At 72.3% G+C, this 54,759-nt stretch carries 55 protein-coding genes (2 of these 55 running past the window's edge); 25 read left to right on the top strand and 30 right to left on the bottom strand.

What is annotated here, in order from left to right; translation table 11 throughout:
- Positions 1-567 carry the 5' portion of a flagellar hook assembly protein FlgD gene (locus Q7A36_RS15740; RefSeq protein ID WP_305104670.1) on the bottom strand. The gene continues 87 nt to the left of window position 1, outside the view, so 567 of the gene's 654 nt are visible here — the first part of the coding sequence; it begins with the start codon at positions 565-567; its stop codon lies beyond the left edge, outside the window.
- 12 nt (positions 568-579) lie between these two features.
- The gene (locus Q7A36_RS15735) at positions 580-2,310 is read right to left on the bottom strand and encodes a flagellar hook-length control protein FliK (RefSeq protein ID WP_305104669.1); all 1,731 of its coding nucleotides are present in this window, start codon (positions 2,308-2,310) and stop codon (positions 580-582) included.
- Between the two features lie 183 nt (positions 2,311-2,493).
- Between Q7A36_RS15735 and flgE the strand changes: the two genes are divergently transcribed.
- From flgE to Q7A36_RS15715, 4 genes are all read left to right on the top strand, one after another.
- Positions 2,494-3,801: a flagellar hook protein FlgE gene (gene flgE / locus Q7A36_RS15730; RefSeq protein ID WP_305104668.1), complete on the top strand. Its 1,308-nt coding sequence runs from the start codon at positions 2,494-2,496 to the stop codon at positions 3,799-3,801.
- A gap of 23 nt (positions 3,802-3,824) precedes the next feature.
- Positions 3,825-5,345: a flagellar hook-associated protein FlgK gene (locus Q7A36_RS15725; protein WP_305104667.1), complete on the top strand. Its 1,521-nt coding sequence runs from the start codon at positions 3,825-3,827 to the stop codon at positions 5,343-5,345.
- On the top strand, positions 5,342-6,409 hold the full coding sequence (locus Q7A36_RS15720) for a flagellin (protein ID WP_305104666.1): 1,068 nt from the start codon (positions 5,342-5,344) through the stop codon (positions 6,407-6,409). The genes Q7A36_RS15725 and Q7A36_RS15720 overlap by 4 nt, the downstream gene beginning before the upstream one ends.
- 79 nt (positions 6,410-6,488) lie before the next feature.
- Entirely contained in the window at positions 6,489-6,911 is a 423-nt protein-coding gene (locus tag Q7A36_RS15715; protein ID WP_305104665.1) for a flagellar biosynthesis repressor FlbT, read from the top strand.
- 114 nt (positions 6,912-7,025) lie between these two features.
- Here the strand turns inward: Q7A36_RS15715 and Q7A36_RS15710 are convergent, their stop codons facing one another.
- Positions 7,026-7,379: a hypothetical protein gene (locus Q7A36_RS15710; RefSeq protein WP_305104664.1), complete on the bottom strand. Its 354-nt coding sequence runs from the start codon at positions 7,377-7,379 to the stop codon at positions 7,026-7,028.
- A gap of 97 nt (positions 7,380-7,476) precedes the next feature.
- On the opposite strand from Q7A36_RS15710, the gene Q7A36_RS15705 reads away from it, so the two are divergent.
- On the top strand, positions 7,477-8,511 hold the full coding sequence (locus tag Q7A36_RS15705) for an AbrB family transcriptional regulator (RefSeq protein ID WP_305104663.1): 1,035 nt from the start codon (positions 7,477-7,479) through the stop codon (positions 8,509-8,511).
- A 7-nt stretch (positions 8,512-8,518) separates the two neighbouring features.
- Here the strand turns inward: Q7A36_RS15705 and Q7A36_RS15700 are convergent, their stop codons facing one another.
- Positions 8,519-9,190 carry a tyrosine-protein phosphatase gene (locus Q7A36_RS15700; RefSeq protein ID WP_305104662.1) on the bottom strand — a complete coding sequence of 224 codons (672 nt, stop codon included), beginning with the start codon at positions 9,188-9,190 and terminating at the stop codon, positions 8,519-8,521.
- Between the two features lie 169 nt (positions 9,191-9,359).
- On the opposite strand from Q7A36_RS15700, the gene Q7A36_RS15695 reads away from it, so the two are divergent.
- Both Q7A36_RS15695 and Q7A36_RS15690 read left to right on the top strand, forming a co-directional pair.
- The gene (locus tag Q7A36_RS15695) at positions 9,360-9,563 is read left to right on the top strand and encodes a hypothetical protein (RefSeq protein ID WP_305104661.1); all 204 of its coding nucleotides are present in this window, start codon (positions 9,360-9,362) and stop codon (positions 9,561-9,563) included.
- Between the two features lies 1 nt (position 9,564).
- Positions 9,565-9,777: a hypothetical protein gene (locus tag Q7A36_RS15690; protein ID WP_305104660.1), complete on the top strand. Its 213-nt coding sequence runs from the start codon at positions 9,565-9,567 to the stop codon at positions 9,775-9,777.
- Between the two features lie 155 nt (positions 9,778-9,932).
- Here Q7A36_RS15690 and Q7A36_RS15685 read toward each other — a convergent pair whose 3' ends face one another.
- Positions 9,933-11,069, bottom strand: a complete 1,137-nt coding sequence (locus tag Q7A36_RS15685) for a CaiB/BaiF CoA transferase family protein (protein ID WP_305104659.1) — start codon at positions 11,067-11,069, stop codon at positions 9,933-9,935.
- 100 nt (positions 11,070-11,169) lie between these two features.
- On the opposite strand from Q7A36_RS15685, the gene Q7A36_RS15680 reads away from it, so the two are divergent.
- Positions 11,170-12,204 (top strand): amidohydrolase family protein, encoded by a 1,035-nt coding sequence (locus Q7A36_RS15680; RefSeq protein WP_305104658.1) that lies wholly within the window; start codon positions 11,170-11,172, stop codon positions 12,202-12,204.
- A 47-nt stretch (positions 12,205-12,251) separates the two neighbouring features.
- On the opposite strand, the gene Q7A36_RS15675 is transcribed toward Q7A36_RS15680, so the two are convergent.
- Complete coding sequence (locus tag Q7A36_RS15675; protein ID WP_305104657.1) at positions 12,252-12,848, bottom strand: carboxymuconolactone decarboxylase family protein; 597 nt, start codon at positions 12,846-12,848, stop codon at positions 12,252-12,254.
- A gap of 138 nt (positions 12,849-12,986) precedes the next feature.
- On the opposite strand from Q7A36_RS15675, the gene Q7A36_RS15670 reads away from it, so the two are divergent.
- The 5 genes from Q7A36_RS15670 to Q7A36_RS15650 all read left to right on the top strand — a co-directional run bounded on the left by Q7A36_RS15670 (position 12,987) and on the right by Q7A36_RS15650 (position 18,045).
- The gene (locus Q7A36_RS15670; RefSeq protein WP_305104656.1) at positions 12,987-13,901 is read left to right on the top strand and encodes an ABC transporter permease subunit; all 915 of its coding nucleotides are present in this window, start codon (positions 12,987-12,989) and stop codon (positions 13,899-13,901) included.
- Complete coding sequence (gene livM / locus Q7A36_RS15665; RefSeq protein ID WP_305104655.1) at positions 13,898-15,247, top strand: high-affinity branched-chain amino acid ABC transporter permease LivM; 1,350 nt, start codon at positions 13,898-13,900, stop codon at positions 15,245-15,247. The genes Q7A36_RS15670 and livM overlap by 4 nt, the downstream gene beginning before the upstream one ends.
- Positions 15,244-16,086 carry an ABC transporter ATP-binding protein gene (locus Q7A36_RS15660; RefSeq protein ID WP_305104654.1) on the top strand — a complete coding sequence of 281 codons (843 nt, stop codon included), beginning with the start codon at positions 15,244-15,246 and terminating at the stop codon, positions 16,084-16,086. The genes livM and Q7A36_RS15660 overlap by 4 nt, the downstream gene beginning before the upstream one ends.
- Positions 16,083-16,838, top strand: a complete 756-nt coding sequence (locus Q7A36_RS15655) for an ABC transporter ATP-binding protein (RefSeq protein ID WP_456306805.1) — start codon at positions 16,083-16,085, stop codon at positions 16,836-16,838. The genes Q7A36_RS15660 and Q7A36_RS15655 overlap by 4 nt, the downstream gene beginning before the upstream one ends.
- 85 nt (positions 16,839-16,923) lie before the next feature.
- Positions 16,924-18,045, top strand: coding sequence for a branched-chain amino acid ABC transporter substrate-binding protein (locus Q7A36_RS15650; protein ID WP_305104653.1), 1,122 nt, complete (start codon positions 16,924-16,926; stop codon positions 18,043-18,045).
- 228 nt (positions 18,046-18,273) lie between these two features.
- On the opposite strand, the gene Q7A36_RS15645 is transcribed toward Q7A36_RS15650, so the two are convergent.
- Positions 18,274-19,362, bottom strand: coding sequence for a serine/threonine-protein kinase (locus tag Q7A36_RS15645; RefSeq protein WP_305104652.1), 1,089 nt, complete (start codon positions 19,360-19,362; stop codon positions 18,274-18,276).
- A 68-nt stretch (positions 19,363-19,430) separates the two neighbouring features.
- Here Q7A36_RS15645 and Q7A36_RS15640 point away from each other — a divergent pair, with 68 nt between their 5' ends.
- The gene (locus Q7A36_RS15640; protein WP_305104651.1) at positions 19,431-20,993 is read left to right on the top strand and encodes a sulfatase-like hydrolase/transferase; all 1,563 of its coding nucleotides are present in this window, start codon (positions 19,431-19,433) and stop codon (positions 20,991-20,993) included.
- A gap of 118 nt (positions 20,994-21,111) precedes the next feature.
- On the opposite strand, the gene Q7A36_RS15635 is transcribed toward Q7A36_RS15640, so the two are convergent.
- From Q7A36_RS15635 to Q7A36_RS15620, 4 genes are all read right to left on the bottom strand, one after another.
- Entirely contained in the window at positions 21,112-21,618 is a 507-nt protein-coding gene (locus tag Q7A36_RS15635) for a flavin reductase (RefSeq protein WP_305104650.1), read from the bottom strand.
- Between the two features lie 73 nt (positions 21,619-21,691).
- Positions 21,692-22,051: a hypothetical protein gene (locus Q7A36_RS15630; RefSeq protein ID WP_305104649.1), complete on the bottom strand. Its 360-nt coding sequence runs from the start codon at positions 22,049-22,051 to the stop codon at positions 21,692-21,694.
- 243 nt (positions 22,052-22,294) lie between these two features.
- Positions 22,295-23,752 (bottom strand): MFS transporter, encoded by a 1,458-nt coding sequence (locus Q7A36_RS15625; RefSeq protein WP_305104648.1) that lies wholly within the window; start codon positions 23,750-23,752, stop codon positions 22,295-22,297.
- A 66-nt stretch (positions 23,753-23,818) separates the two neighbouring features.
- Complete coding sequence (locus Q7A36_RS15620; protein ID WP_305104647.1) at positions 23,819-24,505, bottom strand: DUF3047 domain-containing protein; 687 nt, start codon at positions 24,503-24,505, stop codon at positions 23,819-23,821.
- 45 nt (positions 24,506-24,550) lie between these two features.
- Between Q7A36_RS15620 and Q7A36_RS15615 the strand changes: the two genes are divergently transcribed.
- On the top strand, positions 24,551-25,252 hold the full coding sequence (locus tag Q7A36_RS15615; protein ID WP_305104646.1) for a dienelactone hydrolase family protein: 702 nt from the start codon (positions 24,551-24,553) through the stop codon (positions 25,250-25,252).
- Positions 25,253-25,382: 130 nt separating this feature from the next.
- Here the strand turns inward: Q7A36_RS15615 and Q7A36_RS15610 are convergent, their stop codons facing one another.
- The 7 genes from Q7A36_RS15610 to Q7A36_RS15580 form a co-directional block, all read right to left on the bottom strand.
- Entirely contained in the window at positions 25,383-26,657 is a 1,275-nt protein-coding gene (locus tag Q7A36_RS15610) for a cytochrome c peroxidase (protein WP_305104645.1), read from the bottom strand.
- On the bottom strand, positions 26,645-27,829 hold the full coding sequence (locus Q7A36_RS15605) for a hypothetical protein (protein ID WP_305104644.1): 1,185 nt from the start codon (positions 27,827-27,829) through the stop codon (positions 26,645-26,647). The genes Q7A36_RS15610 and Q7A36_RS15605 overlap by 13 nt, the downstream gene beginning before the upstream one ends.
- Before the next feature lie 260 nt (positions 27,830-28,089).
- Positions 28,090-28,902, bottom strand: a complete 813-nt coding sequence (locus tag Q7A36_RS15600; RefSeq protein ID WP_305104643.1) for a hypothetical protein — start codon at positions 28,900-28,902, stop codon at positions 28,090-28,092.
- Between the two features lie 376 nt (positions 28,903-29,278).
- A complete protein-coding gene (locus tag Q7A36_RS15595) occupies positions 29,279-30,496 on the bottom strand; it encodes an acyl-CoA dehydrogenase family protein (protein WP_305104642.1) in 1,218 nt (405 codons plus the stop codon).
- 111 nt (positions 30,497-30,607) lie between these two features.
- Positions 30,608-32,551 (bottom strand): alpha/beta hydrolase domain-containing protein, encoded by a 1,944-nt coding sequence (locus Q7A36_RS15590; protein ID WP_305104641.1) that lies wholly within the window; start codon positions 32,549-32,551, stop codon positions 30,608-30,610.
- A gap of 30 nt (positions 32,552-32,581) precedes the next feature.
- Positions 32,582-33,145: a GNAT family N-acetyltransferase gene (locus tag Q7A36_RS15585; RefSeq protein ID WP_305104640.1), complete on the bottom strand. Its 564-nt coding sequence runs from the start codon at positions 33,143-33,145 to the stop codon at positions 32,582-32,584.
- A 122-nt stretch (positions 33,146-33,267) separates the two neighbouring features.
- On the bottom strand, positions 33,268-34,326 hold the full coding sequence (locus tag Q7A36_RS15580) for a Bug family tripartite tricarboxylate transporter substrate binding protein (RefSeq protein WP_305104639.1): 1,059 nt from the start codon (positions 34,324-34,326) through the stop codon (positions 33,268-33,270).
- 138 nt (positions 34,327-34,464) lie between these two features.
- On the opposite strand from Q7A36_RS15580, the gene Q7A36_RS15575 reads away from it, so the two are divergent.
- The 3 genes from Q7A36_RS15575 to Q7A36_RS15565 are packed head-to-tail and all read left to right on the top strand — an operon-like array spanning position 34,465 to position 37,355.
- Positions 34,465-35,295 (top strand): CoA transferase subunit A, encoded by an 831-nt coding sequence (locus Q7A36_RS15575; RefSeq protein WP_305104638.1) that lies wholly within the window; start codon positions 34,465-34,467, stop codon positions 35,293-35,295.
- Positions 35,292-36,101 (top strand): CoA-transferase, encoded by an 810-nt coding sequence (locus Q7A36_RS15570; protein ID WP_305104637.1) that lies wholly within the window; start codon positions 35,292-35,294, stop codon positions 36,099-36,101. The genes Q7A36_RS15575 and Q7A36_RS15570 overlap by 4 nt, the downstream gene beginning before the upstream one ends.
- 15 nt (positions 36,102-36,116) lie before the next feature.
- Positions 36,117-37,355 (top strand): CaiB/BaiF CoA transferase family protein, encoded by a 1,239-nt coding sequence (locus tag Q7A36_RS15565; RefSeq protein ID WP_305104636.1) that lies wholly within the window; start codon positions 36,117-36,119, stop codon positions 37,353-37,355.
- Between the two features lie 36 nt (positions 37,356-37,391).
- Here the strand turns inward: Q7A36_RS15565 and Q7A36_RS15560 are convergent, their stop codons facing one another.
- Positions 37,392-39,677 carry a methyl-accepting chemotaxis protein gene (locus tag Q7A36_RS15560; RefSeq protein WP_305104635.1) on the bottom strand — a complete coding sequence of 762 codons (2,286 nt, stop codon included), beginning with the start codon at positions 39,675-39,677 and terminating at the stop codon, positions 37,392-37,394.
- 288 nt (positions 39,678-39,965) lie between these two features.
- On the opposite strand from Q7A36_RS15560, the gene Q7A36_RS15555 reads away from it, so the two are divergent.
- From Q7A36_RS15555 to Q7A36_RS15525, 7 genes are all read left to right on the top strand, one after another.
- The gene (locus Q7A36_RS15555; RefSeq protein ID WP_305104634.1) at positions 39,966-40,748 is read left to right on the top strand and encodes an ABC transporter ATP-binding protein; all 783 of its coding nucleotides are present in this window, start codon (positions 39,966-39,968) and stop codon (positions 40,746-40,748) included.
- Positions 40,732-41,442 carry an ABC transporter ATP-binding protein gene (locus Q7A36_RS15550; RefSeq protein ID WP_305104633.1) on the top strand — a complete coding sequence of 237 codons (711 nt, stop codon included), beginning with the start codon at positions 40,732-40,734 and terminating at the stop codon, positions 41,440-41,442. The genes Q7A36_RS15555 and Q7A36_RS15550 overlap by 17 nt, the downstream gene beginning before the upstream one ends.
- A 4-nt stretch (positions 41,443-41,446) precedes the next feature.
- Positions 41,447-42,319: a branched-chain amino acid ABC transporter permease gene (locus Q7A36_RS15545; RefSeq protein WP_305104632.1), complete on the top strand. Its 873-nt coding sequence runs from the start codon at positions 41,447-41,449 to the stop codon at positions 42,317-42,319.
- 7 nt (positions 42,320-42,326) lie between these two features.
- The gene (locus tag Q7A36_RS15540) at positions 42,327-43,343 is read left to right on the top strand and encodes a branched-chain amino acid ABC transporter permease (protein ID WP_305104631.1); all 1,017 of its coding nucleotides are present in this window, start codon (positions 42,327-42,329) and stop codon (positions 43,341-43,343) included.
- Positions 43,344-43,372: 29 nt separating this feature from the next.
- The gene (locus Q7A36_RS15535) at positions 43,373-44,581 is read left to right on the top strand and encodes an ABC transporter substrate-binding protein (protein WP_305104630.1); all 1,209 of its coding nucleotides are present in this window, start codon (positions 43,373-43,375) and stop codon (positions 44,579-44,581) included.
- Between the two features lie 21 nt (positions 44,582-44,602).
- Positions 44,603-45,802, top strand: coding sequence for an ABC transporter substrate-binding protein (locus Q7A36_RS15530; protein WP_305104629.1), 1,200 nt, complete (start codon positions 44,603-44,605; stop codon positions 45,800-45,802).
- Positions 45,803-45,920: 118 nt separating this feature from the next.
- Entirely contained in the window at positions 45,921-47,132 is a 1,212-nt protein-coding gene (locus tag Q7A36_RS15525; protein ID WP_305104628.1) for an ABC transporter substrate-binding protein, read from the top strand.
- Positions 47,133-47,167: 35 nt separating this feature from the next.
- Here Q7A36_RS15525 and Q7A36_RS15520 read toward each other — a convergent pair whose 3' ends face one another.
- From Q7A36_RS15520 to Q7A36_RS15470, 11 genes are all read right to left on the bottom strand, one after another.
- Complete coding sequence (locus Q7A36_RS15520) at positions 47,168-47,935, bottom strand: glucose 1-dehydrogenase (RefSeq protein ID WP_305104627.1); 768 nt, start codon at positions 47,933-47,935, stop codon at positions 47,168-47,170.
- Positions 47,936-47,938: 3 nt separating this feature from the next.
- On the bottom strand, positions 47,939-48,886 hold the full coding sequence (locus Q7A36_RS15515) for an alpha/beta hydrolase (RefSeq protein WP_305104626.1): 948 nt from the start codon (positions 48,884-48,886) through the stop codon (positions 47,939-47,941).
- A 4-nt stretch (positions 48,887-48,890) separates the two neighbouring features.
- On the bottom strand, positions 48,891-49,673 hold the full coding sequence (locus Q7A36_RS15510) for an alpha/beta fold hydrolase (protein ID WP_305104625.1): 783 nt from the start codon (positions 49,671-49,673) through the stop codon (positions 48,891-48,893).
- Positions 49,674-49,682: 9 nt separating this feature from the next.
- Complete coding sequence (locus Q7A36_RS15505) at positions 49,683-50,954, bottom strand: LLM class flavin-dependent oxidoreductase (protein WP_305104624.1); 1,272 nt, start codon at positions 50,952-50,954, stop codon at positions 49,683-49,685.
- A gap of 126 nt (positions 50,955-51,080) precedes the next feature.
- Positions 51,081-51,542, bottom strand: a complete 462-nt coding sequence (locus tag Q7A36_RS15500; RefSeq protein WP_305104623.1) for a nitrile hydratase accessory protein — start codon at positions 51,540-51,542, stop codon at positions 51,081-51,083.
- Entirely contained in the window at positions 51,539-51,892 is a 354-nt protein-coding gene (locus Q7A36_RS15495; protein ID WP_305104622.1) for an SH3-like domain-containing protein, read from the bottom strand. The genes Q7A36_RS15500 and Q7A36_RS15495 overlap by 4 nt, the downstream gene beginning before the upstream one ends.
- Positions 51,892-52,203, bottom strand: coding sequence for an SH3-like domain-containing protein (locus tag Q7A36_RS15490; RefSeq protein WP_305104621.1), 312 nt, complete (start codon positions 52,201-52,203; stop codon positions 51,892-51,894). Before Q7A36_RS15490 ends, Q7A36_RS15495 begins: the two co-directional genes overlap by 1 nt.
- Positions 52,200-52,823, bottom strand: a complete 624-nt coding sequence (nthA, locus tag Q7A36_RS15485; protein ID WP_305104620.1) for a nitrile hydratase subunit alpha — start codon at positions 52,821-52,823, stop codon at positions 52,200-52,202. The genes Q7A36_RS15490 and nthA overlap by 4 nt, the downstream gene beginning before the upstream one ends.
- A 51-nt stretch (positions 52,824-52,874) precedes the next feature.
- A complete protein-coding gene (locus tag Q7A36_RS15480) occupies positions 52,875-53,510 on the bottom strand; it encodes a HupE/UreJ family protein (protein ID WP_305104619.1) in 636 nt (211 codons plus the stop codon).
- Positions 53,511-53,798: 288 nt separating this feature from the next.
- On the bottom strand, positions 53,799-54,713 hold the full coding sequence (locus Q7A36_RS15475; RefSeq protein ID WP_305104618.1) for a CDP-alcohol phosphatidyltransferase family protein: 915 nt from the start codon (positions 54,711-54,713) through the stop codon (positions 53,799-53,801).
- Positions 54,710-54,759, bottom strand: partial view of a phosphatidylserine decarboxylase gene (locus Q7A36_RS15470; RefSeq protein ID WP_305104617.1) — the 3' portion only. 637 nt of this gene lie beyond the right edge of the window; only the last 50 of its 687 coding nucleotides appear in the window; its start codon lies beyond the right edge, outside the window; it ends in the stop codon at positions 54,710-54,712. Before Q7A36_RS15470 ends, Q7A36_RS15475 begins: the two co-directional genes overlap by 4 nt.

Raw genomic sequence — 54,759 nt, 5'->3', positions numbered from 1 at the left:
CGCCGTGGCGCGGGCGACCACCGTCGCATCGACCGACTGGTTCGTGCCGCCGCTGTCCCGCGCCGTGACCGTGAAGCGATAGGCGCCATCCGGCTGCCGCTTGCCCTTCGCGTCGAGGCCGTTCCAGGCCCAGTCCTGCGACGCCGCCGTCAGCGTCACCTGGTCCTGCCGCAGGGTGCGGCCGGCCGCGTCCAGGATGGTGACCACCGCCTTGCCCGAGCCCGCCGGCAGCCGCAGCACCGCCGCGCCGTCCTGCAGCGGAAGCTGGTCGCTCTCGACCTCCACCTGCCTGCCCATCAGCGGCGCCGCGGCGGTGAGCTGGGACGTCTGCTGCAGGCCGATCAGCTTGCCGAGATTGGTGTTCATGTTGATCTGCTGCTCGACCGAGGCGAATTGCACGAGCTGCTGGGTCATCTGGTTGGTGTCCATGGCCTGGGTCGGGTCCTGGTTCTTCAACTGCGCCGTCAGCAGCGTGAGGAAGGTGTTGAAGTCGCCGCCGAGGCCGGTGGTGCTCTTCTGTGTGGCGGTCTTGGTCTGCGTGGCGGTGGTGTCGGTCACGGTCGTCATGCGGCGGCTCCCCTAGACGGCGATGTCGAGCAGCGAGAGGGCGAGGCGGCGCGTCCCGGCGGAGGGCGTCGCCTCGGGCAACGGCGCGGCCTGCGAGTGGCGCGCCGGCGGGCGGCGCTCGCCGCCACGCCCGTCGGCCGCGCCCTCGCCGCCCGCGAGGTCGAAGCGCAGCCCGCCCTCGCCCACCGAGACGCCGGCCTGGCCGAGGGCGCGGTCGAGTTCCCGCGCGTCGCGCTGCAGCAGGGCGAGGGTCTCCGGCCGCTCGGCCGTCACCCGCACGGCGGAGGTATCGCCCTCGGCATCGCGCTCGATGCGGATCTCGACGCGGCCAAGCGCCTCCGGCTCGAGCGCCAGGGTCAGGCGCGGCGCCTGGCCGGGGCCGAGCGCGAGAGCAATGGCCACCGGCGCGACCTGGCGGGCGGGCGCCGGCGCCGGGCGCGGCGCGGCGGGGGTGGCGGCCGGGGCGGGCGCCTCGGCCGGGGTGGCGGGCGCCGCCTGACCCGCCGCGGCGACGACGAGCGGCGACGCCGCATCGCCGGAGGCAATGGCCGACGAGGCCTGGGACGGCGCTGGGGCAGGCACGGGATGGGTGGCGGTTGGCGCCGGCTGGTCCTGGCGAGACGCCGGGCCTGGCACGGGACCGCCCGGGACGACGGCATCGGGCGACGCGGCCTCTGCGCCGAGGGGCACCGGGTCGGGGTCCGGCTGCCCGGGCAAGGGCGAGAGGCGAGTGCCGGCCGGGCCTCGGGCGGAGTGCGGGGGCGCGTCGGTCGCGGCGGCCTGGCCGGGGTTCGCAGGGGTTCGCGCCGCGCGGGTGGGCGAAGGCGGCGGGACCGTGGCCGCGACGGCCGGCGCCGTGCCGGACCGGGCCGCGGGGATGGGCGCCGCCTCACCGCCGCCCGGGATGGCCCCTGGCGCGGATGCAGCAGCCTGGATCGCCCGGCCCTGCGCCGGATCGGATGCAATCCCGACCGCTTGCGGTGCCGTCCCCGGCAGGGGGGCAGGCAGTTCCGTCCCCGGCCGATGCGCGGGGGCGGCGCCGTCGGCCTCCGGTCTCCGGACCGGCACGGCGGCCGATGGGGTCGGGTCCGCCACCGGGGCGGCCCCCGCAGCTCCTGTCGTCCCTGGCGTCGAGGCCTCGGCGACCGGGGCCGTCCGGGCCTGTCCCGTCTGCGGCGAGGCCTCGCCGGCCCGGATGCCCGCCGGCGCGCCGGGATCGGCCCCGGGGCGGCCGGGCGCCTGGACCAGGGCGGGCGTGGATGCCGATGCGCCCGGCGGGCCCGCGGCATCGGGCACGGTCGTGTCCGGCGCGGGCACCACTGCGGGCCGGGCCGGCGGCGCGGCGGGCGCCGCCGCGATGCCCTGGGGCATGGGCGGTGCGGTCGCGGGCAGGACCGGCGTCACGGCGCGAGACGGGTCGGCGGGAGGCACCGGATCGGCCTCCCGCGAGGCCGATGGGTCCACCCAGGGCACTCCGTCCGGGGCGGGCATCCGCTCCGCGCCGGGACCCTGCGACGGCAGGGGGCCGTCCTCGGGCAGGCCGACCGTCCTGGCCTCGCCCTCCTCCGCCGGGTCCCGCTCTGCGCCCGGCGCCTCCGGGCCGTCCTTGCCGGGCGGCTTCTGCGCCTTCGCCATGGCAGCCGCGAAGCCGGCCTTGTCCTCCGCTGCCCTCGCCTCCCCCTCCGCCCGCGGCAGGGCGGGGCCGGGCTGGGCGGGCGCGGGCCGGGTCGGGATGGCATCCATGCCGGGACGGAAGCGCGGCGCGTGCCAGCCCCCGCCGGCGGCGCTCCGGCAGGACCCGCCGCCCGCCCGGCAAGGCCTGCCGCCCGGCCGGCAAGCCCCGCCGCGCCGGCGGCGCCCGGCGCTGGCACGGCCGCTGCACCGGCGCCGGCAGGTCACGCCCACCGCTCACGGAGCCCTCAGCGCATGTCCCTCTTCGGCTCGCTCACCGCGGCCATCAGCGGCCTCACCGCGCAGAGCCGCGCGCTCGGCGACATCTCGGACAATGTCGCCAATAGCCAGACCATCGGCTTCAAGCGCGTCGACACCAGCTTCACCTCCTACATCACGGAGTCCAGCGCGACGGTGAACGAGCCGGGCGCGGTCGTCGCCCGGCCGGACTACACCAACACCATCCAGGGCACGATCCAGCAGTCGGAGAACTCGCTGGCGCTGGCCATCAGCGGCCAGGGCTTCTTCAGCGTCGCGGCCTCGACCGGCACGGCGAACGGCCTGCCGACCTTCGACTACCGGCAGTTCTTCACCCGCGCCGGCGACTTCAAGCTCGACCGCGACGGCTACATGGTCAACGGCTCCGGCTATTACCTGCGCGGCTGGCCGGTGGACAGCGCCGGCAACCCGGACCGCACCACGCTGACGCCCATCCGCGTCAACCAGCAGGTCTTCAACCCGGTCGCCACCAAGCAGGTCGACTTCACCGCCAACCTGCCCTCCGGCAGCGCCAATGGCGCCACCTACACCACCCAGGCGGAGGTCTATGACAGCCTCGGCACCAAGCACCCGGTGAACCTGAGTTTCAGCAAGACCGCGGCCGATACCTGGACCCTCGACATCAATGTCCCGGACGACGTCAGCGCCGCCGCGCGCGGCACGGTCTCGCTGCAGTTCGGCGCCGCCGCGACGCCGCCCGCCACCGGCGGCACGCTCGGCAGCTTCTCCAGCGCCACCGGCTCGATCACGCCGCCCGCCACCAATGCCCAGGGCGATCCGGCGAACCTGACCTTCACCGCCGATTTCGGCCAGGGCCCGCAGACCGTGTCCCTCGCCCTCGGCCAGTTCGGCCTCTCCCAGGGCATGACGCAGTACGACACGGCCGAATTCGCGGTCCGCAACAACATCCAGGACGGCGTGCCGCTCGGCGCCTATTCCGGCCTGACGCTGCGCCAGAACGGCGACGTGGTGGTGAACTACGACAATGGCCAGAGCCGCGTGCTGGCCCGCGTGCCGCTCGTCGCCTTCAACGACCCCGAGCTGCTGCAGCGCCTCGACGGCCAGGCCTTCATGCGCACGCCCGAGAGCGGCGAGGCGCGCGTGACCGATGCCGCCTCGAACGGCGTCGGCAAGCTCGTCACCGGCTCGGTCGAGAGCTCGAATGTCGACATCGCCAGCGAGTTCACCAAGCTGATCGTCGCGCAGCGCGCCTATTCCGCCAACACCAAGATCGTCAGCACGACGGACGAGATGCTGCAGGACACCATCAACATGCGCCGCTGAGGCAGCCCCGCGGGTAGCGCGCCATGAGCCTCGACAGCGTCCTCACCATCGCGCGCAGCGGCCTCGCCGCCGTGCAGCGCGAACTGGCGCAGGCCTCGCAGAACATCGCCAATGCCGAGACGCCCGGCTATACCCGCAAGGCCGTGCCGCAGCAGTCGCTCACGGTCGGCGACAGCCCGGCCGGGCTGCGCAGCGGCGAGGCGCAGCGGTCGGTGGATACGGCGCTGCTCGCGCGGCTCGATGCCAGCCGCGCCGCCGCGGCCGGCGCCACGCTGCGCGAGCAGATCCTGCAGGGCGTCGAGCAGGCGCATGGCGCGGCCGGGGAGACCATCGCCGATGGCCTCTCGGACCTGCGCAGCGCCTTCCTCGCCCTGCAGGCGGCGCCGGCCGATGCCGGCAAGCAGCGCACCGCGGCAGCGGCCGCGGCGACGGTCGCCGCGCGGCTGAACGGCGTCTCGGACGCCATCGGCGCGGCGCGGCAGCAGGCGCAGGACAGCATCGTCGCGGAAGTCGCGAAGGCCAATGCGGCGCTGCACGACATCGCCGACCTCACCACGCGGCTCAAGGCCGGCGGCACGGGCGATGCCGCGGCGCTCGAGGACCAGCGCGACCAGGCGATCGCCACGCTTTCCGAGGTGATGGACGTGCAGGCGGTGCGGCGCGACGGCGGCGACCTGCTGCTGGTCGCACGCGGCGGCATCGTCCTGCCGCTGGAGGCGAAGCGCGACGTCCTGGCGACCGCGCCGGCGACCGTCGCGCCGGATGCGTATTGCGGCGCCGGCGGCACGCTGCCGGGGGTGACGCTGAACGGCCTCGACATCACCGGGCAGCTCCTGGGTGGGCGGCTCGGCGAGAGCCTGGCGCTGCGCGACCGCACCCTGCCGCGCTACCAGGCGGAGGCCGATGTGCTGGCCGGCAACCTCGCTGCCCGCATGGATGGCGAGGGCCTCACCCTCTTCACCGATGCCGATGGCAGCAGCGTCCCGGACCCGACGCAGCCCTATGCCGGCAGCAGCCAGGTCGGCTTCGCCGGGCGGATCAGGGTGAACCCGGCGGTGGACGGCAACCCCGCCCTGCTGCGCGACGGCACGCATGCCGTCCTGGCCAGCCCGAGCGGCGCGACGGATTTCACGCCCAACCCGTCCGGCGGTCCGGCCGGCTTCACCACCCTGATCGACCGCGTGCTGGGCTTCTCGCTCGGCGCCGAGGCCGCCTCCGGCCAGCCCTGGACGGCGATCGCCGGCAGCGGGCTCGGCCCCGATGGCGGCCTCGCCTCCCCCTTCGCCGCGCCGGCGACGCTCGCCGACTATGCCGGGCAGATGGTCGCGGCGCAGGTCGGCGACCGCGCGTCGGCGACGGCGGCGAAGGAGCAGGCGGCCGCGCTCGGCACCACGCTCGAGGGGCGCTTCGCGCAGCAGTCGGGCGTCGACACGGATGCCGAGATGGCCTCGATCGTCGCGCTGCAGAACGCCTATGCGGCCAATGCCCGGGTGCTCGGCACGGTGCAGACGCTGTGGGAGACGCTGATGGGGGCGGTGCGGTGACGAGCGTCAACGGCTATGGGCGGCTGGCCGCCGACAGCAGCGCGCTCCGGCTGCAGGTGGAGCTGCTGACGCGCCAGGTCTCGACCGGGCGGAAGGCGGAGGCGCAGGGGGACATCGCGCCCGACCTGCCCCGGGCGCTGACGCTCCGCGCCGAGATCGCCCGGCGCGACACCTACGGCACCGCGATCTCGGAGGCGCTGAGCCGCAGCGGGGCGACGCAGACGGCGCTGCAGCGGCTCGGCGACATCGCCCGGGAATTCGCCGACGACGTGGCGATGAAGCTCGACCCGAACGACCCGAATGCGCTCTCCCTGGTCGCGCCGCGGGCGAAGGCGGCACTGGTCGAGGTCGGGCAGCTCCTCGACAGCCAGAGCGCCGGCGAATACCTCTTCGGCGGCTCCGACCTGCGGAACCCGCCGGTGCCCGACCCGGAGGGGTTGCCGGGTTCCGGCATGGCGCAGCAGGTCGCCGCCGCGGTCGCAAGCCTCGGCGGCGGCAATGCCGCGGCCGTCGCCGCCGCGACCAGGGCGGCGGCGATGGACGACAGCCCGGGCGTCACGCCCTTCTCCGCCTTCCTCTCCGATCCCGCGGCGGGCCTGGCCGAGCCGCGGCGGGCGGTGCCCGCGGGCGACGGGCAGGCGGTGCCCTATGGGCTCTTCGCCAACCGCAATGCCGCCGCTGCCTCCGCCGGGGAAACCACGGGGTCCTGGGCGCGGGACCTGCTGCGCGGGCTGGCCAGCCTCGCCGCGCTGACGCCGGCCCAGACGGCCTCGCCAGACGACTTCCGGGCGCTCGCCGGCACCATCCGCGACGGGCTGCGGAGTGCGGCCGACGGCATCGCCGACGAGGCGGGCGCGCTCGGCCTGACCGAGGCGCGGCTGACCACGGCGAAGGAGCAGCATGCGACGCTCGGGGACGCGCTGAAGGGCCAGCTCTCGGATATCGAGGAGGTGGACCTCGCGGCGACCCTGAGCCGGCTGCAATCGACCCGGACCGCGCTGGAGGCGAGCTACACCGCCATCGGCCGGCTCGGCGAACTCAACCTCACCCGGTTCCTTCCGTAATCCCATGCCGGTTCAGGGACCATTAAGTGCGACCTGCGACTTTCCGAGGGTTGCGCGTGCGGCGTCAAAAGGAAGGGCCATGTCCACGCTGGTGCTAGAACTCCGCCAGGGCGACCTGATGGTCGTGAACGGGGCGCCGATCCGTTTCCGCAATCGCGCCCGCATCGAGCTGGCGGCGAAGGCGCGCTTCCTGTTCGGCAAGCAGATCATGGCGCCGGAGGCCGCGACCACGCCGGCCCGGCGCATCTACTTCGCCCTGCAGACCGCCTATATCGGCAATGACGAGGAACGGCCGCAGGGGCTGGCCGCGGCCCGGGACCTGGTCGCCGAGTTCCAGGAGGCGACGACCTCCACCACGGCGCGGGAGATGCTGCAGCAGGCGCTGACGCTGGCCGAGGCGGATGACTGCTACCAGGCGCTGAAGCTGGCCCGCCGCGTCATGCGGCATGAGGAGGAGGTGCTGGGCCTGCCGCCGCCGATCCCCCCGCGCGCGGAGGGCTGAGGCGATCCCGTGATCGCGGCGCCGCATGGCCCGGAGGTCGTCCAGGGCAGCGTCCTGGACCGGCCCGCCCGACAGGCAAGGTGCGCCGGGTCCTGGACGAGGGATGCGGCGGGGTCAGGCGCCCGGGATGGGCATGGCGGCGGATGCATCCGGGCCAGGGGCGGCCGGCGCGGCGCCGGGCACCGATGCGGCGACCGACAGGGATGACGCCGGATCCGGCCGGCCGCGGGCATGCCGATAGGCCGCGAGTTCCCGCTCCGTCGGCAGGGTCGCCGTGCGGCCGTACTGGTCGCGGAACTCCAGCACCACGAGGCCGAGTGCGGGATCCAGCCGCAGCGAGGGATTCGGCATGGCCGGCGGCGCCGGGGAGGCGCCGGGTTCCGCCCGCGCAGCCGACCGCGGCCGCGGGGCGGCGTCCGTGGGGACCTCCACCCCGGAGGGCGGAGCGATGGGGGCGAGCGTGCTCATGGGCTTTGCGCCGCCAGCCTCGCGGCAACAGGTGAAGGAAGGCTGAAGCCCGACCGGGTTTGACGCGGGATCGCCGCCGGAGGATGGTCGCGGGACCTTGCCGCCGATCCGGACCCCGCTCCTCACCGCCGCCGTCGCCGCGCTCGGCGGCGGGCTGCTCGCCCTGCTGCACGTCCCGCTCGCCTGGATGATCGGGGCGATGATGGCGACCGCCGGGCTCTCCTGGCACCGGCCGGTCGCGGTGCCCGCCTGGGCACGGCCTGCGGGCCTCGTCTTCCTCGGCCTCGGCCTGGGCGGGACCTTCTCCGGCCCGGTGCTGACGGCGGTGACCGGGGCGCTGCCGGTGCTGCTGGCAGGCGGCGTGATCGCCATCGCCACCGGCTTCGTTGTGGCACGGCTCTTCACGCGCCTCGCCGGGACGGATGCGCAGACCGGCTTCTTCTGCGCCGTGCCGGGCGGCGTCATCGTCATGGCCATGCTGGCGCAGGAGGCGAAGGCGAGCGTCGCCACCGTCACCCTCGCCCAGACCATGCGGGTGCTGGTGGTGGTGCTGACCTTCCCGCCCCTGCTCGGCTGGCTGGCGCCGCATGGCGCCTTCAACGAGTTCATGGCGCCCCGCGCCGAGATCTGGTGGCCGGGGCTGCTGGGCATGGCGGCGGCGGGGCTGCTGCTGGCCGTCCCGCTGCGGCGGCTGGGCCTCGCCAATCCCTGGATGCTCGGGCCCTGCGGCCTGGCGATCCTGCTCGCCGCGACCGGCCACCTGCCCTCGGGCGTGCCGGTGCCGCTGATCGATGCGGCGCAGGTGGCGATGGGGGCGAGCCTCGGGACCCGGATGAGCAAGAGCTTCCTGCTGAGCTCGCACCGGCTGGCGGTGGCCGGCGTCCTCTCGGCCGCGGTGCTCTCCATCCTGCTGGCGCTGATCGCCTGGGCGATCGCCGCGGCGGCCGACATGCCGGTCCCGGCGCTGATCCTCGGCATGGCGCCGGGCGGGATGCCGGAGATGGCGCTGACGGCCAAGGCGCTGGAGCTGGCGGTGCCGCTGGTGCTGGGATTTCACCTCACCCGGACGGTGCTGTGCAACCTGCTGGTCGGGCCGCTGCACAAGTTCGGGGTGCGGGCGGGGCTGCTGTAGGCGCGGGTCACTCCCGCCGCAGGATCCCGTCCACCAGCCGGTCGGCCCAGGGTTTCGAGCGGAATTCGCGCCGCAGCGCGGCCTCGTCGTAATCCTCCCGCAGCCAGTCGAGGAAGGGCTTCGGGCGGTCGCGCGTCGCCGCGGCATAGCGCTCGAAGAAGGCGTCGAGGATGCCGGTCCGGCTCTGCCGCACATGGCCCCAGCGGAGCGAGAGCTGCGCCATCGCCTCCTCCACCGGCCGCCCCTCAAAGAGCAGCCAGAGCCCGGCGGCGAGGCCGGTGCGGTCGGCGCCGCTCTTGCAATGGATCAGCACCGGCTCGGGCACGGTGCGGAAGATCTCGTGCAGGCGGAGGATGCGGTCCTTGTGCGGGGCGCCGCGGCTCTCGAAGGGCGCGTCCACATGCACGAGGCCAAGCTCGGCGGCGGCGGCACGGCCCAGCCGGTCGGAGCCGCACTCGGTCCGCTCCCCCCGCAGGTTGATCACCGTCCGGAGGCCGAGGCGCCGGGCCGCGTCGCGCAATTGCCAGGGCAGCGGGTGGTTCGACCGGTAGAGCCGGCCGCTCTCGACCACGCCCCAGTTGCGCCAGGGCATGCGCAGCAGCGCGTGGTCGACGAAAAGGCTGTTGAGCCAGGCGCGCCGCCCGCCGAGGGGGCGCGCCCGGGCGGAGATCCCGGACATGGCGCGCGGTATGGAGCGCGGAGGGGCGGCGCGCCAGACCCGAACCGCCCGGCGGCCGGCACCAGGCTTCGCCTCCCGGGAGACCCGCCCGCCGCGACCCGCGCGGGGGAACGGCCCGCCTCGGGGCCGCGTTCGGTCGGGGTCACACGGATGAACGGGGGTCATTGCCATGTCCAAGGCGCATTTGCCGCCGGTCCCGCCCGCGGGCCGCAGCCCGAAGGGGCCCGGGCCGCAGACCGAGCACCCGAGCGACCTGCAGGGCGGCGTCGCGGAGGCCAACAAGTCCGGCGAGGACCGCCATCTCGGCGAGCAGGGCCGGCAGGGCAACATCAAGCAGAACACCACCAACCAGGGCTACCAGCAGGACCGCTGAGATGAAGCAGCAGCGCGGCGAACATGAGGTGAAGCGGGACGTGGGCGGCCCGGGCAGCAGCCACCAGGGCGGCGAGCACGGGCGGGCGCACCGCGACCGGGACGACCACGGGCCGGCGCCGGACCGGCCGACCAACCCGGACCACAGCCGGGTCTCGGGCGGCGGCGGGGAGCGCGACCGGCACCACGTCCACGACCCGGCCAACAAGAGCTGACGAGGCAGCGGCCGGCCGCCCGGTGACCGGTCCGGCCGGCTCGCCCGGTTCCGGGGGCGTCCCCTCGCCCCCGGGGCCGGCGCGTGGCGGTCAGGCGGAGCCTCCGCCGGGTCGTCCGCCACGGGCCGGCCGACCCTGGGACGTCGCGGGAGCCGCTACCGCCTGCGCAGCACCGCCTCGGTATGCTCGCCGAGGCGCGGTGCCGGCCGCGCCGAGCGGGGCCGCTGCCGGTCGAAATTGATCGGCAGCCCGACCACGCGGACATCGCTGCCCGGAACCGATTGCACGATGTCCACCGCGGCGAATTGCTCGGTCGCCGCCACCTCGCCGATGTCGTTCACCGGCGCGCAGGGCACGCCCACCGCCTCCAGCGCCTCGATCCAATGGGCGCGCGGGCGGCTGCGGAGGATGTCGGCGATCAGCGGCACCAGGACCGTGCGGTTCTTCACGCGCTGGCGGCTCTTCGCGAAGCGCTCGTCCTCCGCCCATTCGGGATGGCCCAGCACCCTGGCGCAGCGGGCCCAGAGCCGGTCGTTGCCGGCGGCGAGGCAGAGCGGGCGGTCCGCCGTCTCGAAGACCTGGTAGGGGACGATGACGGCGGCGCCGGTGCCGTGGCGCTTCGGTACTTCTCCGGTCGCCAGGTGCTGGTTCACCTGCCCCTCCACCCAGAAGACCGCCGTCTCGAAGAGCGAGGTGTCGACGAGGCAGCCGCGCCCCGTGCGGTCGCGCTGCCGCAGCGCCGCCAGCGCGCCGATGGTGCAGAAGAGGCCGGTCGCCTTGTCGTTGATGGAGGCGCCGCAGAAGGTCGGCGGATCCTCCGGCCGTCCCGTCATGCTCATCATGCCGCCATAGGCCTGCAGCAGCGGGTCGAAGCCGGGCTTGAGGCGCATCGGTCCCTGGTAGCCGAAGGCCCAGATGGAGCAGTAGATCAGCCGCGGATGGCGCTCGAGCATCGCCTCCGGCCCGATGCCGATCTCATCGACCACGCCGGGGCGGAGGTTCTGGATCAGGATGTCGGCCGTCTCGCAGAGGCGGTGCAGCGCCTCGATGTCCCCGGGATCCTTCAGGTCCAGGACGACGCTCTGCTTGTTGCGGTTCTGGCCGTAGAAATAGAGGCTGGTCTCGCCGTCCGGACCGAAGGGTGGGCCCCAGATGCGGGCATCGTCGCCGCCGTCCGGCTTCTCGATCTTGATCACCTCGGCGCCCATATCCGCCAGGATCACTCCGGCGAGCGGCCCCGCCAGCGCCTGGCCCACCTCGATCACCCGCACGCCGTCCAAGGGCAGGCTCATCCGCTTCCTCCTTCGATTGGCGGGCAGGATAGGGGCGGCTGGCATGGAGTGGCGAGAGGGGTAAGCTCGGCGCGGGAAACGTCCGAGGGGGAAACACCCGATGAGCAGCAGCGCCAACCACCACTACATCCCGGTGCGGGAGGACTGGCTGGCCCGCCGGACCGAGGACGCGCTCGACCCCGCCCTGCCGATCGTCGATCCGCACCACCATCTCTGGGACCGGCCGGACTGGCGCTACCTGCTGCCGGACCTGCTGGCGGACACCAACCAGGGCCACAATATCGTCGCCACCGTCTTCGTGCAGTGCCGCGCCATGCACCGCGCGACGGGGCCCGAGGCCTACCGGCCGGTCGGCGAGACCGAGTTCGTCAACGGCGTCGCGGCGATGAGCGCGAGCGGGCAGTATGGTGCGACCAGGGTCTGCGAGGGCATCGTCGGCCATGTGGACCTGACCATCGGCGCCGCGGCGAAGGGCGTGCTGGAGGCGCATGTCCAGGCCGGCGGCGGGCGCTTCCGCGGCATCCGGCACATCACGGCCTGGGACCCCGACCCGGTCATCATGAACCCTGCCTATACCCCGCCGCGCGACATCCTGTTCCGGGACGACTTCCGCGCCGGCTTCGCCCAGCTCGCGCCGCTCGGCCTCTCCTTCGATGCCTGGCTCTACCACCCGCAGATCCCGGACCTGACGGCACTGGCCCGCGCCTTCCCGGAGACGAGGATCGTGCTGGACCATGTCGGCGGGCCGCTCGGCATCCGCGGCTATGAAGGGCAGCGCGACGAGGTGTTCCGCGGCTGGCGCGCGGCCATGGCGGAGCTGGCGACCTGCCCGAATGTCTGCATCAAGCTCGGGGGCTTGGGCATGCGCATCAACGGCATGGGCTTCGAGGAGAAGGCCGAGCCGCCCTCCTCCGACGAGCTCGCCGCCGCCTGGAAGCCCTGGATCGAGACGACGATCGGCCTCTTCGGCGCCGACCGCTGCATGTTCGAGAGCAACTTTCCCGTCGACAAGGGCAGCTACGGCTACGGGGTGTTCTGGAATGCCTGCAAGAAGCTCGCGGCCGGTGCCTCGGCGGCGGAGAAGGCGGCGCTGTTCAGCGGCACGGCGCAGCGCTTCTACCGGCTCGAGTCCTAGCCGCCGACCCGCCATGGCCGAGCCCGGCCATGGCGCGCGGCCGCGCCTCAGCCGAGCGGCTGCAGCGGCACCGGCACGCCGGGCGGCAGCGGCACCTGCGCGACGTTCAGCGTCATCGCCACGGCCACATAGTAGCCGCTGACCGCGATCAGGTCGATCACGCCGCGCTCGCCGAAGCGGTCGCGCACCGCGGCATAGGTCTCGTCCGAGACATGCTTCTTCCGGTGCATCTCGGTGCAGAACTGCCAGACCGCCTCCTGGTCGGCATCCATCCCGTCGGGCTTGCGGCCCTCGGCGATCGCCTCGGCGATCGAGGCGGGCAGGCCGGCCTTCATGGCCAGCAGGTGATGGGCATACCACTCGTACTGCGCCGACCATTCCCGCGCCGTGACCAGGATCGCCAGCTCGTTCAGCGCCGCGGGGATGGAGGAGTTGAAGCGGAGATACTCGCCGAGCTTCTGGAAACGCTCGGCGACCTCCGGGCTGCGGAGCATGGCCGGGAAGGGCCCGCGCAGCCCGCCGCGGGGGCCTGACGTGATGCCCTCCACCACCCGCCGCTGCTCCGGGGTCAGGGCATGGTCGGGGATGGGGGGCAGGCGGCCGGACTTGCCGTCATCGGCCGGCAGGCTTGCATCACTTGGCATCAATTCCCTCCGATTCGTGGCGCAAATGTCACCCGACCCGTCGCCGCGCCGCAACAGCCCGACCTTCCGCCCCCTTCGCAACCCGCCCCCGCTGTCCTAGCCTTCGGCATACAGGGAATCTCGCGGCCGGGAGACAACATGGCCTATGCGCTGCAGCAGCTGATCAACGGGATCAGCCTGGGCATGATCTACGGCCTGATCGCCGTGGGCTACACCATGGTCTACGGCATCATCGGCATGATCAACTTCGCCCATGGCGACATCTTCATGATCGGCGCCTTCGTCGCCCTCATCACCGTGCTGCTGCTGCAGATGGGCGGGGTGATGGGCGGTCCGGGCGCCATCCTGCTGATGCTGCTGGTCTCCATGGCCATCACCGCGCTCTATGGCTGGTCGGTGGAGCGCGTCGCCTACCGGCCGCTGCGCGGCAGCTTCCGCCTCGCGCCGCTGATCAGCGCCATCGGCATCTCCATCGTGCTGCAGAACTACGTCCAGGTCAGCCAGGGCGCCCGGCCGAAGCCGATCGAGACCATGGTCCCCGGCGGCATCGAGGTGATGCGCGACGGGCCCTTCGTGGTGCAGTTCTCCTACATCCAGATGCTCATCATCGCGCTCACCCTCGGGGTGCTCGCGGTCTTCACCGTGCTGGTCACGAGGACGCCGCTCGGCCGCGCCATGCGGGCCTGCGAGCAGGACCGGAAGATGGCCGCGCTGCTCGGCATCGACACCGACCGCACCATCAGCCTCACCTTCGTCATCGGCGCGGCGCTGGCCGCCGTCGCGGGCACCATGTACCTGCTGCGCTACGGCGTGATCGACTTCTACATCGGCTTCCTCGCCGGGGTGAAGGCCTTCACCGCGGCGGTGCTGGGCGGCATCGGCAGCCTGCCGGGGGCCGTGCTCGGCGGCCTGCTCATCGGCCTCATCGAGACCTTCTGGTCCGCCTATTTCAGCGTGCAGTACAAGGATGTCGCGGCCTTCTCGATCCTCGCCATCACGCTGATCTTCCTCCCCACCGGCCTGCTGGGCCGGCAGGAGGTCGAGAAGGTATGAGCGCCCCGGCCGATCGCCAGGGGGTGGCGCCGGCGAGCGCCGGCGGGCTGGAGCGGACGGGCAGCGCCCTGCCGCACGCCGTGAAGGATGCGGCGATCGCCGCCGCCGTCGCCTTCGGCCTCTTCGCCATGCTGGTCGGGCTGCGTACGGATATCGGGCCGGCCAGCGGGCTGATCCTCCGCGCGCGCTGGCCAGAGGTCGCGCTGCTCTGCGGCATCGTCTTCGCCGGGCGCCTCGCCATCACCCTCTGGGCCGGCCGCCGCGCGCTGCGCGCGACGACGGGCCCGACGCGCCTGACCCTCGCGCTGCAGCGCCTCGGCCGTTTCTTCGCGCCGGTCATGCTCGCCCTGGCACTGGTCCTGCCGGCCATCCCGGGCGTCGGGCGCTACGAGCTCGATGTCGGCATCCTGGTGCTGACCTATGTCATGCTCGGCTGGGGGCTGAACATCGTGGTCGGCCTCGCCGGGCTGCTCGACCTCGGCTACGTCGCCTTCTACGCCATCGGCGCCTATTCCTATGCGCTGCTCGCCACCAGCTTCGGCCTCTCCTTCTGGATCTGCCTGCCGATCGCCGGGATCCTCGCCGCCTTCTGGGGCGTGCTGCTGGGCTTCCCCGTGCTGCGGCTGCGCGGCGACTACCTGGCAATCGTGACGCTGGCCTTCGGCGAGATCATCCGCGTGGTGCTGCTGAACTGGACCGACCTGACCAACGGCCCGAACGGCATCAGCGGCATCCCGCGTCCCTCCTTCTTCGGCCTGCCCTTCAACATGTCGGGCGACCCCGACAGTTTCGCCGGCTTCTTCGGCCTCGAGCCCTCGCCGAGCCACCGCGTCATCTTTCTCTACTACCTGATCTTCGCGCTCGCGCTGCTGACCAACTGGGTGACGCTGCGGCTGCGTCGCCAGCCCCTCGGCCGCGCCTGGGAGGCGCTGCGGGAGGACGAGATCGCCTGCCGGGCGCTCGGGATCAACATCACCACGACGAAGCTGACCGCCTTCGCGCTGGGCGCCATGTTCGGCGGCTTCGCCGGCGCCTTCTTCGCCACCCGCCAGGCCTTCATCAGCCCCGAGAGCTTCACCTTCATCGAAAGCGCCATCATCCTCGCCATCGTCGTCCTCGGCGGCCTCGGCAGCCAGGTCGGCGTCGCGGTCGCGGCGCTGGTCATGATCGGCGGCTTCGAGGTGTTCCGCGGCCTCGACGAGTGGCGGATGCTGGTCTTCGGCGGCGCCATGGTGGTGATCATGGTGCTCCGCCCGCGCGGCCTGGTCGGCACCCGGACGCCCTCCATCGCGCTCGGGCAGAAGCGCGCCATCAGCGCCGACCTGGTCGGGGAGGGCCACGGATGAGCGACCGCCGCAGCCGGCCCGAGATGATCCTGGAAGTCGCGGGCCTGACCATGCGCTTCGGTGGCCTGACCGCCGTCAGCCAGGTCGCCTTCACCGCCTGCCGCAGCGAGATCACCGCGGTCATCGGCCCGAACGGCGCCGGCAAGACCACGCTCTTCAACTGCATCACCGGCTTCTACCGGCCGACCAGCGGCGCCATCCGGCTGCACCGGCCGGGCGAGCTGCCGGTCGACCTGCACACCCTGCCCGGCCACCGCATCGCCCGCGCCGGCGTCGCCCGGACCTTCCAGAACATCCGGCTCTTCCCCGGCATGACCGCGCTCGAGAACCTGCTGATCGCGCAGCACAACAAGCTGATGGCCGCGACCGGCTGGGGCATCGGCGCGGTGCTCGGCCTCTCCCGCTACCCCAAGGCGGAGCGGGAGGCGGTGGAGCTCGCCAAGCGCTGGCTGGAGGCGACCAACCTGCTCGAGCGCGCCGACGACCCCGCGGGCGCCCTGCCCTATGGCGCGCAGCGACGGCTCGAGATCGCGCGGGCCATGTGCACGGAACCCGCGCTGCTCTGCCTCGACGAGCCCGCGGCCGGCCTCAACCCCCGCGAATCGGAGGAACTGGCGCGGCTGCTGCTGCAGATCCGGGCGCAGGGCACCTCCATCCTGCTGATCGAGCACGACATGGGCGTCGTCATGAGCATCAGCGACAAGGTCGTGGTGCTGGACCACGGCAAGCTGATCGCCGACGGCCCGCCGGCCGCGGTGCGCGCGGACCAGAAGGTCATCGCCGCCTATCTCGGCGAGGGCGACGAGGACGAGGACGTGCCGGCGGAGGCGGTGGAATGAGCGCCGGGCTCGCCCCGCAGGCAGCGGACATGCCTGCGATGCTGGAGGTGGACGGCGTCACCGCCGCCTATGGCGCGGTGCAGGCGCTGACGGATGTCTCGCTGCAGGTCCGGGCGGGCGAGATCGTCACGCTGATCGGCGCCAACGGCGCCGGCAAGTCGACCCTGCTGATGACCATCTGCGGCGCGCCGAAGCCGCGCGCGGGGCGCATCCGCCTCGCCGGCGAGGACATCACGGGCCAGCCGACGCATGCCATCATGCGCCGCGGCGTCGCCCAGTCGCCGGAGGGGCGGCGGATCTTCCCGCGCATGACGGTGCAGGAGAACCTGCTGATGGGCGCCGAGGCCCTCACGCGGGAGGACCCGGCGCCGCAGATGGAGCAGGCCTTCGCCCTCTTTCCCCGGCTGAAGGAGCGGCTGGCGCAGCGCGGCGGCACGCTCTCGGGTGGCGAGCAGCAGATGCTGGCGATCGGCCGGGCGCTGATGTCGAAGCCGAAGCTGCTGCTGCTGGACGAGCCCTCGCTCGGCCTCGCCCCGCTGGTGGTCAAGCAGATCTTCGACGCCATCCGGATGCTGAACCAGCGGACCGGGCTGACCGTGCTGCTGGTCGAGCAGAACGCCAACCTCGCGCTGCGGCTGGCCCATCGGGGTTATGTCCTGGTCAATGGCCGGATCACCATGGAAGGCCCCGGGCGGGCGCTGCTGGCGCGGCCGGAGATCCGCGACGCCTATCTCGGCGGCGGGCACGGCTGACAATCCGCGGCAGGTTCCGTTACCCTGCCGCAAGCGGCCGCGACCGGAAGAACAGCGCGGCCCGGCTTCAACAGGAGAGACAGGGATGCTGAACCGCAGGACGCTTCTCCAGGCCACCGCGGCGCTGCCGGTGGCGCTGGCCGGCTCGGAGGCCCTCGCCCAGGGCGCGCCGATCCGCATCGCCTGCGCCGGGCCGCTCACCGGCTCCAATGCCGCGGCCGGCGACCAGATGAAGACCGGCGCGCAGCAGGCGGTGGCCGACCTGAACGCCGCCGGCGGCGTGCTCGGCCGCAAGATCGAGCTGGCGCTGGGCGACGATGCCTGCGACCCGCGCCAGGCCGTCTCGGTCGCCAACCAGATGGCCGGCCAGAAGGCGGTCTTCGTCGCCGGCCACTACTGCTCCGGCAGCTCGATCCCGGCCTCCAAGGTCTATGCCGAGGAAGGCGTGCTGCAGATCAGCCCGGCCAGCACCAACCCCAAATTCACCGACGAGGGGTCCTGGAACACCTTCCGGGTCTGCGGCCGCGACGACCAGCAGGGCCTCGTCGCCGGCAAGTACATCGCGCAAAACTACAAGGGGAAGAAGGTCGCGATCCTTCATGACAACCAGGCCTATGGCAAGGGCCTGGCGGAGGAGACGCAGAAGTCGATGAACGCCGCCGGCATGAAGGAGGTGATCTTCACCGCCTACAACCCGGGCGAGCGCGACTACAGCGCCCTGGTCTCCCGGCTGAAGGGCGCGGGCGTCGAGGTGATGTATATCGGCGGCTACTATACCGAGGCCGGCCTGATCCTGCGCCAGGCGAAGGAGCAGGGCATGAACGTCACCATGATCGGCGGCGATTCGCTGGTGACGAAGGATTTCTGGCAGATCACCGGCGCCGCCGGCGAGGGCGCGCTGATGACCTTCCCGAGCGACCCGCGCGGCCGTGCCTCCGCTGCCAAGGTCGTGCAGGCCTTCAAGGCGAAGAACATCGATCCGGAGGGCTACGTCCTCTACACCTATGCCGCCGTGCAGATCTGGGCCGCCGCGGCGGAGAAGATCAAGAGCATCGATCCCAAGAAGATCGCTGCCGAGATGAAGGCGCACGGCCCCTGGCAGACCGTCCTCGGCCCGATCAGCTTCGACAAGAAGGGCGATGTCACCGTTGCGGACTACGTGTTCTACGTGTGGAAGAACGGGAATTATGCCGAGATGAAGTCTTGAACCTGGGCCCGCCCGGGTCCATCTTGGGTCCAGTCGTCAACAACTGAAAGGAGGTGATCCAGTGTCTCATTGCTCTCAGGCGGTTGCCGCGGTCGCGGCCTGGATCATCGTTCCCGCCACTGCGGGGATGGCTTCCTGAGCCGAGCGGCGCGCCAGCGCCTTTGACCAATGGAAGGGCCTCGGGGGGCGACCCCCGGGGCCCTTCGCATGTCCGGGCCCCTTAGGCGCTCAGCCCAGCCAGCCCGCGACGGCGTCGCGCAGGGCATTGGCGATGCGCTGCTCGAAGGCATGGCCCTCCGGCGTGTCGAAATGCGCGGGCAGGTGCCACTGGTAGCCCGGGCGCGGGGCCGGGACGCGCAGCAGCAGGGCATCGGGGCCGAGGCGCCCGGGCGGCGACGGCGCCTCCCCTGCCTCTCCCGCCGGCGGGTTGTGCAGCAGGACCAGCCCGACGCGGCCGCCCCGGGCGCGCCGCCGCAGCGCCGCCAGCACCCGCTCCGCCAGGGCGGCGTCCGGCGCCGCCTCCTCCGTCAGCAGGAAGGCGACCCTGAGGGGCAGGCGGGGCGAGGCCGCCAGCCGCTCGAAGCGCCTCGCCAGCACCTCGAGGTCGAGGCGGAGGGTGGCGAAATCGTCCTCCTCCCAATGCGGACCGGTATGGTGGTTCCAGACCGCGCCGCCATCCTCCCGCAGCAGCACCCGCGCGCCCGAGGGCGTGGCGATGGAGCGGATCCCGCCCGCGGGGGCATAGCCGACCCAGCCCTCCTCGAGCGCCGCGAGCACCGCGGGCAGCCGGTGGGAGGCGAGGGCGAAGGGGTTGAAAGCCTCCATCGCCTCGGCCGCGGCGCGGAAGCCCCAGCGCGCCGGCAGGTTCCAGGGCAGGCAGTTCAGCCCGAGCGGCAGCAGCGGCACCCGGTGCAGCCCGGCGGCCCAGATGCCCTCGCGGAAGCCCTGCCGCGCCCAGGCGCGGCCGAGCGCCCTGTCGGGGCCCGGCACCGCCTCCCCCAGGCCGCGCAGCAGGGCGCGCGGCAGGCCGGGCGGCATGGCCACCGCACCGTACTGCTCGATGCGCATCAGCGCCCAGGCGCGTGCCGGGACCAGCGCCTCGGCCGGCACCCGATCGGCGAGCGCCGCCAGCAGGTCCACGATCTCCGCCATGGTCAGCGCCGCGGCGGCGAAGCGGCGCTCCACCGCCTCCGCATTGTGCCGCAGCACGAGGCGCGCGAGCGGCGCCGGCAGGGCCGGCAGCCGCGCCAGGTCCTGCGCCGCCCGCAGCGCGGCCTCCACGATGGCGGCGGCCTGCTCCGTCTGCGGGGCCGTCATGCGGCGCCTCGCCAGCCGCGGCGGCGCCGGGCAGACTGCGCCGGCGCGTGCCGCACCGGGGGGAGGCCATGATCCGCAACGTCCTGTTCGTGATGTGCGACCAGTTGCGCTGGGACCACCTCTCCTGCGCCGGCCACCCTTTCCTGCGGACGCCGAACGTCGACGCGCTGGCGCAGCGCGGCGTCCGCTTCCCGAATGCCTTCGTGCAGAGCGGCATCTGCGGCCCCTCGCGCATGTCCTTCTATACCGGCCGCTACGTCTCCTCGCATGGCGCGACGCACAACCGCGTGCCGCTCTCGGTGGGCGAGGTCACGCTGGGCTGGCACCTGCGGGAGAGCGGGCGGACGCTGGCGCTCGCCGGCAAGACGCATGTGCTGCCGGACGCGCATGGCATGCGGCGCCTGGCGCTGGACGGCCAGACCGACCTGACGGCGCTGCTGCGGGAGGGCTGGTTCCGCCTGGTGGACCGGCATGACGGCCATCATGGCGAGCCCGACAGCGCCTATGCCCATTGGCTGCGGGCGCAGGGCTATGACAGCCGCGACCCCTGGACGGATTTCGTCATCGCGGTGGAAGGGCCGGACGGGAAGCCCCTGTCGGGCTGGAAGATGCGCAATGCCCGCCTGCCCGCGCGCGTCCGGGAGGAGCACAGCGAGACCGCCTATACCACCGACCGCGCCATCGAGTTCATGACCGCCCAGGGTGACGAGCCCTGGGTGCTGCACCTGTCCTATGTGAAGCCGCATTGGCCCTACATCGCCCCGGCGCCTTACCACGCTCTGTACGGGCCGGAGCATTGCCTGCCGGTGCAGCGCCATGCGGCCGAGCGCGGCCCGGACGCCCACCCGATGTTCCGCGCCTGGCAGGATGAGGAGGTGGCGGAGAGCTTCCAGCGCGACGAGGCCATCGCCACGGTGCGCCCGACCTACCAGGGGCTGATCCGGCAGGTGGACGACCATCTCGGCCGGGTCTGGGAGACCATGGAGCGGCTGGGGCGCTGGCGGGACACGCTGGTGATCTTCACCGCCGACCATGGCGACTACCTCGGCGACCATTGGCTCGGCGAGAAGGAGCTCTTCCACGACTGCGTCCAGAAGGTGCCCTTCCTGGTCTACGACCCCTCCCCCGCGGCGGATGCGACCCGCGGCACCGAGGACCCGCGGTTGGTCGAGGCGATCGACTGCGTGCCGACCATCCTGGAGGCGCTGGGTTGCGATCCCGCGCGCCATGTGGTGGAGGGGCGGTCGCTGCTGCCGGCGCTGCGGGGCGAGGCCGGCGAGGACTGGCGCGATTTCGCCGTCAGCGAGCTCGACTGGACCTTTCGCGGCGCCCGCCGCCGGCAGGGCCATGCGGTCGGCCAGCACATGGCCTGGATGGTCCGCACCGACCGCTGGAAATACGTCCATTGGACCGGCGGCTATCGGCCGCAGCTCTTCGACCTGCATGGCGACCCGGAGGAATTCCACGACCTCGGCGCGGACGGCACGCTCGCCGGCGTGCGGGAAGCCATGCGGCACCGGCTGCTGACCTGGTTCACCCGCCTCAAGTCCCGCACCACCATCACCTGGGCGGAGGCCGAGCAGCGCACCGACAGCCACAAGAAGGCTGGCGTCTTCCTCGGCGAGTGGTGACGGGCCTCATGCCGGCCGATGGCTTATTGTCTGGCACGCAGCCGCCACGCCGTCAGCGCACCGCGCTGACCTGCGCGCGACGCCGACCGGAAGACGTCAAGTCGTCTTCCGGTCGGCATCAGGGCCCCGCCACCATCGCCCCGACCGGGTGGTAGTCCCGCCCGAAATAGATCAGCCCATGGTCGTGCTGGCTGCCCAGGCGGATGCCCTGCACCTCGCCGAAGACCACGAGATGCGTGCCCTTCTCCACCATCTCGGTGATGCGGCAGTCGAAGGCGGCGACGGCGCCCTGCAGCACCGGCGCGCCGGTCGCCAGCGTCGTCCAGGTGCCGGCCTCGAAGCGCTCCTCCATCGTGCATTTGGTCACGCCGGCGAAGACCATCGCGGCCTCCTTCTGCCCGGCGGCGACGACGTTCACGCAGACCGTGCCGTTCGCCTTCATCGCCGGCGCCGCCGTCGCGCCGCGGTTCATGCAGAGCAGCAGCGTCGGCGGCTCGTCGGTCACGCTGCAGACGGCACTGGCCGTGAAGCCGCCGCGGCCGGCCGGCCCTCCGGTGGTGATGATGTTCACCGCGGCACCCAGGCGGGCCATGGCGTCGCGGAATTCCTGGCGGGTGACGGTCATCGCGGATGCGCCCTGCTGTTCGGCGGCGAGTAAAGCATGGGCAGGGCGAATGGGAACCGGGGGTGGCCGCCGCTCAGGGCCGGCAGGCGCCGCCGCCGGGCCGGAGCGACAGGGCGAAGCAGGCCGCCGCATCGGATTCGCCAGCCAGGCGGCCCAGGGCCACCGCGAGCGGCGGCAGCAGCGCCTCGACCGGAGAGAGGGAATCGGCGGCGGCGAGCACCTGCAGCGGCGCGTGCAGCGGGGGCTGGGTGGCCGCCGGCAGCAGGGCCAGCAGGAGGGCGCCGAGGAGCAGGCCTCCCCTGCCCCGCTCGCGGACGCCCCGCACCACCGGCGCCGCGGCCACGGGCGGCACCGCCGGCATGGCATCGGCGGAGGTCTGGTCATAGGTGGCCCAGACCTGCTCCCATTCGTCGTCATGGGCGCGGACATGCATTCTTGACAGTCCTCGATACCCCGTCGGAATAGCCTTAGGTTGACGCGCCCGGAAAGACAACCCCCACGGGCAGCGGCAGGTGCATAGCACACGGCATGCGCGCAAACCACGGACCGGCCGGCGGCCGGTGCCTCAGGCCCGGGCCGATCCTGGCGCGGCAGCCCCGCCCGGCGCGTGGCCTTCCATGTCGGGCGAGCCGATTCAGACCTCCGGGCCATCCGGCCCTTCGGTCATCGGCACGCCTCAGCGCGCCCGCGCGGCCGAGAGCGGCGTCGAGACCTCCTCGAGCGGCTTGCCCTCGGCGGCGAAGCCCAGGCGCCATTCGGTGAAGGCGGCCAGCAGCATCAGCAGGGCGGCGCCGAAATAGCCCCACATGATGTCGGTACGCGCGCCGCTCGAGATCAGCCAGCCGAAGAGGGTCGGGCCGATGACGCCGCCGACGCCGGTGCCGATGGCGTAGAAGAGCGCGATGGCCATCGCCCGCATCTCCAGCGGGAAGCTCTCCCCGACGGTCAGGTAGGCGGCGGACGCGGCGGCGGAGGCGAAGAAGAAGATTACCGTCCAGGCCAGCGTCTGCTCCCAGGCCGAGAGCCAGCCGGCGGCGAAGGCGGCGCCGGTCGCCGCCATCAGGATGCCCGACAGCGCATAGGTGCCGGTGATCATCGGCTTGCGGCCGATGGTGTCGAAGAAACGGCCGAGTGTCAGCGGCCCCATCAGGTTGCCCAGCGCGAAGGGCAGCATGAACCAGCCGACGTGATGCGCGGGGATGGCGTAGAACTTCGTCAGCACCAGCGCATAGGTGAAGAAGACCGCGTTGTAGAAGAAGGCCTGGCAGGACATCAGGGTGAGGCCCAGCACCGCCCTCTCCCGATGGGTGTCGAACATGGCGTGCCAGACCTCGGCGATGCTGGCGGCGCCGCGCCGGTGCAGCACGACATTGCCGTAGGAGGGCGGCGGCAGAGGGCCCTTGGCCTCGGTCACGTCGCGCTCGATGGCGCCGACGATCTGCCCCGCCTCCTCCGGCTTGCCGTGCAGCATCAGCCATCGCGGGCTCTCCGGCAGGTGGCGGCGCAGCAGCAGCACCACGACGGAGAGCGCGCCGCCGACCACGAAGGCGCCGCGCCAGCCGATCTCAGGATCGACGATGGCGGGGTCGAGAACCACCAGCGCCGCCGCCGCGCCGATCGCGGCGCCGCCCCAGAAGGTGCCGTTGACGCAGAGATCCGTGGTGCCGCGGTAGCGCGCCGGGATCAGTTCCTGGATCGCCGAGTTCACCGCGGCGTACTCGCCGCCGATGCCGGCGCCGGTCAGCAGCCGGAAAAAGGCGAAGGACCAGAAGTCCCAGGCGAAGCCGGTGGCGATGGAGGAGACCATGTAGACGCCGAGGGTGACGAAGAAGAGCCGCCGTCGCCCGATGCGGTCCGCCAGCCAGCCGAAGCCGAGCGCGCCGAAGACCGCGCCGATGAGGTAGGCGGAGGCGGTCAAGCCGATCTGCGTCTCGGTCAGCGCCAGGCTCGGGCTTTGGTGGATGGCGCCGGCGAGGCTGCCGACCAGCGTCACCTCCAGCCCGTCCAGCACCCAGGTGATGCCGAGCGCGATGACGACCCGCCAGTGAAAGCCCGCCCAGGGCAGGCGGTCGAGCCGGGCGGGAACATCGGTCTCGAAGCGGTCGCCCCCGGTGGGGCCCGGCACGTCGCGCATGGGGCGTTCTCCTCGGGGGAGGAAAGTCCCGGGAGGGCGCGCGGTTGCGCGAGCGTCAGCCGCCGGTCACGGGCAGGGCCCGAAGCGGATCGCCTCCACTCGCGCATCCAGCGGGGCGCGCGTGTCGTCGGTATCCGTGCCGATCGCGATCTCCTGCAGCGGCGGCGCCGCCGCGCCGAAGGCGGCGTGCCAGTCGGCGGCCAGGTTCACCCGCTGCTCGAACCATTGGCCATGCGGCGAATGGGCCGGGCGCAGGACGCGCACCTTGCCGAGGCCGTGCAGCCAGGGGCTCGGGAAGGACGAGGGCTCCGTGCCCGTCCCGCCCCAGACATAGATCAGGACGCTCTTCGGCAGGTCGTGCCCGCCCGCCGCGGCCTGCGCCATCGCATGGCGGGCGCGCTGCCAGGCGGTCGCCCGTGGCGGCCAGCCGGCGAAGCCGACGGCGATGGAGAGCGCCCGGTCGTCGCCGCCCTGGCGCGTCAGGTCGGTGGGCGGCGGGCCGGCATCCACCCGCCAGCGCCAGGCGAGGCAGGCGGGCTGGCCCTGCACCTTGCGCCAGACGAAGCTGCCCTGCCCCACCCCCTCCACCGCGACGCCATCGCCGAGCGGGCGGAAGCGCGCCGGCTCCAGCCCGTGCCAGGGCGCATGGGTCCAGCCCGCCGCCTCGAGCGAGCCGGCGGGATGCATCGGCCCGGCGCCGAGCAGCAGCGCGGCGCCAAGTGTCACGGCAAGGGGCATGGCAAGGCGCGACATGCATTGTTAGATGCCGGTGGCAAAGCCCGAGACAAGGAGGGGACCATGCCAGAGATCGACATCGCCGCCACGGACGGCAGCGGCAGCTTCGGTGCCTATGTCGCCCTGCCGAAGCAGACGCCGGCTGGTGCCGTCGTCATGATCCAGGAAATCTTCGGCGTGAACGCCACCATGCGGCAGCTGTCCGACTGGGTCGCCGAGATGGGCTTCATCGCCGTCAGCCCCGACCTGTTCTGGCGGCAGGAGAAGGGCGTCCAGCTCGACCCCGATGCCGGCCAGGCGCAGTGGGACAAGGCATTCGCCCTGATGAACGGCATGGACCAGGGCAAGGCGGTGGAGGACCTCCAGGCCACCATCGCCCATGCGCGGAAGATGCAGGGCGCCAACGGCAAGGTGGCGACCATGGGCTTCTGCCTCGGCGGGCGGCTGGCCTACATGGCGGCGGCGCGCACCGATGCGGATGCCAATATCAGCTACTACGGCGTGGGGATCGAGGGCCTGCTGGGCGAGGCGGGCGCCATCAAGGCGCCGCTGATCCTGCACATCGCCGAGAAGGACAAGTTCGTCCCGCCCGAGGCGCAGGCGAAGATCCTCGAGGGGCTGAAGGGCCACAAGCAGGTCTCCGCCTATGTCTATCCGGGCGTGGACCATGCCTTCGCGCGCATGGGCGGCCATGCCTGGGACGCGCGGGCCGCGACCATCGCCAATGGCCGCTCGGCGGAACTGCTGGCGCGCGTGCTGGGCTGAGGCCGCGCAGGGAGGGTTCGGGTCGCGGGGTCCGCGTCGGGGCCGCCCGACCGGAGATAAACCCATGCCGGGGTCCGGGGGGTCGCCTGACCCCCCGGCGGGGGTCCAGGGGGCAGCGCCCCCTGGCCTTCTACCGCCGCTCCTTCCCGGGCCGCGGATAGTTGGCGACCATCTTCTCCGCCATGTCATGATAAGCATCGAGGGCAGCGGCCGCCCCGGCGCGGTCGCCCGCCTCCGTCAGCGCCGCGACGCGGTCCAGCCCACCGCGCAGCGCCGCATAGTCCAGCGGCAATTGCTTGTGCCGGTCCGGCCGGCCCGCGAGGCGCGTCGCGTCGCCCTGCGGGAAGCCGCGCTCCACGCGCCGCATCTCGGCATTGACCGTGTCCACCACGAAGCGCGTCAGCACCGCGTCGCCACGCGTGATGGTCCGGTCGAGCAGCGCGACATAGGCGGCAAGCTCGCCCATCTCCAGCCGGAAGGTCGCGGGCTGCACCGCGTCCTCCGCCGCGCCCGCGGCCTGCAAGAAGGCGAGGATATCGGCCCGCTGCGCCTCGGGCAGGCCCGGGTTGTGGCCGGCGACCGCCGCGTCCAGGTCCGGCCAGCGCCCGTCATGGCCATAGGGCGCGCTGTCCACCACGTTCATCAGCGTCGGCGTGCGGAAGCGCCCCTCGCTGCCCACGTCATGCGCGCGGCCGTCGGTGAAGGCGGTGCCGGGCACGTGGCAGCCGGCGCAGGCCTCGGCGAAGGCGGCCTCGCCGCGCCTCTCCTGCGCCGTCGCGCCCTCGGCCAGCCGCCCCTCGCCGGTCATGCGGGCATTCGGGATGAACTCGAACTCGTTCATGTAGGCGACCAGCGCGTCGAGGATGATCGGCGCCGGCTCCGGCCCGCCGAACTCCGTCACGATCACGTGGCGGGCGAATTCCCGGAGCGAGCCGATGCGCCCGTCCCGGCCATAGGGGCCGAGGAAGCGGATGCCGCGCAGGCTCGGGATGTCCACATGGTTCTCGGCGCCGTCCTCGGCGAGCGGGTTGAACAGGCTGCCCGTGGGGTCGAGCCCGCCCTTCCGCGCGGAATGGCCGGGGATGTGGAAGTCCGGATTGGCGTGGCCGTTCACGTGGCAGGAATTGCAGGAGAGCCCGGCCTGCCGCGCCGTCTCGCCATAGAGCAGGGGCGAGGAGAAGGCGGTGTTGCCGAGGGCGACGAGGAAGCTCTGCCGCCCCCCCGCGACCTCGCTGCGCAGGATCTGCGCCGGGAACTTGTCGAGCGGCGGGTCGATCTGCGATCCCTCGGGCAGCGCCGCGGCGCCGAGCAGCACCGATGCCGCCAGCACCGCCGCGTGCTTCAGCAGGGCGCCGCTCCTCCGCCCCGCGCCCTTGCCCCGGCCGGACCGCGCTAGAATTTCCATGCCCATCCCAGCAGCCCCCCGAAATCGTTCGCCGCCTCGCCGGCCTCGCGCAGCCGCCGCCAGCCCACCGTGACGGAGGCGCTGCGCAGGATCGGCAGGGGCGCCACGAAGTAGAGATCATAGGTCAGGCTGGCCGTCTGCTGCACGCGCGTGCCGCGCAGGCCCTCCGCCCGGTCGTCGTTCCAGTTCGAGAGATAGGCGTAGGAGATGGTCCAGGGCGTGCGCCGCAGGTCGAAGCCAGCGGTCAGGTATTCGGTCGTCCGGTTGCGGTAGCCGCCGGCCTGGTCGGCATGGACGAACTCGGCGAAGGGCGCGGCCTCGAGCCGCTGCGGCAGCGGGATGGTCCAGAAGCCGCCGAGTGTCCAGGACTGCTCGGTCCCGGCCCGTCCCGCCTCCACCGCATCCTGCCCCGCCTTCCGCGCGGCGTAGGACGCCGTGTAGCCCGCGAGGCCCCGCGGCATCGGGATGCCGTAGCCGGCCATGGACACCACCGTGCCGCCGGCGAAATCCGTGTTGTCCGGGCCGCCGGTGCCGCGGCGGTTCTGCCAGCGGTAGACGGTGCGGCTCACCGTCTCGCCCGTCTCGGGGTCGACGCTGGTGCGCTGCTGCGCCCAGCGCCCGCTGAGCGCGCCCCAGGAGAGCGCGGTGCGGTCGGCCTCGAAGACCTCGACCTGCAGGTTGTGCGAGCCGATGGTCCGCGTGAGGCCGAGCAGGTCGGAGGCCCAGAGCCGCGCGCCGACGCCGATCTTCTCGGTGAGCTCGTACTCGCGGCCGAAATCGGTGCCGAAGAGGCCGGGGCCGCGGTCCCAGGCGCTGCCGAAGCGCGGATGGATCTTGCCGCCGAAGAGGTCGAGGACGCCGCGGCTCCAGGTGAGATACAGCTCATCCGCCCAGAGCGTCTGCTCGCGGAAGACGCTGCCGCGGCCATCCGGCACCTTGTCCGTCTGCTCCAGCCGCAGCACGCCGTTCACCGCGAAGCCGTAGGGCAGCAGCAGATAGGCGGCAGCCAGCGACTCGGTGAAGAGATTGCCGTTCGCCCGCGTCTCGCGCCGCTTGCCGTTGACGTCGAGCTCCAGCGTTGTCTGCACCTCGCCGCCGAAGACGATGTCGTCGCTGCCGCCGCGCGTCTGCGTGCCGGTGCGGTCCGCGACGCCCGGGCCGACGTTGCGCATCTGCGCCTGCGCGGGGGCGGCGAGCAGCAGGAGCGCGGCTAGAAGCGCAGGGAGGGCCCTGGTCGCGGCAGTGCCGCGACCCCCGAACCCCACCCGCCAAGGGCTTAAGGCCCTTGGATCCCGAGAGTCATCGCTGGAAGAGGGACCCCCGCTGGGGGTCCCTCTTCCAGCGATAAACCCACGCCGGTCCAGGGGTCGCTCGACCCCTGGCGGGGGGAGCGCGAGGGGGGCAGCGCCCCTCTCGCTTCCACGCCGGAGGCTCATGCCACCACCCGCGCCGCGATGTCCTGGATCCGGTCGGAGCGGCTGCGGACGGAGCTGACGCTGGTCGGCAGGCGGCCCGGCGGCAGCAGCTCGGGGTAGGCGAGCTTGCGCAACTCCTCGAGGATATCGGCGGCCTCCGCCCATTCGGTCGCGGCGCGGCCGGCAGCGCGCTGCTCGGCCGCGGTCTGCGCGGCATAGGCCAGGAAGCCCATGCTGTCGTGGTACTCCACGACGTTGACGATGCGGCCGCGCTCGATGCTCTCGCCGTAGTCGGAGGCGACGTCGTAGACCATCATCGCGACATGGCTGAGCATGAAGCGCGGGCTGGCCAGGCGTTCCGGCGCGACGGCGCGCTTGGCGGCGGCGAGCTTGGGCGCGAGCGAGGTCCAGGCGTCGCCGAAGCGGCCATTGGTGCCGGTATTGCCGCCCTCGGCCCAGCCCTCCATCACCTCCAGCTCGCGCTCGAATTGCGGGGCGCGGCGGGCCGCGAGCCGCGGCTCCAGCCAGGTGTAGAGCTCGCGGATGGGGTGGCCGAAATGCGGCACGGCGAGGCGTGCCTGCCCGGCCTCGAGCAGGCGGCGGCCGACGATCAGGTGGCCTTCCAGCAGGCCCACCTTCTCGAGGTAGTCGGCATCCGCGGCCTCGGGCGTGGAGGCGTCGCGCTGCGGCACCTCGGCAACGCGGCGCAGGCCGCCGCGGCAGATCGGGATGTCGAGATCGGGCGCCGGGCGGGCGGGCGCGGCCATGGCGCGCAGGGCGGCGCTGGCGGCGAGTCCGGCCGGGAGGGCGAGGAGCAGGCGTCGGTTCATGGGGCCACCGCGATTGCGAATAACTCGCAACCGGGTAGCCGTCCCGAGGTGCGGGGCGCAATATCGCTGCTTACGCTGCGTTACAGACTGGAAAGCGAGCGCGGCGCCGAAGCATGCAGGAACGGCGGAGTGGATGCGCATGCTCCGCGCAGAGGTCCTGGCCGGCATCCCTGGCGAAAATCCGCGACACTCCATGATCGGGCCCGCCGGGCCCGACCCGGCCCTGCAACCCCCTGCCGGCAAAGGATTTCCGGCACCCCGGCGATGCTCGGGGCAGGCCCGGGCCCGGTGCCGGCCGCTGGCCCGGATGCCGCGGCAGGCCGCCCGGGCGGTTTCGTTGTCGCCCTGTCAATCTTGCGCAGATTTCACCTGGCCCTCAGACGAAGGCGGGCTTCTGGTCGCTGCCGAGCAGCCAGCGCCCTACCGTCTCCAGGTGCCAGGGCGTCGCCTGCAGGTGCTGGGAGACGCTCATGGCGTCGCGGAAGCGCCGCTCGAACTCGTTCGACTCCAGCACCGCCGTGGTGCCGCCGGCGCGGTAGCAGGCGATGGAGACGTCGGTCGCGCTGCGCATGACCGTCGTCGTCGCCAGGCGCAGCGCGATGCGGCTGTCCATGGAGAGCGTGCCCTTCGCCGCGGCCTCCGCCCAGACCTCCCGCGCCGTGCCCAGTAGGTACATCCGGCCGCCGCGCAGGCTGGCCTCGAGCTGCGCGATCTCCGACTGCACGCCGTGGTTCTCCGCCATGGGCTGCGCCCCGGCGCGCGCGGTCTTGCCGCGGGCGAGCGCGACATAGCGGTCCAGCAGCCCGCGGGCGACGCCGAGGGCGGTCGCCGAGAAGCCGGTGGCGTAGCAGAGATGGGACGTGATGGCGGTGATGGGCCGGCGGTCGCGGCGCAGCTCGAAGCGGTCGCGGATGCAGGCATGCGCATCCGGGATAAAGAGGTCCTCGACCTCGTAGATGTCGCTGCCGGTGCCGCGCAGGCCGAGGGAATTCCATTCCGGCGTGACCTTGGCCTGGTCGCGCGGGAAGAGCACCGTCACGTCCTCCGGCTTGCCCTCGGGCGAGAGGCGCGGCGAGCCGTCCGGATGGACCACGGGCATATGGGCGCCGAGCAGCGTGCAGTGGCGGTTGCCACTCGCGAAGTCCCAGGTGCCGGTGACACGGTAGCCGCCGGGGACGACCACCGCCCTTGCGCGGTTGTGCCGGGCGCCCCAGGCGAGCGCGGCCCGGCGGTCGCCGAACAGCGCCTGCACCACCTCGGGCGCCAGATAGGCGGCGGAGCTCATGGCGGAGACATTGCCCTGGCAGACGCCCCAGGCGGCGCTGGCATCGCCGATGGCGATCGCCTCGCAGACCTCGGCGAAGTCGGGCAGGGCGATGTCGAGGCCGCCGATCTCGCGCGGCAGCAGCAGGCGGAGCAGGCCGTTGTCGAAGAGGGCGTCGCGGATCTCGGGGGTCAGTTCCTTGGCCGCCTCGATCGCGGGGCTGCTGGCCTCGAGCAGCGGGACCAGGGCGCGGGCGCGGGCGACCGGGTCGGCGCCCGAGAGCGCCACCGGGCGCTCGATCTGCACGGCGCCGAGTTCGGCTGCGGCCATGGCTTGGACCTCCCTGGGGTATTTGCCGGGAGGCTAGCAGGCGCCCCGGCCCAGTCAAGTCGGTCGCCCGACCAAAACGGAAGTGCGGCGGGGCGGAGCGACGGCGCCCGGTCAGCGCCGCAGGCGGGCGAGGGTATCGGCCTCGGCAGCCCGGGCGATCGCCGCAGCGTCCTCCGGCAGCAGCAGCCGTTCCGCGACCAGCCGGGCGGCGGCGGCCTTCACCGCCTCGGCATAGGCTGTCGGCGTCGGGTAGCGCGCCTCGAGCGCCGGGCGCGGGTCGTCGGTCTGGCGCCCGGCGCGCGTCGCGGCGAAGGGCACCACCGCGCCGGTGTTGTAGCAGAGCGCGCCGGGGGCGAAGCCCTCGGCCCGCGGGTTCCAGCCGGTATAGGTGGCCTTCGGCACCTCGATGACCGGGCCGCGGACGCCGCCGATGGCGTTGCCGTCCGCATCCACCCGCGGCACCAGCACCGTGTACTCGCCCTTCACCACGGGCGGCATCGCCGTGCTGTCCACCAATTGCGCCGGCCCGACCTCGGCCCGGTACCCGAGGAAGGGCAGGTTGGCGTAGAGGCCGGCGGCCGGCACCAGCGTGCCCGCGGCGCGGGTCGGGTAGCGGCTGGCCGGCGGCTCCACACCCTCGCGAAGCCAGGCCTCCAGCGCCGCGAGCAGCGCCCGCATCGGCGCGCCGGCCTGCAGCGGGTTTACCGGCAGGGTGCAGCGGTCGATCCTCTCGGCGACGGCCTGCGCCGCGGCGAAATGCGGGTGCCCGGTCATCATGTAAGCCCGGACATCGGGCGGCAGGTCGATGTGATTGCCCCGCGTGTCGGTGACCAGCAGGGAGGCGCGGGCGCCCCAGAACTCGTACTCGCTGTCCGTCTGCATGATGCGCGGGCAGGTATTGGTCGCGCGGCAGCGGAGCATGAGGCCGTCGCGCCGCCCGGTCAGGTGGTCCTCCGTCGCCGCATAGGTGAAGGGGAACTGGTCCGCCGGGTAGAGCCGGTCGGCATGCGGCGTCGGGTTGCGGCCGGGCTGGGCGAAGCGGGCATTGGTGAAGGTCCGCCGCGTGCCGGGGATATGCGGCAGCATGGCCTCGAAGACCCGGCGGCCCGCCTCGTCCTCGTTGAAGCCGAGATGGAGGTAGTCCCGCACGAAGCGGCCGGATTGCGAGATGCCGGTCAGGATCGCCTGGTCCACCGTGCCGCGCTGCCCGGCGGCGAGGGGGTTCTGCGGCCCCTTCTCCCGCCGCAGGAAGGTAGCGACGTCGCGCACCGCGGCGAAGGCCATGCCCTGCACAACGGGGTCCTTCGCCGTGTAGATCAGCTCATACAGCGCGCCGGCATCGAAGCCGGCGGGCCGGGTGATCTCGACCCGCATCGGGTCGAGGAAGCGGAAGGAGAGGCCCGCAGGCGTCTGTCGCGCATCCTCGGCGCGGGCGCGGACGGTCAGGGTCGCGCCCTCGGTCGTCGCGGCGGGGTAGGTCAGCGGCATGGTGACCGGGCTGCGCGTGTGGTCGAAGAGGAACTCCTCCCGCGACGGGCCGGTGACGCCCGGCACGACGGGCGCCGCCAGCCGCATCCCCTGCCCCGGCGCGATATCCGCCTGCCAGCCGACCCAGACCAGCGTATAGCCCTGGCGCATGAGGTGGCCGTTGCCGGGATCGGTGCCCTTGGCCAGCCCATTCGCGCCGGGCAGGTCGTTCATGAGCTGGCCGATGATCTCGCGGCCGCGGTTCGGCACCTCCAGCAGCAGGGTGCCGTTGCCGCGTTGCGCTTCGGCCGGGCGGAGGATGACCACCTCGGCCACCGCCTCCACGCGCCCTTCGGCATTCCGTGGCGCGAGGGCGATATCGGCGATGATGGCGTTGCGCGGGTCGGTGGGGTCGAGGGCGATGGTCGCCCTGGCCGCGATTCGCTCGTAGCGGCCGCCCGGGCCGAATTCCTGGCCGCCGAAGGCGGGCGCCGGGGCGCCCTGCAGCTCGAACCGGGTGACCTCGGCGTGCGCGGGCGCGACGGCGAGCAGCCCGGCGGCCAGCAGGCCGGGGATGGCATGGCGCATGGACGGTATCCTCCTGCGCCGCAGCCTATCTCAGCCCAGGCGTTGCGCCACCCAGTCCGCGCGCATCAGGCGATGGAGGATATGCGGCCGGGCCGGATGCCCCTCCGGCAGGCGCGGATGCTCGAAATCCTCGCCGCGGGCCATGCCGAGCTTCCGCATCAGCCGCCAGGAGGGCTCGTTCGCGACGCGGGTGAAGGCGACGACCTCGGCGAGGCCGATCGGGCCGAAGCCGGCCGCGAGCGCCAGCCGCGCCGCCTCCTCGGCGAAGCCCTGGCGCTGCTGCGCAGGCGCGATGCGCCAGCCGATCTCGACGGCCGGGGTGAAGGGCGCCTCGAAGGCGACATGCAGCAGCCCGACCGCGCCGATGCAGCCCGGCGCCGCGCGCCGCTCGACGCACCAGAAGCCCCAGCCATGCGCCTCGATATGCGCCTGCAGCCGCGCCATCCAGGCATCGCTCTCCGCGGGCGACATGGGCGAGGCGAAATGGCGCATCGCCTCCGGGTCGGTGTTGATGGCGGCGAGCGGCCCGGCATCCGCCGGCCGCCAGGGGCGGAGGACGAGGCGCGGGCCGTGCAGCGTCATGGGCGCGGGCATGCGCGCTGTCTCGCATGCCCGGCCCGCCGGCCGCCACACCCTTCGGCACGCGGCGAGTCCGGCCCGAACGTCCCGTCCCTCCGCTCGATCGTGCCGCAGGCCCCGCCCGGTCGTCGCCGGCCCTACCCCGCGCGGATGCCCTTCTCCCGCACGATAGCGCCCCACATCTCGAGCTCCCGCCTGTAGTAGGCGGCGAAGCCCTCCGGCGTGTCTTCCACCGTCTCCATGCCGAGTTCGGCGATGCGGCCCTTCACGTCAGGCGCCCGCACCGTAGCGAGGTTGGCCCGGTGCAGCCGCTTCAGGATGTCGTCGGGCGTGCCGGCCGGCGCGAACATCGCGAAGTCGGTGGTGGTGCGGAAGCCGGGCAGGCCCAGCGCCTCCGCGACCGTCGGGACCTGCGGCAGCAGCGGCGTGCGCTGGTCGCCGGTGACGGCGAGGACCCGCACATCGCCCGAGCGGACGAAGGGCAGGCCGGAGACGGCATCGAGGCAGGAGATCTGCACCTCGCCGGCCACCAGCGCCTGGGTCGCCGGCGCGCCGCCCTTGTAGGGGACGTGCAGGATGTCCGCCTTGGTCTGGAACAGCAGCATCTCCATCGCGAGATGGAAGGAGGAGCCGGACCCGGCCGAGGCATAGGTCAGCTTGCCCGGCTGCGCCCTGGCCAGCGCGATCAGCTCCGGCAGCGTCCGCGCGGGCACCGAGGGGTGCACGCAGAGATAGAGCACGTTGAAGGCGACGAGGCCGAGCGGCGCGAAGGCCTTCTCGTGCTCATAGGGGATGTCCATCAGGTGCGGCGCCATGGCGTAGGTGCTGTTGGTGCCGACCAGCAGGGTGTAGCCGTCCGGCCGCGCCCGGGCGACCGCGAGATGCCCGACGGTGCCGGAGGCGCCGCCGCGGTTGTCCACCAGCACGGGCTGGCCGAGTTCCTGCGCGAGGCGGGGGGCGATGACGCGCACCACCGTGTCGGTGGAGCCACCCGGCGGCCAGGGCACGACGATGGTGACGGGCCGGTTCGGCCAGGGTCCCGTGGCTTGCGGCGCAGCCTGGCTTGTCCCCTGGCCCGTCCCCTGCCCCGTTCCCTGCCCTGCCCCCTGGGCCAGCGCCCGCCCCGCTGCCGCGGCGCCGCCCAGCACCGCCAGTCCCGCGAGCGCCGTGCGGCGCCCTATCCCCTTCCCGTCCATTCCGCCCTCCCTGGCCTTTCGGCTTGCTTGCCGCACAGGATGTCCAAGCCGGCCGGCTTTTTCCAGCATCGTGATGAGCCGGCCGGCGGTTTCCATCCCGGCGGGGCCTGCTAAGGTCCGGCGCCCGGAGGAAAGCCTATGACCACCCCGATCAGCCTGGAGGCGATGGCCGCGAGCGTGCCCGATGGCGCCCTCATCGCCCTGCCGCCCGACAATTCCCTGCCCTCCGTCGCGCTGGCCAAGGCGTTGGTGCGGCGCGGCGCCCGCGGCCTCAGGCTGCTCGGCGTGCCGGTGGCGGGCTTCGCCGCCGACATGCTGATCGGCGCCGGCTGCGTCGCCGAGATCGAGACCAGCGCCGTCTCCCTCGGCGAGGCCGGCTTCGCCCCGCGCTTCTCGGCCGCCGTGAAGGCCGGGACGCTGGTGGTGCGCGACTGCACCTGCCCCGCCGTCCACACCATGCTGCAGGCGGCCGAGAAGGGCGTGCCCTTCATGCCGCTGCGCGGGCTGATCGGCAGCGACATCCTGCGGCACCGGCCGGACTGGAAGGTGATCCCGAACCCCTATGCCGAGGCGGGCGAGGACCCGATCGTGCTGCTGCCCGCGCTGCAGCCGGATGTCGCCATCTTCCACGCCGTCATGGCGGATGAGGAAGGGAATGTCTGGCTCGGCCGCCGGCGCGAATGCGCGACCATCGCGCATGCATCGAAGCGCGCGCTGGTGACGGTGGAACGGGTGGTGCCCGGCAATTTCCTCGAGGACGAGCGCCTGGCCCCCGGGGTGATCAACGCGACCTACGTCACCGACATCGCCATCGCCGAGCGCGGCGCGCATCCCGTCGCGCTGCTCGACGAATACGGCTTCGACGCGGCCTATGTCAGCGACTATGCCCGCATGGCGAAGACCGAGGCCGGCTTCGCCGCATGGCTGGCGCGCGAGGTCTTCGAGCAGAGGGCCGCGGCCGCCGAATGAGCGACGTGAAGCTTGAGGAACGCCTGGCCGCCGCCCTGGCGCGGCTGATCCTGGCCCCCGATGCCCCGCCGGCCCGCCACATCGCGGTCGGCGCCGCCTCCCCCATCCCGGCCGCCGCCTGCTGGCTGGTCCGCAAGCAGGGCAGGCCGGTGCGGCTCTCCCTGCTGCACCGGCGCAGCGGCAATCCCTTCACCGAGGGCACGCGGGAACTCTTCGACCTGACGGGACAGGGGCGGATCGACCTGTTCTTCCTCGGCGGCGGGCAGATCGACGGCCAGGCCAACCTGAACCTGGTCGGCACCGGCGAATGGCCGGGGCGTGGCGTGCGCTTCCCCGGATCCTTCGGCTCGGCCTTCATGTACATGATGGCGCATCGCACCATCCTGTTCCGGGAGGAGCACTCGCCCCGCGTGCTGGTCGAGCGCGTCGACAATATTTCTGCCAGTGGCGTGAACGAGCCGGGCGTCTTCCGCCGCGGCCATGCCCAGGCGCTGGTCACCGGCAAATGCGTCTTCCGCTTCCACCCGGACCGGGCGCGCTTCTCGCTGCTGAGCGTCCATCCCGGCGAGACGGTGGCAAGCATCCGCGCCGCGACCGGCTTCGACTTCGACGTGCCGGCCGAGGTGCCGCAGACGCCCGACCCGACGCCGGAGGAACTGGCGCTGCTGCGCGGCCCGGTCTGCGACGAGATGCTCGAGACCTATCCGGAGTTCTGCGCCCGCGTGTTCGGGCGGTCCGCCGACCGAGGCGCCGGCCCGGCCCGCGATGCCGGGCGCGCCGGCCAGACCCAGCCTGCCGCCGTATAAGAGGAAAGCCGCCGCATGACCGACGCCCTCCCGACCACCGAAGGCAAGGGCCTCGCGCGCTCCGCCGGCGCCCTCGCGGGCCTGCGCGTCATCGACCTCACCCGCGTGCTCGGCGGCCCCTATTGCACCATGGTCCTCTCCGACCACGGCGCCGAGGTGATCAAGCTGGAGCCGCCGCAGGGCGACGAGGTGCGCGACTGGGGCCCGCCCTTCGACGAGGCCGGTGACGCCAGCTACTTCGTGGGCGTCAACCGCAACAAGCGCTCCGTCGGCCTCGACCTGTCGAAGCCCGAGGGCAAGGAGGTGCTGCTGCGCCTGCTCGAGGGCGCCGACGTGCTGGTCGAGAATTTCAAGCCCGGCAGCATGGAGAAATGGGGCCTCGGCTACGAGCAGGTGCTGAAGGCGCGCTTCCCGCGCCTGGTGCATTGCCGCGTCTCCGGCTTCGGCGCGACCGGCCCGCTCGGCGGCTTCCCGGGCTACGACGCCGTGCTGCAGGCCATGACCGGGCTGATGTCCATCAACGGCACCGGCGACAGCGGCCCGACCCGCCTCGGCAACCCGATCGTCGACATCGCCACCGGCCTCTTCTCCGCCATCGGCATCCTGATGGCGCTGCAGGAGCGGGAGAAGAGCGGCCTCGGCCAGTACGTCGACATGACGCTGCATGACTGCGGCATGGCGCTGCTGCACCCGCATGCCGCGAACTACTTCCTCAGCGGCAAGCGGCCGAAGGCGACGGGGAACCCGCATCCCAATCTCGCGCCCTATTCCAAGTTCCGCACCCGGACCTGCGAGATCTTCGTCGCCGCCGGCAACGACCCGGCCTTCCGGAAATTCTGCGACTTCCTCGGCATGCCCGAGGTCGCGCAGGACCCGCGCTTCGCCACCAATGGGGCGCGTGTGACGAACCGGGACGCGCTGACGGCACTCCTCGAAGCGCGCTTCGCCGAGGAGGATGGCCATGACCTGACGCGCCGCATGCTGGCCGCCGGCCTGCCCGCCGGCCCGGTGCTGCATGTGGACGAGGCCATGGCGGCCGAGCACACCGCGCACCGCGCGATGGTGACGGAGCTTGGCGGCTACCGCGGCCTCGGCACGCCCATCAAGCTCTCCCGCACCCCGGGCGGCACCCGCGCCGCGCCGCCGCGCTTCGCCGAGCATACGGAGGAGGTGCTGGCCTCCCGCGGCTTCTCGGCCGAGGAGTTGAAGGCGCTGCGGGCCAGCGGCGTGCTGGTGGAGCAGCGGCGGAAGTAGCCCCGCGGCAGGCGGACGGCGGGGGCAACCGCCCGGTCAGGCCGCCTGCCCTGGCCGGCGCAGCAGCGCCTCCACCTCCCGCGCGGCGCGGGCCGGTTCGGCGAAGGCCAGGCCGAGCCTGCCCTCCGCGGCCCAGGCGATGGAGGCCGCGACCGGTGCACCGGCGCCGGGCAGCACGACGTGCAGGGCCGTGCCGGCAGGCGGCGGCGAGGCGCAGGCGAGGCCCATGCCGCCCGCCGAGACGTCGCGCAGGATGGCCTCGACCTCCCGCCCGTCCGGCAGCCGCAGCAGCGCCTTCCGCTGCCCCGGCACCGCCTGGCGCGGGGTGCGCCGCCGCTCGCCGTCGTCGCTGCGCAGCACTTCGATGAAGCCGTCCACCTCGGCGTTCAGCGTGGTCGCCTGGGCGCCCACCGCCTGCGCCGCTTCCAGCACCTGGCCGCTGGCCGTGCCCGATTGCCGCGCGACCTCCGACAAATCCTGCATGGCGCCCGCCACGACCGTGGTGGTGGCGGAGACGGCCTGGACCCGCAGGTTGATCTCCCGCGTCGCGGCGCCCTGTTCCTCGACCGCCGCGGCGATCGCCGCCGCCACCTCGTCCATCCGGCCGATCGCATCCGTCACCGCCTGCATGGCCGTGGTCGCCTCCGCGGTCGCCTCGCGCATGCCGCTGATCTGGGCGGCCACTTCCCCGGTCGCCTTGGCGGTCTGGGCGGCAAGCTGCTTCACCTCGCCCGCCACCACGGCGAAGCCCTTGCCCATCTCGCCGGCCCGCGCCGCCTCGATGGTCGCGTTCAGCGCCAGGAGGTTCGTCTGGCCGGCGATCTCGCCGATCAGCCGCACCACGCCGGTGATCCGCTCCGCGCCGCCGCTCAGCGCCTGCATGCGCGCATCCGTGGCCTTCGCCGCCGCCACCGCGTCGCGCGCCACCTGCGCCGCCTGGGCCACCTGCCGGCTGATCTCGGCGACGCTCGCCGTCAGTTCCTCGGCGGCGGAGGCGACGGTGGACAGGTTGGCGGCGGCGGTATCCGCTTCCCCGGCCGTCGCGGTGGCGCGCCCCTCGGTCTGCCGGGCGCTCTCGGCCATGCCCTGCGCCGCCGCCTGCATGCCGGCGGCGGACTGGCCGAGCGCGGCCATGACGCCGGCGACGGAGCGGCCGAAGGCCGCGGTGTGCCGCTCCATCGCCGCCGCCCGGCGTTCGCGCGCCCCACGCTCGACCGCCGCCGCGGCCTCCAGCCGCGCCTTCGCCTCGAGGCTGTCGCGGAATTGCTCGAGCGCCGCGGCCATGGCGCCCAGCTCGTCCCGCCGGCCATGGCCGGGGATGGCGATCCCCGTCTCGCCCGCCGCCAGGCGCCGCATCGCCGCCGCCATGCCGGCCAGGCTGCGCGCCAGGCGGGAGGCGGCGAGCAGCGCGGCCGGCAGCGCCCCGAGCAGGACCAGCAGCCCGGCACCGCCGATCCAGAAGAGGCTGGCGCGCTCGGCGGCCTGCCAGCCGGCGAGCGGCATGGCGAGGACGAGCAGGCCGGAGGCCTGACCCGTGACATCCCGGATCGGCATGCCCCGCGCCAGATAGGCGCCCTGCCCCGCCAACTCGATCCGCACCGGCCCGGGCGCGTCCCGCAGCGCGGCCAGCAGCGCCCCGGCATCGAGGTCCGGCAGGGTGGAGGCGGCCAAGCGGCCGGCGCCGAACAGGATCGCCTCCCCGCCCGTCAGGCTGGCGACCTGGCGCGCCGTCGCGTCGTTCAGCCGCGCCGCCGCCTTCACGGTGCCGACCAGCCGCCCCTGCCGCTCCACCGGCAGCACCGCGCCGATCGCCAGCTCGCCGGAACTGGGGGAGACGACGACGCCGAGCGCCGGGCTGCCGCCGAGCGCGAGCCGCACATCGGCGACCTGCGACTTGTCGTCGCCCGCCGCCCCGGGATTGTGCGCCCGGAACAGGACGCGGCCGGCCGCGTCCGTCGCCTCGAGCACCGCAAGGCGGCTATCGATGCCGCGCTGGGTGCGGAAGGCCTCGGCCATCACCGACCGCAACGCGTCGGGCGGCCCCTCCGCCAGGGAAGCGGCCAGGTCCGGGCGCCCGGCCAGGGCTGCGGCCGTCGCGTGCATCCGCGCCTCGGCATCGCGGAGCGCCCAGTCGGCCCGCAGCACGGCACCCGCCAGCGCCTCCGCCAGCGTGCCGTCGCGCATCCCGCGGCTGGAGACGATGCCGGCGGCACTGGCCAGCATCACCGCGATGAGGGCGGGAACCAGGGCAAGGAGGATGAGGCGGCCCTGCAGCCCGGTGGCGAAGGTCCGAATTCCGAAAGTCCAGAAGCCCCTTTGCATGCCTGGCGATCCGCTGCGGCGCATTGCCCCGAGCATGCCGCCCGGTGGTGAAGATGCGATGAAGCGCCCGGCGCGGCCCCGTGTATCCGCGGGTTTCCCGGCTTGCGCCCCGGGCGCCGGGCCGTTCTAATGCCGCCCGTCCAGGAACGAATGCCGCCGGTGACCCGGAACGGGCCCAGGCCAAGGCACAGGGAGGCTGCATGCACTGCCGTCGCGGGGCGCCCCGGCGCCCCGAACCGAATCGCATCCCCGCGCCCCGGCGCGGCACTCGGGGCTGAGCGGCGGCGCATGGCCCTGCTCGAGGTCCAGGACATCGTCATCCGCTTCGGCGGCGTCACCGCCGTCGCCGGCGTCTCCTTCGAGGTCGAGGAGCGCCAGATCTGCGGATTGATCGGCCCGAACGGCGCCGGCAAGACCACCACCTTCAACTGCATCAGCGGCATCTACCGCCCGAACAGCGGCCGGATCGTCTTCGCCGGGCAGGAGATCACCGGCCTGCCGCGGCACCGCATGACCGGGCTCGGCATCGGCCGCACCTTCCAGAACCTGGCGCTGTTCCGCAGCATGACGGTGCGGGAGAACGTGCTGGCCGGCGCGCATGCCGCGGGACACAGCGGCTTCCTCGCCAGTGCCCTCGGCCTGCCGCAGGTGCGGCGCGAGGCCGCCGAGGCCGAGGCCCGCGCGCGCGAGCTGCTGGCGCTGCTGGACCTGGAGCGCGTGGCCGACGCACCGGTCGCCGCCCTGCCCTTCGGCTGGCAGAAGCGCGTCGAGATGGCGCGCGCCCTGATCAGCCGCCCGAAGCTACTGCTCCTCGATGAGCCGGCCGGCGGGCTCAACCACGGGGAGGTGGACGAGCTGGCGGAGCTGCTGACCGGGATCCGGCGCAACTTCCAGCTCGCCATCCTGCTGGTCGAGCATCACATGTCCCTGGTGATGCGCGTCTCCGACAAGGTGGCGGTGCTCGACTTCGGCAAGAAGATCGCGGACGGCACGCCCTATGACGTGCGCAACGACCCGGAGGTGATCCGGGCCTATCTCGGCGGCGGGGACGACCATGCCCGCGCTGCTTGAGGCCAAGGGCCTGAAGGCCGGCTACGGGCCGACGCATGTGCTGCACGGCCTCGACTTCCGGGTGGATGAGGGCGGCGTCACCGCCCTCCTCGGCGCCAATGGCGCGGGCAAGACCACGACGCTGCGCGCCATCTGCGGCATGGTCCGGACGGAAGGCGAGATCGCCTTCCAGGGCGAGCGGCTGCACGGCCGCGCGACGGAGGACATCGTCCGGCGCGGCATCGCGCATGTGCCGGACGGCCGCGGCACCTTCATGGAACTCACCGTGGAGGAGAATTTCCGCCTCGGCGCCTATGTCCGGAACGACCGGCAGGTGCAGGCCGATTTCGACCGCATGTGCGAGTGGTTCCCGCGCCTGAAGCAGCGCTGGAAGCAGCAGGCCGGCACGCTCTCGGGCGGCGAGCAGCAGATGCTGGCCATCGCCCGCGCCCTGCTGCTGCGGCCCAAGTTGCTGCTGCTCGACGAGCCGAGCTTCGGCCTCGCGCCGCTGATCGTGCAGGAGATCTTCGGCATCATGCGGCGCATCCGCGCCGAGAGCGGCGTCGGCATCCTGCTGGTCGAGCAGAACGCCAACCTCGCGCTCGAGCTCGCCGATCTCGCCTATCTGCTGGAGACCGGCAACATCGTCATGTCGGGCATCGCCGCCGAGATCCGGCAGGACGATGCGGTCCGACGCTCCTATCTGGGGTACTGACCCGATGGATGGATTGGCGCACCAGATCGTCGCCGGCATTGCGACGGGCGGCATCTATGCCTCCGTCGCGCTGGCGATCGTCATGATCTACCAGGCGACGCACCACGTGAACTTCGCACAAGGGGAGATGGCGACCCTCTCCACCTTCATCGCCTGGAGCATGATCCAGGCGGGCCTGCCCTATTGGGTCGCCTTCTTCGCGACCATCGCCGTCTCCTTCGCGATCGGCGTCGTGGTGGAGCGCATCCTGATCCGGCCGGTGGCGAATGCGCCGGTGCTGACGCTCGTCGGCGTCTTCATCGGCCTGCTGCTGATCGTCGGCAATGCCACGGGCTGGATCTTCGGCTACACGACCAAGGTCTTCCCCTCGCCCTTCAGCAGCGACCAGCCGCTCCTCGGCGGCCTCGTCTCGGCGCATGAGCTCGGCAGCACGGTGGTGACGCTGGTCGTGCTGACGCTGGTCTGGGCCTTCTTCCGCTTCACCAAGCTGGGGCTGGCGATGCGCGCCGCGGCCTACAACCCGCGTTCCTCGCGCCTCGTCGGCATCCGCGTCGGCTGGATGCTGGCGCTGGGCTGGGGGCTCGCCGCCGCCATCGGCGCGGTGGCGGGGATGATGGTGGCGCCGGTGGTCTTCCTCGACCCCACCATGATGCTCGGCATCCTGCTCTACGCCTTCGCCGGCGCGCTGCTGGGCGGCATCGACAACCCGGCGGGCGCGGTGCTGGGCGGCTTCACCGTCGGCGTGCTGGAGAACCTGGCCGGCGCCTATGTCGTCGGCACGGAGCTCAAGCTGACGGTCGCGCTCGCCATCATCATCGGCGTGCTGGTGGTGCGTCCCTCCGGCCTCTTCGGCCGCGTCGTCTTCAGCCGGGTGTGAGGATAGCATGAGCGCCAGCAAGGGCCTTCCCGCCGACATCCGGCTCGAGGAGATCGCCGCCCCGGCCGCGACGCCCGCCTGGCAGCGCGCGCTGCTGGTCCTGGGCGGCCTCGCCATCGCCATCGCGCCCATCTTCGTGCTGGAGAGCTTCCACCTCTTCCAGCTCACCATGGCCGTCATCATGGCGCTCGCCGTGCTCGGCCTCAACATCGTCTCGGGCTACAACGGCCAGATCAGCCTGGGCCACGGCGCCTTCTTCGCGGTCGGGGCCTATTGCACCGCCATCCTGATGTCGCATCTCGACTGGTCCTTCTGGGCGACGCTGCCGGTCTCGGCCGTGGTCTGCGGGATCATCGGCTACGGCGTCGGCTTCCCGGCGCTGCGCCTCGCGGGCCATTACCTCGCGCTGACCACCTTCTCCCTCGCGGTGGCCGTCCCGCAGATCCTCAAGCACAAGTCGATCGAGGACTGGACCGGCGGCGTGCAGGGCCTCTTCCTGGTCAAGCCGGATGCGCCGGCCGGCATCCCGCTGACCGCCGACCAATGGATGTACGTGGTCACGGTCATCGTGGCGGGGGTCTGCTTCCTGCTGGCCTGGAACCTCATCCGCAGCCGCATCGGCCGCGCCCTGATCGCCACCCGCGACCACCCGACGGCCGCCGAGGCGATGGGGATGGACATCGCCTCCCTCAAGACCCGGGCCTTCGCGGTCAGCGCCATCATCACCGGCATCGCCGGCTCGCTCTCCGCCGTCGCGGTCGAGTTCGTGGCGCCCGACAGCTTCAGCTTCGGCGTCTCCATCACGCTCTTCGTCGGCATGGTGGTGGGCGGCGTCGCCTCCATCCTCGGCTCGCTCTTCGGCGGTCTCTTCGTGCTCTTCGTCCCGAACATCGCGGAGGCGATCAGCAAGGCGGCGCCGGGCGTGATCTACGGCGTCATCCTCATCCTCTTCCTCTTCCTGCTGCCGGACGGCTTCGCGGGGCTGCTGCGGCGGATCGCCGGGCGGCTGCGCGGGCGCGGCTGAGATAACGAATCAAGACCGGGAGTGCCTGCATGACCACGACGCGCCGCTCTGTCCTCGGCGGGGCCGCCGCGGCCCTCGCCCTGCCCGGCCTCGCCCGGGCGCAGGAGAGCCCCGGCGTCACCGCCACCGAGATCCGCATCGGCACCACCTATGCGCTCTCCGGCCCCGCCTCCGCCTATTCCCTGATCCCGAAATGCCTGACCGCGGTCTTCAGGCGGCTGAACGAGCAGGGCGGGATCAACGGGCGGCAGGTCACCTTCCTGGTCAATGACGACGGCTACCAGCCGCCGCGCACGCTGGAGCAGGCGCGCAAGCTGGTGGAGCAGGAACGGGTCGCCTTCCTCTTCAACAACCTGGGCACCCCCACCAACAGCGCCATCCAGCGCTACGCCAACCAGCGCAAGGTGCCGCACCTGTTCCTCGCGACCGGCGCCGACAAATGGGCCGATCCGAAGGCCTATCCCTGGACCATCGGCTGGCAGCCGAGCTACCGGACCGAGGCGCAGATCTACGCCAAGCACATCCTGGAGCAGAAGCCGAATGCGAGGATCGGCCTGCTCCATCAGAACGACGACTTCGGCAAGGACTACGTGAACGGCGTGAAGGACGTGCTGGGCGCACGCTTCGACGCCATGGTGAAGACCGCCTCGCACGAGGCGACGGATGCGACCATCGACAGCCAGGTCGTCTCCCTGCAGGCGGCGGGCTGCGACGCGCTGGTCTGCGGCATCATCCCGAAATTCGCCTCCCAGGCCATCCGCCGGGTCTTCGACCTGGGCTGGCGTCCCCTGATGTTCATGTCGAACGTCTCCGTCTCCGGCGCCGTCGTCATCGAGCCGGCGGGGAAGGAGAAGGCGGTCGGCCTCATCACCTCCGACTACCGCAAGGACCAGTCCGATCCCTCCTGGGCCGACGACCCCGGCATGAAGGAATGGCGCGACTTCATGGCGCGCTACATCCCGGATGGCGAGCTCGGCGACAACAACTACACCTATGCCTATGGCGCCGGGCTGACGCTGCTGCAGGTGCTGCGGCAATGCGGCAACGACCTCTCGCGCGAGAACATCCTGAAGCAGGCGACCAGCCTGCGGCCGCTCGCCCTGCCGACGCTGCTGCCCGGCGTGACCGTCAGCACCAACCCGGACAACTACCACCCGATCCGGCAGATGCAGTTGCAGCGCTGGGACGGCCGCGGCTGGGTGCGCTTCGGCAGCGTCATCGAGGGCGCGAACGTCTAGCCCAAGGGGAGAGGAAGCCTGATGCTCGGACGACGGGGATGGCTGGCGGCGGCACTGGCCGCGCCGGCGGTGGCACGCGCGGAGGACCTGCCCGGCGTCACCGCGACCGAGCTGAAAATCGGCAACACCATGCCCTATAGCGGCCCGAACAGCGCCTATGGCGTCATCGGCCGCACCGAGCAGGCCTTCATCCGCATGCTAAACGAGACGACGAGCTTCGGCGGGCGGAAGCTCAACTTCGTCACCTATGACGACGGCTTCAGCCCGCCGAAGACGGTCGAGCAGGCGAGGCGGCTGGTGGAGCAGGACCGCGTCGCCTTCCTCTTCAACCCGCTCGGCACCCCGACGAACAGCGCGATCCAGCGCTACTGCAACCAGCGCAAGGTGCCGCAGCTTTTCGTCGCCACCGGGGCCGACAAATGGGGGAACTGGAAGGAGTTCCCCTGGACCATGGGCTGGCAGCCCAGCTACCGGACCGAGGCGCAGATCTACGCCAAGCACCTGCTGGCCGAGCGCCGCGACTTCCGGCTGGCGATCGTCTACCAGAACGACGATTTCGGGAAGGACTACATCGCCGGCATGCGCGACGTGATCGGCGCCGAGCGCTTCGACGCGACGGTCAAGACCGCGAGCTTCGAGATCACCGACCCGACGCCGGACAGCCAGATCCTCTCGCTGCAGGGAACCGGGGCCGATGTGCTGATGATCGCCCTCGGCCCCAAGGCCGCGGCGCAGGCGATCCGCAAGACCTTCGACATCGGCTGGCAGGCACAGCGCTACCTGACGAATGTCTCCCTCTCGGTCGGCGCGGTCATGCAGCCGGCGGGCGTGGAGAAGGGCGTCGGCATCATCACCTCGGGCTACCTGAAGGAGCAGGGCGACGCCGCCTGGCGCGACGACCCAGGCATGAACGAGTACCGCGCCTTCATGAAGCAGTGGATGCCCGAGGGCGACCTGCACGATGCCAATACGGTCTATGGCTATGCGCTGGGGCGCACGCTGCGGCAATTGCTGACGCAATGCGACGGCAACTTCTCGCGCGAGAACATCATGCGCCAGGCGGCGAATCTCAGGAACGTGGCGATCCCGGTGCTGCTGCCGGGGATCACCCTAGACACCGGCCCGCAGGACTACCGGCCGATCCAGAGGATGCAGTTGCAGCGCTGGGATGGCGCCTCCTGGGTCCGCTTCGGCGGCCTCATCGAAGGGGCCGATGCCTGACCGAGACGTCGCGGCGCGAGCACCGGCGCACAGAAACAGAAGCGGGGCTTGGGGAGAATGCCTTCTCCCCGAGCCTCGTCTTTCCCCACGAACGGACAGCAACGACAGGGAGACAGGAATGATCCTCACCCGCCGCCACCTGCTTGCCGCCGGCGCCGCCACGCTGGCGGCGCCCTCCCTCGCCCGGGCGCAGGAGACGCCCGGCGTGACCGCGACCGAGCTCCGCATCGGCAACACCATGCCCTATAGCGGGCCGGCCAGCGCCTATGGCTCGATCGGCCGCTCGCACGAGGCCTTCTTCAGGATGATCAACGACCAGGGCGGCATCGCCGGTCGGAAGATCAACTTCATCACCTATGACGACGGCTACAGCCCGCCCAAGACGGTGGAGCAGACGCGCCGGCTGGTGGAGCAGGACAAGGTCGCCTTCACCTTCAACCAGCTCGGCACGGCCTCGAACAGCGCCATCCTGCGCTACATGAACCAGCGCAAGGTGCCGCACATCTTCCTCTCGACCGGCGCCGACAAGTGGGGCAACTACCAGGACACGCCCTGGACCATCGGCTGGCAGCCCAGCTACCGGACCGAGGCGCAGATCTACATGAAGCACCTGCTGGAGCAGCGGCCGAACGCGAAGATCGGGCTGCTTTTCCAGAACGACGACTTCGGCAAGGACTATGTCAACGGCGTCAAGGACGTCCTGGGCGCCCGCTACGACCAGATGGTCCGCGCCGTCAGCCACGAGGCGACGGACCCGACCATCGACAGCCAGGTCGTCACCCTGCAGCAGGCGGGATGCGACGTGATGGTGACGGCGACCACGCCGAAATTCGCCGCCCAGACCGTGCGCCGCGTCTTCGACGTGGGCTGGCGCCCGGCCTTCCACTACCTGACGAACGTCTCCATCAGCGTCGGCACGGTGATGGAGCCGGCCGGGCCGGAGAAGGGCGTGGGCATCATCACCTCGGCCTATCTGAAGGACCCGACCGACCCGGCCTGGGACGAGGACAAGGGCATGAACGAGTGGCGGGACTTCATGCGCCGCTACATCCCGAACGGCGACATGAAGGACGGCAGCTATCCTTTCGCCTATGGCATCGCCCAGACGCTGATGCATGTGCTGGAGAAGTGCCGCGGCAATTTTGCCCGCGATAACATCATGAAGCAGGTGGCCGATATCCACGACTTCGTGCCGGCCACGCTGATCCCGGGGATCAAGGTCGCGACCTCCGCGACCAATTTCCATCCGATCCGGCAGATGCAGTTGCAGCGCTGGACCGGCCAGACCTGGCAGCGCTTCGGCGGCGTCATCGAAGGCGCCAATGTGTGAACCGCGGCGCGGGGTTCCGGCCCCGCGCCTCCCCCTCAGCGGGCGGTATAGCCCCCGTCCACCTGCCAGCAGGACCCGGTGACGAAGCCGGCGCGATCGGAGCACATCCAGACCACGGCCTCGGCGATCTCCTCCGCCTTGCCCATGCGCGCCAGCGGCACGCGCGCGATGATGGTCTCGCCGCGCCGGCGCATGGTGTCCTCGGTCATCGGCGTCTCGATATAGCCGGGGCAGACCGCGTTCACCCGGATGTTCTCCGCGGCATGGTCGATCGCCGCCGCCTTGGTCAGCCCGACCACCGCGTGCTTGCTGGCGACATAGGCCGCGGCGCCGCCGCCGCCGACCAGCCCCAGGATGCTGGCGGTATTGACGATGGCGCCGCCGCCTTGCTTGCGCATCTGCTGCACCTCGTGCCGCAGGCAGCGCCAGACGCCGTGCAGGTTCACCTCGATCAGGCCGAGCCAGGCCGCCTCCTCGAGATCCGCCGCCGGCACGCCCGCCGAGTTGAGCTGGTAGGGCGCGACGCCGGCATTGTTGAAGGCGCAGTCGAGGCTGCCGAAGGCCTCGACCGTCGCCGCGACCATGGCCGCCACCTGCGCGTCCTCGGTCACGTCGCAGGCGATGGCGACCGCCTCGCCGCCGGCATCCTCGATGGCGCGGACGGTCGCCTTCGCGGCGTCGAGGTTGCGGTCCGCCGCCGCCACCCAGGCGCCCTCCCGCGCGAAGGCCAGCGCCGTGGCACGCCCGATGCCGGAGGCGGCGCCGGTGACCAGCGCCGCCTTGCCCTCCAGAAGTCCCGCCACCGCTCAGCCCCCCGCGAAATGGTGGGCGAGCGCGAGCGCCGCCTGCCGCAGCGCCAGGTCGGCGGCCGGGATGAACTTGCCCATGGTGAGAAAGGCATGGATCTGGTCGGACATATGGACATGCGTCACGCGCACGCCATCCGCCTCGAGCCTTCGCGCGAACTCGATCCCTTCGTCCACCAGCGGGTCGTAGCCGGCGGTCATGACATAGGCGCTGGCCACGCCCTGCAGGCTCGGCACCCTGAGCGGGCTCGCCTGCCACTCCACCCGCCGTGCCGGGTCCGGGGTGTAGTGGTTGATGAACCAGCGCATGGTCTTGTCGGTCAGGATCAGGCCTTCGGTGAAGCGCTCATAGGCCGGGCGCTCCCCCGCCATGTCGGTGGCGGGATAGAGCAGTAGCTGGAAGCCAACTTTCGGGAGTGCCCCGTCGCGCGACATGATCGCCAGGACGGCGGCCAGGTTGCCGCCGGCGCTGTCGCCGCCCACCGCGATGCGGCTGGGGTCGAGGCGCAGCGCACCGGCATTCTCGGCGACGAAGCGCAGCGCCGCGGCGCAATCCTCCACCGCCGCCGGATACACATATTCCGGCGCCATCCGGTAATCCACCGCGACCACGCTGCAGCGCGCCGCATTGGCGAGGAGGCGGCAGGGCGCGTCATGGCTGTCGAGGTCGCCGATCACCCAGCCGCCGCCATGCAGGTAGAGCAGGCAGGGCAGCGCCTCCCCGACCTTGGTGCCGGCGCCGCGGTAGCGCCGCAGCGGGATGGGGCCGCGTGGGCCGGGGCAGGTCAGGTCCTCGACCTCGGCCACCTCCTCCGGCTCGGCGCCGAGTACGGCGCGCGACTTGGCGCTCGCCTCGCGCGCCTCGGGCGGGCTCAGCAGGTGCAGCGGCGGCCGGCCGAGCTCCTTGATCAGGTTCAGGACGGCGACGGCGCCGGGATCGATCGGCATGGATTCACCCCACCCAGGACAGGATTGCGTCCGCCACCATATCCGGCCGGTCGAGTTCCGCGAGATGCCCGGCACCGGGAATCACGCGCAACTCGCTCGGCCCGCCGAGACATTCCGCGATGCGCCCGGCATAGCGGCGCGGCATGACGCGGTCCTGCTCGCCCCAGAGCAGGAGTGTCGGCGCCTTGACCAGCGGCAGGCGCTTCTCGAGCCGCGTATTGCCGAGCGGCCAGAAGATGCGGGCCGCGGCCTCGCTGGCGCGGGTCTGCTCGATCGGCCATTCGACGCTGTTGGCGCCCTCCGGCACCGCCTTCAACGCGCGCCAGGTCTCCGGATCGGCGCAGAGCAGCCCGGGCAGCGCATCGGCGCGCTGCGCCCAGGGGTCGGCGGGCGGATCCGCCTCGTCATAGAGGCCGAAGGGCGCGATCAGCGCTAGGCGCCTGACGCTCTCGGGCCAGAGCGTCGCCATCTCGGCGGCCATGGAGGCGCCGACGGAGGAGCCCGCCAGGTCCGCCCCGTGCAGGCCGGCCGCCAGGATCACCTGCCGCACCGCGAGCACCCAGTCGAGGTGGCTGTCCAGCACCGCGTGGCCGCGGTCGCCGCCGGGGAAGCCGGGAAGCGAGGGGACGATGACGGTGCGTCGCTCGGCGAGGTGGTCGAGGAATGGCACCCAGCGCGGCAGCCCGCCGAAGCCGGCGAGGAAACCCAGCGGCGCGCCGCTGCCCTTGCGCCAGATGCGCGTCGGGAAGCCGTTGACCTCGACGGTCGAGACATCGGGCTCGCTCATGCCGCGCCCCTACTCCGCCGCGAGCTTCGGCGCGAAGGCGGGCAGCGGCGCCCGCTCGCCCGCCTCCATCGGCTGCGGCCACCAGCGGTCCTCGTATTCCGCGAAGCGCGAGCGCAGCCGCGGCATCACCGTCTCGGCGAAGACGCGCGTGTTGTACTGCGTGAGGTCCTTGCCCATGTTGCCGAACTGCATGAGCAGCATGAGATGGCCGACATGCAGGTCGTCGGCGAGCGCGTTGAGCTGCTCCAGCACCTCGTCCGGGCTGCCGATCACGACATAGCCGCGCTCGACGAAGTCGGCCATGGTCATGCCGCGGTTGGTCTTGTCGCCCTGGATCAGCGTCTGCGCATTCGCCGCCTTCTTCACCATGCTCTCGAGGCCGGCGCGCTGCGTCGCCTCCGTGCTGTAGCCGGCGGGCGCGGCGAAACGCGGGTCGATGTGCAGGCAGCGGTTGAAGAAATACTCGGCCGGCTCGGTGTAGAGGTCGAGCGCCTGCTGGCGGCTCTCGGCGACGGCGACGACCTGCGCGAAGCCGGCGCGGTAGGGGTTCCGGTCCTTGCCGAGGCGCGCCATCTCGGCCCAGAAGCCGTCCATGGTCGCCTTGCCCGCCTTGTAGCCGTAGTAGGAGAGGTAGCAGTAGACATAGTCCATCTGCGCGCACCACTGCCAGGTCTCGACGCTGCCGCCGCCCGGGATCCAGATGGGCGGATGCGGCTGCTGCACCGGGCGCGGCCAGATGTTCACGTAGCGCTGCTGGTTGTAGCGGCCGTTGAAGGCGAAGGTGTCCTTCTCGGTCCAGGCCTTGATGACCAGGTCATGCGCCTCGAGATACCGCTCGCGCAGCATGGACGGGTTCTGGCCATAGGCGAAACAGGTGTCCATCGGCGTGCCGACGGGAAAGCCCGCGATCAGCCGCCCGCCGCTGATGACGTCGAGCATCGCGAATTCCTCTGCGACGCGGGTCGGCGGGTTGTAGAGCGCCAGCGAGTTCCCCATCACGCAGATCGGCACCTGCGTGGTCCGCCGCGCCAGCGCCGAGGCGATCAGGTTCGGGCTCGGCATCAGGCCGTAGCCGTTCGAATGGTGCTCGTTGACGCAGATGGCGTCGTAGCTGCAATCGGCCGCGAACTCCAACTCGTCCATGAAGTCGTTGTACATCAGGTGCGCGCGCTTCGGGTCGAAGAGCGAGCTGTGGATGTCCACCCAGACCGAAGGATGCTTCTGCCGGAAATCCTCCGGCAGCTCGGTATAGGGCATGAGGTGGAACCACATCATCTTCATGGGACCGTCTCCTCGGGCGCGTCGTTCCGGGCGCGCGCTTCCGCCGCCAGCTTACGGTCCTCCGGCCGGTTGCGGAAGCAGCGGGGCGGACGGCGCGGGCGTCGCGAGGACGCGGCCGCCCTCCGGTCAGGGATGGCGCGCCCCCGGGCTGATGGCGACCGGCACGCGCTGCGGCTGCAGGCCACCATGGGCATGCGCATGATCATGGCCATGCTCGTCCTCGTCGTGGCCCTCGCCCTCCGCCGCCGCCTCCCCGGCATTGGCGAGTTCCACCGGATGCCCGTGCGGCGTGTTCAGATAGGCCTGCCGCCACTGCCGTGCCCGCGCCGACATCGCCGGCGCCGTGGCGAGGCCGCGTGCCGCCGTGATGGCCTCGAGCGCGGCGAGGAACTGGCGATGATAGGCCGCGTCGGCATCCTCCTCCGCCCGCTGCGGGCGTGCCGCCACCTCCGCGGCCAGGGTGCGCACCCATTCCTCCCAGGCGAAGTGTCCCTGCCGGTGCAGCAGCACGACCAGCGCGAAGGCCTTCGCCTGCCAGGGCTCGCGGAAGCCGCCGCCGCCCGGGTCCGGGCCGACGGGCTCCGTCACGGGGCCGGATCCAGGTAGTCGTCCCAGAGGTCGAGCCGCAGCGTGTCCCGCTCGCCGGCCGCCGGCCCCCATAGCTCGCGGGCGGTGAAGCGCACGGTGTAGACATGCTGCGGCTTGTCGCCCTGCCGATGGGCGGAGGTGTCGGGGAAGACGAAGACGCCGTGGTCGTGCTCCACGACGCCGCGCTTGCCACGGGCGTAGCGCGGCAGCCGCGTATGATGCTCCGGGTTCAGCACGCGCACCGTCACGCGGTCGCCCGGGCGGAAGCGCGGCGCGACCGGCCTGTCGACACGGGTCGAGCCGCCGGTCGCGATCAGCGCCGGCACCTTGTCCGGGGTGACGACCTGCATCAGGCGCCTCCCCCGGCCAGCGCCGCCTGGCGGGCGCGCAATTCCTCGGCGCCGACCGCGCCGCCCTCCACCAGCAGCGTCTCCATTGCATGCAGCCAGTGTTCGTAATAGCTGCTGCGCAGATACTCCCCGGCCGGCATGCGCTCGATGGCGTGGCGGAACTGGTCGACATTGTAGTGGCCGCCGCCGAAGGTCGCCATCATCACGCCGAAGACGCGGCGCTCCCAGCCCGCGTGGAAGACGGGCTCGTTCGGCTCCGGGTTGATGGCGCCGAGGCCATGCATGCCGCCGAGGTCGTGGATGCCGTTCATGGCGCGTCTCCCGCCGCGGCCGGAGGCGGCGCGATCACCGCCGTCCCGATCATCGAATCCCGGCTGACCAGCGCGGCGAGCTGCTCCTCCGTCCAGCCCTCCGTTCCCTCGGGGCGGCGCGGCAGCACCAAGTAGCGCAGCTCGGCATTGCTGTCCCAGACGCGGATCTCGGTCTCCGGCGAGACCTCGGTGCCGAATTCGAGCAGCACGCCGCGCGGGTCGGTGACGACGCGGGCGCGGTAGGGCGCCGCCTTGTACCAGACCGGCGGCAGGCCGAGCGTCGGCCAGGGGTAGCAGGAGCAGAGGGTGCAGACGACGACGTTGTGCACCTCCTCGGTGTTCTCGACGACCACCATGTCCTCGCCCTGCGCGCCGGTGAAGCCGAGCTCGGCGATGGCGCTCGTGGCGTCCTGCAGCAGCCGCGCCTTGTATGCCGGATCGGCCCAGGCGCGCGCGACCACCCTGGCGCCGTTGCGCGGGCCGATCTTGGTCTCGTAGGTCTCGATGATGTCGTCGATCGCCTTGGGGTCGATCAGCCCCTTCTCGACCAGCAGCGATTCGAGCGCCTTGATGCGCAGCTCGGGATCGCTCGGCGGCGCGGTGTGGCCATGTTCGGTCACGATGCTCCTCCTGCTCCGGTGGCGGGAATGTGCGGCGGGACGGCGGGCGGCTCAGCCTCCCGGCAGGGTGCCGGCCGCCAGGGTGGCGATCCCGACGCCCAGGATGGTGGCCCCGGCCAGCCTCGGCGCCAGCATGCCCGCCCCGGCCGGCCCGGCAGCGGACCAGCGCCGCCCCAGCCGCGCGAGGCCGGCCGCGATCGCGCCCTGCACCAGGCCGAGGCCGAGCAGATAGGCGATCACCGGCGTCGGCTCGGCGCCGGTGACCGTCTCGCCATAAGCAACGCCATGCACCAGGCCGGCAAGGGCCGCCAGCGCCGTCCAGGCGGCGGCGGGCAGCGCCCGGCCGCCGGCGGCCAGCGCCCCGCCGGCAGCCGCGACGGAGAGGGCGACGAGGATCTCGACCGCCGGGCCGGTCGGCGCCCAGCCATGCAGCAGCACGCCGAGCAGCGAGGCGCCGACGAAGGTCGCGGGTACCGCGGCGCCGAGCCGGGCGATGCCGGCGGCGAGGCCCACGGCCAGGATGAAGCCCAGATGGTCCAGCCCGATCAGCGGATGCGCAAGGCCGGAGAGGAAGCCCTCGGCGAATCCGGTCGGCATCATGCCGCCGCTCACGTGATGGGCTGCCGCCGGGAAGGCCAGCGTGAGTCCGCCCAGCAGGCCGGCCGGTATCGCTGCGATACGCTGCATCCTGATCCCTCCTCGAGAATCCTGGACGCGACGGTCTGCGTTCCGGTGCGGAGGCGGTGCCTCCGCAGGGCCCCGGTTGACAGAGCGATCCGCCCATTCGGGCGGTCACACCCGACCGCGATCGGCACGAGCCTACAGTATACGACGCGGCGGCAAAGCCTTTTCGCGCAGGCGACCCCGCGTCCCTTGTATGTCGGGCGAGCCGATTCAGACCTCCGGGCCATCCGGGGCACCCCACGAAACGCCGCTTCGTGGAGCCCCCTTCGGCCCTTCGGTCATCGGCACGCGTCAGGCCACGTCGCCCGGCGGCCGCGGCGCGGCGGCGGTGCCATTGCCGCCGACCAGCACCGGCTCCAGCAATCCCTCGGCCTCCCGCTTCAACTGTCGGTAGCTACGGACCGAGAAGAACAACATGGACACATAGAGGATGCCGCCCCCGGCCAGCGCCGCCCAGGGCTCGGTCAGCAGCACCGCGACATAGGCGCCGATGCCCAGCAGCAGCGGCAGCACATACTCCGCCGGCACCTTGAAGTTCTTGAAGCTCCAGGTCGGCAGCGTCGAGACCATCAGCCCCCCCACCACCACCAGCAGCGGGCCGGGGACGAGGGGGTGGCGCGCCACCGCGGCGAGGCCCGGCAGGTCCCACTCGGCGAAGGCCAGCGCGGCGAAGAGGGGGAAGAGGGCGAGCCCCGCCCCCGCCGGCGCCGGCACGCCGGTGAAGAAGTTCTGCGCATAGGCCGGTTTCGGCGGCGGCCCGGTCAGCGGCAGGGCTGGCGCATCGACGAGCGAGGCGTTGAAGCGCGCGAGCCGCAGCGCCGAGCAGACCGCGAAGAGCAGGCAGGGCGCGAAGCCGAGACCCCCCGCATCGTGCAGCGACCACATGTAGAGGACGAGGGCCGGCGCCACGCCGAAGCAGAGGAAGTCCGAGAGGCTGTCGAACTCCGCCCCGAAGCGGCTGGTGCCCTTCAGCAGCCGGGCGATGCGCCCGTCCAGCCCGTCGATCGCGCCGGCGACCACGATCAGCACCGCCGCCTTCTCCCACTGCGCATCGAGCGCGACGCGAATGGCGGTCAGCCCGGCGCAGAGACCGAGCATGGTCAGGATGTTCGGCACCAGCCGGTTGAAGGACAGCCCGCGGTAGCGCGGCCGCGTGCGCGGCCGCAGCCGCCGCAGCCGGCCGCGCAGCCGCGCCCCGCCGTTCACGCCGCCCCCCTCTGGCCGAGCTCCGCGATCACCGTCTCGCCGCCGA

Source organism: Paracraurococcus lichenis, from assembly GCF_030657435.1.
Lineage (GTDB): Bacteria > Pseudomonadota > Alphaproteobacteria > Acetobacterales > Acetobacteraceae > Paracraurococcus > Paracraurococcus lichenis.
Note: the sequence above shows the minus strand (reverse complement) of the source record. Positions and strands in the feature narration are given on the sequence as shown.

Coding starts and splice junctions, on each gene's coding strand:
- Q7A36_RS15555 (WP_305104634.1), top strand. CDS start 39,966: ATGGCCCTGCTCGAGGTCCAGGACATCGTCATCCGCTTCGGCGGCGTC.
- Q7A36_RS15680 (WP_305104658.1), top strand. CDS start 11,170: ATGAGCAGCAGCGCCAACCACCACTACATCCCGGTGCGGGAGGACTGG.
- Q7A36_RS15695 (WP_305104661.1), top strand. CDS start 9,360: ATGTCCAAGGCGCATTTGCCGCCGGTCCCGCCCGCGGGCCGCAGCCCG.
- Q7A36_RS15505 (WP_305104624.1), bottom strand. CDS start 50,954: ATGAAGATGATGTGGTTCCACCTCATGCCCTATACCGAGCTGCCGGAG.
- Q7A36_RS15540 (WP_305104631.1), top strand. CDS start 42,327: ATGAGCGCCAGCAAGGGCCTTCCCGCCGACATCCGGCTCGAGGAGATC.
- Q7A36_RS15670 (WP_305104656.1), top strand. CDS start 12,987: ATGGCCTATGCGCTGCAGCAGCTGATCAACGGGATCAGCCTGGGCATG.
- Q7A36_RS15580 (WP_305104639.1), bottom strand. CDS start 34,326: ATGGACGGGAAGGGGATAGGGCGCCGCACGGCGCTCGCGGGACTGGCG.
- Q7A36_RS15495 (WP_305104622.1), bottom strand. CDS start 51,892: ATGCAGGTCGTCACCCCGGACAAGGTGCCGGCGCTGATCGCGACCGGC.
- Q7A36_RS15510 (WP_305104625.1), bottom strand. CDS start 49,673: ATGAGCGAGCCCGATGTCTCGACCGTCGAGGTCAACGGCTTCCCGACG.
- Q7A36_RS15610 (WP_305104645.1), bottom strand. CDS start 26,657: ATGGAAATTCTAGCGCGGTCCGGCCGGGGCAAGGGCGCGGGGCGGAGG.
- Q7A36_RS15620 (WP_305104647.1), bottom strand. CDS start 24,505: ATGTCGCGCCTTGCCATGCCCCTTGCCGTGACACTTGGCGCCGCGCTG.
- Q7A36_RS15530 (WP_305104629.1), top strand. CDS start 44,603: ATGCTCGGACGACGGGGATGGCTGGCGGCGGCACTGGCCGCGCCGGCG.
- Q7A36_RS15630 (WP_305104649.1), bottom strand. CDS start 22,051: ATGCATGTCCGCGCCCATGACGACGAATGGGAGCAGGTCTGGGCCACC.
- Q7A36_RS15710 (WP_305104664.1), bottom strand. CDS start 7,379: ATGAGCACGCTCGCCCCCATCGCTCCGCCCTCCGGGGTGGAGGTCCCC.
- Q7A36_RS15685 (WP_305104659.1), bottom strand. CDS start 11,069: ATGAGCCTGCCCTTGGACGGCGTGCGGGTGATCGAGGTGGGCCAGGCG.
- Q7A36_RS15690 (WP_305104660.1), top strand. CDS start 9,565: ATGAAGCAGCAGCGCGGCGAACATGAGGTGAAGCGGGACGTGGGCGGC.
- Q7A36_RS15700 (WP_305104662.1), bottom strand. CDS start 9,190: ATGTCCGGGATCTCCGCCCGGGCGCGCCCCCTCGGCGGGCGGCGCGCC.
- Q7A36_RS15600 (WP_305104643.1), bottom strand. CDS start 28,902: ATGAACCGACGCCTGCTCCTCGCCCTCCCGGCCGGACTCGCCGCCAGC.
- Q7A36_RS15590 (WP_305104641.1), bottom strand. CDS start 32,551: ATGCGCCATGCCATCCCCGGCCTGCTGGCCGCCGGGCTGCTCGCCGTC.
- Q7A36_RS15545 (WP_305104632.1), top strand. CDS start 41,447: ATGGATGGATTGGCGCACCAGATCGTCGCCGGCATTGCGACGGGCGGC.
- Q7A36_RS15565 (WP_305104636.1), top strand. CDS start 36,117: ATGACCGACGCCCTCCCGACCACCGAAGGCAAGGGCCTCGCGCGCTCC.
- Q7A36_RS15660 (WP_305104654.1), top strand. CDS start 15,244: ATGAGCGACCGCCGCAGCCGGCCCGAGATGATCCTGGAAGTCGCGGGC.
- Q7A36_RS15515 (WP_305104626.1), bottom strand. CDS start 48,886: ATGCCGATCGATCCCGGCGCCGTCGCCGTCCTGAACCTGATCAAGGAG.
- Q7A36_RS15675 (WP_305104657.1), bottom strand. CDS start 12,848: ATGCCAAGTGATGCAAGCCTGCCGGCCGATGACGGCAAGTCCGGCCGC.
- Q7A36_RS15575 (WP_305104638.1), top strand. CDS start 34,465: ATGACCACCCCGATCAGCCTGGAGGCGATGGCCGCGAGCGTGCCCGAT.
- Q7A36_RS15645 (WP_305104652.1), bottom strand. CDS start 19,362: ATGACGGCCCCGCAGACGGAGCAGGCCGCCGCCATCGTGGAGGCCGCG.
- Q7A36_RS15585 (WP_305104640.1), bottom strand. CDS start 33,145: ATGCCCGCGCCCATGACGCTGCACGGCCCGCGCCTCGTCCTCCGCCCC.
- livM (WP_305104655.1), top strand. CDS start 13,898: ATGAGCGCCCCGGCCGATCGCCAGGGGGTGGCGCCGGCGAGCGCCGGC.
- Q7A36_RS15725 (WP_305104667.1), top strand. CDS start 3,825: ATGAGCCTCGACAGCGTCCTCACCATCGCGCGCAGCGGCCTCGCCGCC.
- Q7A36_RS15605 (WP_305104644.1), bottom strand. CDS start 27,829: ATGCGCAACGTCGGCCCGGGCGTCGCGGACCGCACCGGCACGCAGACG.
- Q7A36_RS15640 (WP_305104651.1), top strand. CDS start 19,431: ATGATCCGCAACGTCCTGTTCGTGATGTGCGACCAGTTGCGCTGGGAC.
- Q7A36_RS15650 (WP_305104653.1), top strand. CDS start 16,924: ATGCTGAACCGCAGGACGCTTCTCCAGGCCACCGCGGCGCTGCCGGTG.
- flgE (WP_305104668.1), top strand. CDS start 2,494: ATGTCCCTCTTCGGCTCGCTCACCGCGGCCATCAGCGGCCTCACCGCG.
- Q7A36_RS15535 (WP_305104630.1), top strand. CDS start 43,373: ATGACCACGACGCGCCGCTCTGTCCTCGGCGGGGCCGCCGCGGCCCTC.
- Q7A36_RS15625 (WP_305104648.1), bottom strand. CDS start 23,752: ATGCGCGACGTGCCGGGCCCCACCGGGGGCGACCGCTTCGAGACCGAT.
- Q7A36_RS15715 (WP_305104665.1), top strand. CDS start 6,489: ATGTCCACGCTGGTGCTAGAACTCCGCCAGGGCGACCTGATGGTCGTG.
- Q7A36_RS15490 (WP_305104621.1), bottom strand. CDS start 52,203: ATGAACGGCATCCACGACCTCGGCGGCATGCATGGCCTCGGCGCCATC.
- Q7A36_RS15550 (WP_305104633.1), top strand. CDS start 40,732: ATGCCCGCGCTGCTTGAGGCCAAGGGCCTGAAGGCCGGCTACGGGCCG.
- Q7A36_RS15525 (WP_305104628.1), top strand. CDS start 45,921: ATGATCCTCACCCGCCGCCACCTGCTTGCCGCCGGCGCCGCCACGCTG.
- Q7A36_RS15570 (WP_305104637.1), top strand. CDS start 35,292: ATGAGCGACGTGAAGCTTGAGGAACGCCTGGCCGCCGCCCTGGCGCGG.
- Q7A36_RS15735 (WP_305104669.1), bottom strand. CDS start 2,310: ATGGATGCCATCCCGACCCGGCCCGCGCCCGCCCAGCCCGGCCCCGCC.
- Q7A36_RS15655 (WP_456306805.1), top strand. CDS start 16,083: ATGAGCGCCGGGCTCGCCCCGCAGGCAGCGGACATGCCTGCGATGCTG.
- Q7A36_RS15480 (WP_305104619.1), bottom strand. CDS start 53,510: ATGCAGCGTATCGCAGCGATACCGGCCGGCCTGCTGGGCGGACTCACG.
- Q7A36_RS15595 (WP_305104642.1), bottom strand. CDS start 30,496: ATGGCCGCAGCCGAACTCGGCGCCGTGCAGATCGAGCGCCCGGTGGCG.
- Q7A36_RS15560 (WP_305104635.1), bottom strand. CDS start 39,677: ATGCAAAGGGGCTTCTGGACTTTCGGAATTCGGACCTTCGCCACCGGG.
- Q7A36_RS15615 (WP_305104646.1), top strand. CDS start 24,551: ATGCCAGAGATCGACATCGCCGCCACGGACGGCAGCGGCAGCTTCGGT.
- Q7A36_RS15635 (WP_305104650.1), bottom strand. CDS start 21,618: ATGACCGTCACCCGCCAGGAATTCCGCGACGCCATGGCCCGCCTGGGT.